This is a genomic window from Bacillus sp. REN16, from assembly GCF_020731355.1.
Taxonomy (GTDB): Bacteria; Bacillota; Bacilli; order Bacillales; family Bacillaceae_L; genus Ferdinandcohnia.
Window position 1 is genome coordinate 95,297 of record NZ_JAJFZK010000009.1, and the last position, 57,671, is coordinate 152,967.

The 57,671-nt window shown below is 39.1% G+C and carries 54 protein-coding genes, 6 tRNA genes, 1 rRNA gene, 1 pseudogene and 2 other annotated features (1 of these 64 cut by a window edge); of the genes and pseudogenes, 10 read left to right on the forward strand and 52 right to left on the reverse strand.

Annotated elements, in window-relative coordinates:
* The 8 genes from LKW28_RS14095 to LKW28_RS14130 all read right to left on the reverse strand — a co-directional run bounded on the left by LKW28_RS14095 (nt 1) and on the right by LKW28_RS14130 (nt 1,320).
* A tRNA-Leu gene (locus tag LKW28_RS14095) sits at nt 1–89 on the reverse strand.
* 16 nt (nt 90–105) lie between these two features.
* A tRNA-Gly gene (locus LKW28_RS14100) sits at nt 106–180 on the reverse strand.
* 4 nt (nt 181–184) lie between these two features.
* Nucleotides 185–265 (reverse strand) — tRNA-Leu (locus LKW28_RS14105).
* Nucleotides 266–279: 14 nt separating this feature from the next.
* Nucleotides 280–355, reverse strand: a tRNA-Lys gene (locus tag LKW28_RS14110).
* Nucleotides 356–360: 5 nt separating this feature from the next.
* Nucleotides 361–436, reverse strand: a tRNA-Thr gene (locus LKW28_RS14115).
* A gap of 19 nt (nt 437–455) precedes the next feature.
* Nucleotides 456–531: transfer RNA gene (locus LKW28_RS14120), tRNA-Val, on the reverse strand.
* Between the two features lie 10 nt (nt 532–541).
* Nucleotides 542–657, reverse strand: a 5S ribosomal RNA gene (rrf, locus tag LKW28_RS14125).
* Nucleotides 658–858: 201 nt separating this feature from the next.
* Nucleotides 859–1,320, reverse strand: a complete 462-nt coding sequence (locus tag LKW28_RS14130; RefSeq protein WP_229140998.1) for a SprT family protein — start codon at nt 1,318–1,320, stop codon at nt 859–861.
* A gap of 149 nt (nt 1,321–1,469) precedes the next feature.
* On the opposite strand from LKW28_RS14130, the gene cmpA reads away from it, so the two are divergent.
* The gene (gene cmpA, locus LKW28_RS14135) at nt 1,470–1,583 is read left to right on the forward strand and encodes a cortex morphogenetic protein CmpA (protein WP_087947091.1); all 114 of its coding nucleotides are present in this window, start codon (nt 1,470–1,472) and stop codon (nt 1,581–1,583) included.
* A gap of 19 nt (nt 1,584–1,602) precedes the next feature.
* Here cmpA and LKW28_RS14140 read toward each other — a convergent pair whose 3' ends face one another.
* From LKW28_RS14140 to acpS, 8 genes are all read right to left on the reverse strand, one after another.
* Nucleotides 1,603–3,753, reverse strand: a complete 2,151-nt coding sequence (locus LKW28_RS14140; protein WP_229141114.1) for a Tex family protein — start codon at nt 3,751–3,753, stop codon at nt 1,603–1,605.
* 81 nt (nt 3,754–3,834) lie between these two features.
* Nucleotides 3,835–4,590 carry an RNA polymerase sigma factor SigB gene (gene sigB, locus LKW28_RS14145; protein ID WP_229140999.1) on the reverse strand — a complete coding sequence of 252 codons (756 nt, stop codon included), beginning with the start codon at nt 4,588–4,590 and terminating at the stop codon, nt 3,835–3,837.
* Nucleotides 4,591–4,808: 218 nt separating this feature from the next.
* The gene (ndoA, locus tag LKW28_RS14150) at nt 4,809–5,159 is read right to left on the reverse strand and encodes a type II toxin-antitoxin system endoribonuclease NdoA (RefSeq protein WP_010284636.1); all 351 of its coding nucleotides are present in this window, start codon (nt 5,157–5,159) and stop codon (nt 4,809–4,811) included.
* A 4-nt stretch (nt 5,160–5,163) separates the two neighbouring features.
* Entirely contained in the window at nt 5,164–5,445 is a 282-nt protein-coding gene (locus tag LKW28_RS14155) for a CopG family ribbon-helix-helix protein (protein WP_010284645.1), read from the reverse strand.
* A gap of 352 nt (nt 5,446–5,797) precedes the next feature.
* Nucleotides 5,798–6,958 carry an alanine racemase gene (alr, locus tag LKW28_RS14160; RefSeq protein ID WP_229141000.1) on the reverse strand — a complete coding sequence of 387 codons (1,161 nt, stop codon included), beginning with the start codon at nt 6,956–6,958 and terminating at the stop codon, nt 5,798–5,800.
* A 322-nt stretch (nt 6,959–7,280) separates the two neighbouring features.
* A complete protein-coding gene (locus LKW28_RS14165; RefSeq protein WP_420708877.1) occupies nt 7,281–9,656 on the reverse strand; it encodes an immune inhibitor A domain-containing protein in 2,376 nt (791 codons plus the stop codon).
* A gap of 327 nt (nt 9,657–9,983) precedes the next feature.
* Nucleotides 9,984–11,000: a LolA family protein gene (locus LKW28_RS14170; protein ID WP_229141002.1), complete on the reverse strand. Its 1,017-nt coding sequence runs from the start codon at nt 10,998–11,000 to the stop codon at nt 9,984–9,986.
* Between the two features lie 114 nt (nt 11,001–11,114).
* The gene (gene acpS / locus LKW28_RS14175) at nt 11,115–11,474 is read right to left on the reverse strand and encodes a holo-ACP synthase (protein ID WP_229141115.1); all 360 of its coding nucleotides are present in this window, start codon (nt 11,472–11,474) and stop codon (nt 11,115–11,117) included.
* A gap of 289 nt (nt 11,475–11,763) precedes the next feature.
* On the opposite strand from acpS, the gene LKW28_RS14180 reads away from it, so the two are divergent.
* Nucleotides 11,764–12,483, forward strand: a complete 720-nt coding sequence (locus tag LKW28_RS14180; protein WP_229141003.1) for a rhomboid family intramembrane serine protease — start codon at nt 11,764–11,766, stop codon at nt 12,481–12,483.
* Nucleotides 12,484–12,522: 39 nt separating this feature from the next.
* Here LKW28_RS14180 and LKW28_RS14185 read toward each other — a convergent pair whose 3' ends face one another.
* The 9 genes and pseudogenes from LKW28_RS14185 to LKW28_RS14220 all read right to left on the reverse strand — a co-directional run bounded on the left by LKW28_RS14185 (nt 12,523) and on the right by LKW28_RS14220 (nt 22,279).
* Nucleotides 12,523–13,980, reverse strand: a complete 1,458-nt coding sequence (locus tag LKW28_RS14185; protein ID WP_229141004.1) for a PH domain-containing protein — start codon at nt 13,978–13,980, stop codon at nt 12,523–12,525.
* Nucleotides 13,973–14,452 (reverse strand): PH domain-containing protein, encoded by a 480-nt coding sequence (locus LKW28_RS14190; RefSeq protein ID WP_229141116.1) that lies wholly within the window; start codon nt 14,450–14,452, stop codon nt 13,973–13,975. Before LKW28_RS14190 ends, LKW28_RS14185 begins: the two co-directional genes overlap by 8 nt.
* Nucleotides 14,453–14,763: 311 nt before the next feature.
* Complete coding sequence (locus tag LKW28_RS14195) at nt 14,764–16,284, reverse strand: DEAD/DEAH box helicase (RefSeq protein WP_420708879.1); 1,521 nt, start codon at nt 16,282–16,284, stop codon at nt 14,764–14,766.
* A 642-nt stretch (nt 16,285–16,926) separates the two neighbouring features.
* Complete coding sequence (locus LKW28_RS14200; protein ID WP_229141006.1) at nt 16,927–18,300, reverse strand: UDP-N-acetylmuramoyl-tripeptide--D-alanyl-D-alanine ligase; 1,374 nt, start codon at nt 18,298–18,300, stop codon at nt 16,927–16,929.
* A gap of 61 nt (nt 18,301–18,361) precedes the next feature.
* Nucleotides 18,362–19,447: a D-alanine--D-alanine ligase gene (locus LKW28_RS14205; protein ID WP_229141007.1), complete on the reverse strand. Its 1,086-nt coding sequence runs from the start codon at nt 19,445–19,447 to the stop codon at nt 18,362–18,364.
* Nucleotides 19,448–19,859: 412 nt separating this feature from the next.
* Nucleotides 19,860–21,203, reverse strand: a complete 1,344-nt coding sequence (locus LKW28_RS14210; protein WP_229141008.1) for a hemolysin family protein — start codon at nt 21,201–21,203, stop codon at nt 19,860–19,862.
* Nucleotides 21,204–21,357: 154 nt separating this feature from the next.
* On the reverse strand, nt 21,358–21,570 hold the full coding sequence (locus LKW28_RS14215; protein WP_229141009.1) for a hypothetical protein: 213 nt from the start codon (nt 21,568–21,570) through the stop codon (nt 21,358–21,360).
* 60 nt (nt 21,571–21,630) lie between these two features.
* Nucleotides 21,631–21,759: pseudogene (locus tag LKW28_RS23265) on the reverse strand (MerR family DNA-binding transcriptional regulator); the annotation flags it as partial.
* Between the two features lie 115 nt (nt 21,760–21,874).
* Entirely contained in the window at nt 21,875–22,279 is a 405-nt protein-coding gene (locus LKW28_RS14220) for a rhodanese-like domain-containing protein (RefSeq protein WP_229141010.1), read from the reverse strand.
* A gap of 140 nt (nt 22,280–22,419) precedes the next feature.
* On the opposite strand from LKW28_RS14220, the gene LKW28_RS14225 reads away from it, so the two are divergent.
* The gene (locus LKW28_RS14225) at nt 22,420–22,863 is read left to right on the forward strand and encodes a VanZ family protein (RefSeq protein WP_229141011.1); all 444 of its coding nucleotides are present in this window, start codon (nt 22,420–22,422) and stop codon (nt 22,861–22,863) included.
* A 38-nt stretch (nt 22,864–22,901) separates the two neighbouring features.
* Here LKW28_RS14225 and LKW28_RS14230 read toward each other — a convergent pair whose 3' ends face one another.
* The 5 genes from LKW28_RS14230 to nagE form a co-directional block, all read right to left on the reverse strand.
* Nucleotides 22,902–23,819 carry a haloacid dehalogenase-like hydrolase gene (locus LKW28_RS14230; RefSeq protein ID WP_229141012.1) on the reverse strand — a complete coding sequence of 306 codons (918 nt, stop codon included), beginning with the start codon at nt 23,817–23,819 and terminating at the stop codon, nt 22,902–22,904.
* A 17-nt stretch (nt 23,820–23,836) separates the two neighbouring features.
* Nucleotides 23,837–24,559 (reverse strand): GntR family transcriptional regulator, encoded by a 723-nt coding sequence (locus LKW28_RS14235; RefSeq protein ID WP_229141013.1) that lies wholly within the window; start codon nt 24,557–24,559, stop codon nt 23,837–23,839.
* Nucleotides 24,516–25,310 carry a glucosamine-6-phosphate deaminase gene (nagB, locus tag LKW28_RS14240; protein WP_229141014.1) on the reverse strand — a complete coding sequence of 265 codons (795 nt, stop codon included), beginning with the start codon at nt 25,308–25,310 and terminating at the stop codon, nt 24,516–24,518. The genes LKW28_RS14235 and nagB overlap by 44 nt, the downstream gene beginning before the upstream one ends.
* Entirely contained in the window at nt 25,311–26,483 is a 1,173-nt protein-coding gene (gene nagA / locus LKW28_RS14245) for an N-acetylglucosamine-6-phosphate deacetylase (protein ID WP_229141015.1), read from the reverse strand.
* A gap of 173 nt (nt 26,484–26,656) precedes the next feature.
* Nucleotides 26,657–28,102, reverse strand: coding sequence for an N-acetylglucosamine-specific PTS transporter subunit IIBC (gene nagE / locus LKW28_RS14250; RefSeq protein WP_229141016.1), 1,446 nt, complete (start codon nt 28,100–28,102; stop codon nt 26,657–26,659).
* A 300-nt stretch (nt 28,103–28,402) separates the two neighbouring features.
* On the opposite strand from nagE, the gene LKW28_RS14255 reads away from it, so the two are divergent.
* Entirely contained in the window at nt 28,403–28,552 is a 150-nt protein-coding gene (locus LKW28_RS14255) for a hypothetical protein (protein WP_229141017.1), read from the forward strand.
* An 80-nt stretch (nt 28,553–28,632) separates the two neighbouring features.
* Here LKW28_RS14255 and kynB read toward each other — a convergent pair whose 3' ends face one another.
* On the reverse strand, nt 28,633–29,253 hold the full coding sequence (kynB, locus tag LKW28_RS14260) for an arylformamidase (protein ID WP_229141018.1): 621 nt from the start codon (nt 29,251–29,253) through the stop codon (nt 28,633–28,635).
* Nucleotides 29,254–29,424: 171 nt separating this feature from the next.
* On the opposite strand from kynB, the gene LKW28_RS14265 reads away from it, so the two are divergent.
* Nucleotides 29,425–30,261, forward strand: a complete 837-nt coding sequence (locus LKW28_RS14265) for a CAP domain-containing protein (RefSeq protein WP_229141019.1) — start codon at nt 29,425–29,427, stop codon at nt 30,259–30,261.
* Nucleotides 30,262–30,303: 42 nt separating this feature from the next.
* Here the strand turns inward: LKW28_RS14265 and tyrS are convergent, their stop codons facing one another.
* Both tyrS and LKW28_RS14275 read right to left on the reverse strand, forming a co-directional pair.
* Nucleotides 30,304–31,548 (reverse strand): tyrosine--tRNA ligase, encoded by a 1,245-nt coding sequence (gene tyrS, locus LKW28_RS14270; protein WP_229141020.1) that lies wholly within the window; start codon nt 31,546–31,548, stop codon nt 30,304–30,306.
* A 97-nt stretch (nt 31,549–31,645) separates the two neighbouring features.
* Nucleotides 31,646–31,866 (reverse strand) — a binding site (T-box leader).
* Nucleotides 31,867–31,985: 119 nt separating this feature from the next.
* Entirely contained in the window at nt 31,986–32,837 is an 852-nt protein-coding gene (locus LKW28_RS14275) for a VOC family protein (RefSeq protein WP_229141021.1), read from the reverse strand.
* Nucleotides 32,838–32,966: 129 nt separating this feature from the next.
* Between LKW28_RS14275 and LKW28_RS14280 the strand changes: the two genes are divergently transcribed.
* From LKW28_RS14280 to LKW28_RS14295, 4 genes are all read left to right on the forward strand, one after another.
* Nucleotides 32,967–33,293 (forward strand): winged helix-turn-helix transcriptional regulator, encoded by a 327-nt coding sequence (locus LKW28_RS14280; protein ID WP_229141022.1) that lies wholly within the window; start codon nt 32,967–32,969, stop codon nt 33,291–33,293.
* Between the two features lie 140 nt (nt 33,294–33,433).
* Nucleotides 33,434–34,285 (forward strand): DUF4097 family beta strand repeat-containing protein, encoded by an 852-nt coding sequence (locus tag LKW28_RS14285; protein ID WP_229141023.1) that lies wholly within the window; start codon nt 33,434–33,436, stop codon nt 34,283–34,285.
* Nucleotides 34,286–34,392: 107 nt separating this feature from the next.
* Nucleotides 34,393–35,142, forward strand: coding sequence for a metallophosphoesterase family protein (locus LKW28_RS14290; protein WP_267498010.1), 750 nt, complete (start codon nt 34,393–34,395; stop codon nt 35,140–35,142).
* Between the two features lie 151 nt (nt 35,143–35,293).
* Nucleotides 35,294–35,464, forward strand: a complete 171-nt coding sequence (locus LKW28_RS14295) for a hypothetical protein (RefSeq protein WP_229141024.1) — start codon at nt 35,294–35,296, stop codon at nt 35,462–35,464.
* A gap of 45 nt (nt 35,465–35,509) precedes the next feature.
* Here LKW28_RS14295 and LKW28_RS14300 read toward each other — a convergent pair whose 3' ends face one another.
* The 17 genes from LKW28_RS14300 to LKW28_RS14380 form a co-directional block, all read right to left on the reverse strand.
* Complete coding sequence (locus LKW28_RS14300) at nt 35,510–36,340, reverse strand: energy-coupling factor transporter transmembrane component T family protein (RefSeq protein WP_229141025.1); 831 nt, start codon at nt 36,338–36,340, stop codon at nt 35,510–35,512.
* Nucleotides 36,331–38,043, reverse strand: a complete 1,713-nt coding sequence (locus LKW28_RS14305; protein WP_229141026.1) for an ABC transporter ATP-binding protein — start codon at nt 38,041–38,043, stop codon at nt 36,331–36,333. Before LKW28_RS14305 ends, LKW28_RS14300 begins: the two co-directional genes overlap by 10 nt.
* A 41-nt stretch (nt 38,044–38,084) precedes the next feature.
* Nucleotides 38,085–38,636, reverse strand: a complete 552-nt coding sequence (locus tag LKW28_RS14310; RefSeq protein ID WP_229141027.1) for an ECF-type riboflavin transporter substrate-binding protein — start codon at nt 38,634–38,636, stop codon at nt 38,085–38,087.
* A gap of 39 nt (nt 38,637–38,675) precedes the next feature.
* Nucleotides 38,676–39,533: an SAM hydrolase/SAM-dependent halogenase family protein gene (locus LKW28_RS14315; protein WP_229141028.1), complete on the reverse strand. Its 858-nt coding sequence runs from the start codon at nt 39,531–39,533 to the stop codon at nt 38,676–38,678.
* A gap of 69 nt (nt 39,534–39,602) precedes the next feature.
* Nucleotides 39,603–39,873: a binding site (T-box leader), on the reverse strand.
* 80 nt (nt 39,874–39,953) lie between these two features.
* A complete protein-coding gene (locus tag LKW28_RS14320) occupies nt 39,954–41,864 on the reverse strand; it encodes an ABC transporter permease (RefSeq protein WP_229141029.1) in 1,911 nt (636 codons plus the stop codon).
* A complete protein-coding gene (locus tag LKW28_RS14325; protein WP_229141030.1) occupies nt 41,839–42,609 on the reverse strand; it encodes an ABC transporter ATP-binding protein in 771 nt (256 codons plus the stop codon). Before LKW28_RS14325 ends, LKW28_RS14320 begins: the two co-directional genes overlap by 26 nt.
* Before the next feature lie 99 nt (nt 42,610–42,708).
* Nucleotides 42,709–43,680, reverse strand: a complete 972-nt coding sequence (locus tag LKW28_RS14330; RefSeq protein ID WP_229141031.1) for a sensor histidine kinase — start codon at nt 43,678–43,680, stop codon at nt 42,709–42,711.
* Complete coding sequence (locus LKW28_RS14335) at nt 43,677–44,378, reverse strand: response regulator transcription factor (protein WP_229141032.1); 702 nt, start codon at nt 44,376–44,378, stop codon at nt 43,677–43,679. The genes LKW28_RS14330 and LKW28_RS14335 overlap by 4 nt, the downstream gene beginning before the upstream one ends.
* Nucleotides 44,379–44,470: 92 nt before the next feature.
* Nucleotides 44,471–45,025: an undecaprenyl-diphosphatase gene (locus LKW28_RS14340; protein WP_267498012.1), complete on the reverse strand. Its 555-nt coding sequence runs from the start codon at nt 45,023–45,025 to the stop codon at nt 44,471–44,473.
* A 115-nt stretch (nt 45,026–45,140) separates the two neighbouring features.
* Nucleotides 45,141–46,595 carry a cardiolipin synthase gene (gene cls / locus LKW28_RS14345; protein WP_420708882.1) on the reverse strand — a complete coding sequence of 485 codons (1,455 nt, stop codon included), beginning with the start codon at nt 46,593–46,595 and terminating at the stop codon, nt 45,141–45,143.
* A 207-nt stretch (nt 46,596–46,802) separates the two neighbouring features.
* Complete coding sequence (locus tag LKW28_RS14350; RefSeq protein WP_229141034.1) at nt 46,803–47,660, reverse strand: MBL fold metallo-hydrolase; 858 nt, start codon at nt 47,658–47,660, stop codon at nt 46,803–46,805.
* 245 nt (nt 47,661–47,905) lie between these two features.
* Nucleotides 47,906–48,385: a DUF1189 family protein gene (locus LKW28_RS14355; RefSeq protein WP_229141119.1), complete on the reverse strand. Its 480-nt coding sequence runs from the start codon at nt 48,383–48,385 to the stop codon at nt 47,906–47,908.
* 84 nt (nt 48,386–48,469) lie between these two features.
* Complete coding sequence (locus tag LKW28_RS14360) at nt 48,470–48,925, reverse strand: flavin reductase family protein (protein WP_229141120.1); 456 nt, start codon at nt 48,923–48,925, stop codon at nt 48,470–48,472.
* 162 nt (nt 48,926–49,087) lie between these two features.
* The gene (locus LKW28_RS14365; protein ID WP_229141035.1) at nt 49,088–49,933 is read right to left on the reverse strand and encodes a 2OG-Fe(II) oxygenase; all 846 of its coding nucleotides are present in this window, start codon (nt 49,931–49,933) and stop codon (nt 49,088–49,090) included.
* Between the two features lie 203 nt (nt 49,934–50,136).
* Nucleotides 50,137–50,373, reverse strand: a complete 237-nt coding sequence (locus LKW28_RS14370; protein WP_229141036.1) for an indolepyruvate ferredoxin oxidoreductase subunit alpha — start codon at nt 50,371–50,373, stop codon at nt 50,137–50,139.
* A 581-nt stretch (nt 50,374–50,954) separates the two neighbouring features.
* Nucleotides 50,955–51,722, reverse strand: coding sequence for a MerR family transcriptional regulator (locus LKW28_RS14375; protein WP_229141037.1), 768 nt, complete (start codon nt 51,720–51,722; stop codon nt 50,955–50,957).
* Between the two features lie 123 nt (nt 51,723–51,845).
* Nucleotides 51,846–54,929 carry an efflux RND transporter permease subunit gene (locus tag LKW28_RS14380; protein ID WP_229141038.1) on the reverse strand — a complete coding sequence of 1,028 codons (3,084 nt, stop codon included), beginning with the start codon at nt 54,927–54,929 and terminating at the stop codon, nt 51,846–51,848.
* A gap of 98 nt (nt 54,930–55,027) precedes the next feature.
* Here LKW28_RS14380 and LKW28_RS14385 point away from each other — a divergent pair, with 98 nt between their 5' ends.
* Entirely contained in the window at nt 55,028–55,885 is an 858-nt protein-coding gene (locus LKW28_RS14385) for a TetR/AcrR family transcriptional regulator (protein ID WP_229141039.1), read from the forward strand.
* 20 nt (nt 55,886–55,905) lie between these two features.
* On the opposite strand, the gene LKW28_RS14390 is transcribed toward LKW28_RS14385, so the two are convergent.
* Together LKW28_RS14390 and proB are read right to left on the reverse strand one after the other, a co-directional pair.
* Nucleotides 55,906–57,168 (reverse strand): glutamate-5-semialdehyde dehydrogenase, encoded by a 1,263-nt coding sequence (locus LKW28_RS14390; RefSeq protein ID WP_229141040.1) that lies wholly within the window; start codon nt 57,166–57,168, stop codon nt 55,906–55,908.
* A 13-nt stretch (nt 57,169–57,181) separates the two neighbouring features.
* Nucleotides 57,182–57,671, reverse strand: partial view of a glutamate 5-kinase gene (gene proB, locus LKW28_RS14395; RefSeq protein WP_229141041.1) — the end only. The gene runs 632 nt beyond the window's last position; the window shows 490 of its 1,122 coding nt (coding positions 633–1,122); its start codon lies beyond the right edge, outside the window; its stop codon occupies nt 57,182–57,184.

Below are 57,671 nucleotides of genomic sequence, written 5' to 3' on the forward strand. Positions count from 1 at the left end.
TGGTGCCGAGAACCGGAATCGAACCGGTACGGTAGTCACCTACCGCAGGATTTTAAGTCCTGTGCGTCTGCCAGTTCCGCCACCCCGGCACTTTAAAATTACTTCTGGAGCGGAAGACGGGATTCGAACCCGCGACCCCCACCTTGGCAAGGTGGTGTTCTACCACTGAACTACTTCCGCATAATGCGGGTGAAGGGACTCGAACCCCCACGTCAAAGACACTAGATCCTAAGTCTAGCGCGTCTGCCAATTCCGCCACACCCGCATATTTAATTTAAATGGTGAGCCATGAAGGACTCGAACCTTCGACCCTCTGATTAAAAGTCAGATGCTCTACCAACTGAGCTAATGGCTCTTAAGTGGTGCCGGCGATAGGAGTCGAACCCACGACCTACTGATTACAAGTCAGTTGCTCTACCAACTGAGCTACACCGGCAAATTAAAGTTAATACTTATGGTGGAGGATGACGGGATCGAACCGCCGACCCCCTGCTTGTAAGGCAGGTGCTCTCCCAGCTGAGCTAATCCTCCGTCTTCTCCAACCTAGCGACGTCCTACTCTCACAGGGACAAAGTCCCAACTACCATCGGCGCTGAGAAGCTTAACTTCCGTGTTCGGTATGGGAACGGGTGTGACCTTCTCGCCATCGTCACTAGATAAGGTAAAGACAAGATATATTATACTATCTTTTGAAGAAATTTCAATAAAAATTTTCATTCCCTCAAAACTAGATANGTAACGACATTATTTATTATAAAAACAGAGTTTCTTGTTGTCAAGAGCATCTGTAATTATATGTTTTGTGTCTGTCCGTTTTTCGCGGCGACTTTTATAATTTATCACACGAATGAACAAGAGTCAATATTTTTTTACTTCTACTAATTTTCCCGCGCATTTACCACATACATACCGATCTGTATCAATCTTTCTTTTTCTAACATAACCTAACCCACAGCTTTTACACGTATACAAATATTGTTTTGATGTTTTTCTTCTTTTAATGGATTCTAATGGTTTACAAAATCGTGGAGCGTCTACTTCTTTCAAGAGATTCCGAAAGTCACGGTCTCGATGCTGGTAGCCCTTCCCTTCAATGTGCAAATGATAATGACAAAGTTCATGTTTGATGATGCCCACTAACTCATCAATTCCACGTTCCTGATAATATTTAGGGTTTAATTCGATATTGTGAGATTTCAGCAAGTACCTTCCACCGGTTGTTTGCAATCGATTATTGAAGGATGCTTGATGGAGAAATGGTTTTCCAAAGAACTTAAGGGAAACTTCCTCGACAATTTTTTGCAGCTCAAATTGTTCCATTTTTTTCTTCCTTTCCATCCTTTTCGAACAGGACGTACTGTGTTTGCATAGACTATATATACTCAAACGTATAGTTTGGTAGCTTTATCATTATAGTATCATTTTTTTGATTTTCCTGAGGATAAAAGTTGATAGAGGAGGTTTAGGTTATGCCTACTTGGCTTCAAAATCAAATGAAACGTGCCTATTATGAAAAAAATCGATACCAAATTAAATTATTGAATCAATGCTGGTATTTTTATAGAAAAAAACACTGCTCATAAAAGCAGTGTTTTTACATTCTTAATTTTGTGGCGGCAGCATTGTTAATGCAACTCTGCCCTTTTTCACATCGACATCATCGATCCAGACGGTCACAACGTCGCCGACTGAAACAACGTCAAGTGGGTGTTTGACAAAGTTTTTACTCAGTTTAGAGATATGGACTAAGCCATCCTGCTTAACTCCGATATCAACAAATGCTCCGAAGTCTACAACGTTTCGGACAGTCCCTTCAAGTTCCATTCCTTTTGCAAGATCTTCAAGTTTAAGGATATCCTTTTTAAGGATTGGTTTTGCTAGTTCATCACGAGGGTCACGTTCTGGGCTGACTAAAGCTTCTGTAATATCGTGAATGGTGATTTCACCAATCCCTAATTCAGCAGCTACCTCTTCTGGGACAATGGAAGACATAGCTTCTTTTAATCTTTCTGTTCCTAGATCACTACTTGTTAGACTAAATTTTGCGAGTAGCTTTTTAACCTCTTTATAGTTTTCTGGGTGAATCCCTGTACGGTCCAATGGCTCGTCTCCATCAATGACACGGAGGAAACCGATACACTGCTCGTATGTTTTTGCGCCTAGACGCGGGATGTCCTTCAATTCACTTCTATCCTGGAATTTCCCTTGCTCCTCACGTTTTTTTACAATATTATTAGCAACTGTCTTTGAAAGGCCAGCTACATATTGCAGCAAGGATGGGGATGCTGTATTCACATTCACACCAACCTTGTTCACGACTGTTTCAACGACAAAGGTAAGCTGTTCATTTAGCTTTTTCTGGGATACGTCATGCTGGTATTGACCAACCCCTACTGACTTCGGATCAATTTTCACAAGTTCAGCAAGAGGATCCTGGAGTCTTCTAGCAATCGAAACAGCACTTCTTTCTTCTACTTGGAAATCAGGGAATTCTTCACGTGCAATATCAGAAGCTGAGTATACACTTGCTCCCGCTTCATTGACAATAATATAGAAGATTTCTTGATTTACTTCTTTCAGAATATCTGCAACAAATTGCTCAGTCTCTCTTGAAGCCGTTCCATTACCGATTGCCACCATTTCAACCTTATATTCTTGTAAAACGGATTTGATCTTCTTAACCGCTTCATCCTTTTTATTCACCGGTGGATGCGGGTAAATTACACCTATATTTAGGACCTTTCCTGTTTCGTCGACTACCGCAAGCTTACAACCAGTTCGGTAAGCCGGGTCCACTCCCAGAACAATTTTCCCTTTAAGTGGCGGCTGTAAAAGTAAATTCCGAAGATTTTCCGAAAAAATATGAATCGCTCTATCTTCCGCTTTCTCTGTCAGCTCTTTACGAATTTCCCTTTCAATTGAAGGCTGAATGAGTCGTTTATAACCATCTTCAATTGTTTCAATGATATAAGGGGTTACCGGCGAATTTTCTTTTTTGACAATTTTTCGATTTAAAAAGGTCAAAATTCGGTCTAGAGGCGGTTCAATTGACACTCGAAGGATCTCCTCTTTTTCCCCGCGGTTCATAGCCAGGACGCGGTGTGGAACGACCTTGTGAATCGGCTCCTTGTATTCATAGTACATTTCGTAGACATTCTTTTCGTCTTTTTCTTCGTCTTTTACGGCTGTTTCAATTGTTCCTAGTTTGAAGGTTTCGTTACGAATCCATTGACGAAAAGCAGCATCATCTGAAATCCATTCGGCGATAATGTCCTTTGCACCAAGAATCGCATCTTCCGCACTCAGAACTTCCTTTTCCTCTGAAATGAATTGTATTGCATATTGGCCAACATCCACATTCATCGGGAATGTATATAACCATTCCGCCAATGGCTCGAGCCCTTTTTCCTTTGCAACGGTCGCTTTTGTACGTCGCTTTTGTTTGTATGGTCTATATAGATCCTCGATTTGCTGAAGCTTGGATGACTTCATGATGTCTGCTTGAAGTTCATCAGTCAGCTTTCCTTGTTCGGAAATGAGACGGATGACCTCTTCTTTACGCGACTCAAGGTTTTGCAAATAAGTCCATTTTTCCTGAACATCCTTTATTTGCACTTCGTCTAAAGACCCTGTCATTTCCTTACGGTAACGCGCAATAAATGGGACCGTATTTCCTTCGTCTAAGAGGTTGATTACACTGTTCACTTGCTTAGTAGTTATTCCGATTTCTTTGGCGATGGTTTTCACCATCATGTCATTTGTTTGCAATGTCTGTGTCAAAACTGTTTCCTCCTACTTTCACTTCTAACCCTTATCTATTTTACCAAAATTACTTCATCCAAGTACGGCTTGTCGAAGCTTTTTAATCGCATTTCGCTGGATGCGGGAAACATGCATCTGTGAAACGCCGACGATTTTTCCAGTTTCTCGTTGGCTTTTCTCTTTTATATAAGTATAGTAAAGAATTCTTCTTTCAGATGTGGTCAGTACATGAAGGGCATTCTTTACATCTAGTTTTTTTAGCGCTTTTTCGTAGCCTTTTTCCTTTTTACCTACGGATTCCATGATCGTTCTTCCTTCTGAATCCGGATCTATCGGCATATCGATTGACTGTGTACGATAAGCTTGTCCAAGTTCCATTGCTTCTAAAACTTCCTTCACATCTACATGAAGATGATTTGCGATTTCATGTACCTCTGGCTTTCTTTGCAAAATGGTTGTAAGCTCTTCTTCAGCCTTCATGATCTTTGTTCCAAGCTCCTTAGCTCTTCTAGGTACATGTACACTCCACGTTTTATCACGTAAAAAATGTTTGATTTCACCAATGATAGTTGGAATTGCGAATGTATGAAAGCTCTTTCCAAGTGTTTCGTCAAATCTTCGAATCGCACCTAAAAGTCCGATTCTTCCAACTTGTACGATATCCTCGTGAAATGCTCTCCCTCTAGAGTACTTCCAGGCAATTGACTGGATTATTTTTTCATACCTCTCAACGATTTCCCTTTCCGTTTGTTTTGAGCCAGTTTTTTGGAAGTTCTGTACCAGCCTTTCTACTTCCTCATGTTTCGGATTTGTAGATTGCTTTCTCATTTTTCCACCGCTCTCTTTTTATTTTGTCACGAAAGGTTGTTCAGGATAATAATCCCTTCTTATGTACTTCGATAGAAAAGCTTTGATCCCCTTCACATTCGGATATTTGTTACACAAGTAAAATGGTTTTGTAATATAACATACGTCTAAATGGTTACAAAATAAAAGAAGCTACCACGGGGTAACTTCTCAAAGACGTATCAAATATAAATAATGAATTAAAAATCGATGAGTCCTAAACTAATTTGTAAGGCATCATCCACTCTGTCCATCATCTCTTCATCGAGATGTGTTATCTTATCGGTTAGACGCTGCTTATCGATTGTACGGATTTGTTCTAACAGGATAACTGAATCGCGCTCAAATCCATAACGCTCCGCATCAATTTCAACATGTGTCGGAAGCTTTGCTTTTTGAATTTGGGCAGTTATAGCTGCGACAATGACCGTGGGACTAAACCGATTCCCGATATCGTTTTGAATGACAAGAACAGGACGAACGCCTCCTTGCTCTGAGCCAACAACTGGGGAGAGGTCTGCAAAATAAACGTCGCCACGTTTTACAATCAAATGATTACCCCCCGCTAACTAAGCGTTCTACGGTGTGGTCAGCCTCTGATTCAGCCAAAAAAGCCTCCGATGCAATAGTAAGGTTAATTTTCGCCATTTCCATGTAACCGCGTCTCATTGATTCTGTAATCTGACGCTTCTTTCTTTCACGCAGATACATTTTTGTCGCCTGATAAATAAGTTCATTTCGGTTACCGTTTTCTTGTTTCACTAGGCCATCCAACTCACTTATTAGGTTTTGTGGTAATCGTACTAGAATTTCTGTTGTTGCGCTGGATTCAGACACAAACATACACCTCCACCAACTTGCCACCATATTCTATTCCAATCTTAATAATACCATTATTGTGATTGGATGCAAAGCTTAATCCAATAATTCTTACTTATTATCGGCATTTAGAAATGGTTTTTATGCACATGTTTTACAATGTTACCAAAATCTACATTCCATTACATGCATAAAAAAAAGAATGTACCAAATTCGTACAACCAATGTACTAATTTACCTACTAATCAAATACGCCTCGGCGTATTTGCGCCCAGATTTTTTCGAGCAAGCTCGAAAAACTTCCTTTGAAAATCTGTGGCATCCGCCGGAGGCTTTAACTTTATTCGGCAGGTGACTCTGCTGAATAAAGTTAATGTCTTAATAACGGATTTCTCACTTCAATTATTCTCTTATTTCTTAAAAAAATACGCGGAACGCGAAAACTTATTGTACAAGTGATCTCGTAATTGATTGTTTCAAGGGTCTTTGCAACGTCATCAACACTAATGAATTTATCGTTTTGCCTTCCAATTAAAGTGACTTTATTTCCAACCGGAATTTTCTTTGGAAGTCGGACCATAAATTGGTCCATACAAATACGGCCAATGATTTGACAGAGTTCACCCTCAACTAAGACATGAGTATTTTGTAATTTTCGTACCCACCCATCCGCATAACCGACCGGAACTGTTCCAACCCACATATCTTCATCAGCTGTAAAAGTTGCCCCATAGCTTACCTTTTCGCCTTTTGCAATTTGTTTCACATGGACGAGTTTGCTATGGAAAGAAAATGCTTGTTGAAGTCCGTATGGGAGCTGGTCTTCAATTTCTAGAGAAGGGGTCATCCCATACATTCCGATGCCAAGTCTTACTACATTAAATACTTTCTCTGGAAAACGGTAACCAGTTGCACTATTTCCGCAATGGATCATTTTCGGTTTGTTCGGTATCCACTCAAGCATTTGCGTGAATTTCTGATACTGCTGGACAAAATAGGAGGTATCCGTTTCATCCGCTGTTGCAAAATGAGTGAAAACTCCTTCAAGTTTAACTTGTGGATGTTGCTCAATTGTCTGAAGGACTGCTTGTATTTCATCTTTTTCTCTTACACCAAGACGTCCCATCCCTGTATCAAGCTTTAAGTGAAGGGATAGAGGGGCACTGCCATGATAGTTTTTAATTACCTCTTCTAGCCATTCTTGACTGTAGATGGTGAGCGATAGATCGTGTTCTGCTGCAATCATGACATCAGTTGGACGTGAGGCCCCAAGAACGAGTATTGGTGCATCAATTCCTCCATGACGCAAGGAAATACCTTCGTCGATAAAAGCAACAGCAAGATAGGTTGCACCCGCTTCAAGTGCTGTTTTTGCTACCTCAGCGTCCCCATGACCATATGCATTTGCCTTCACGACTGCCATAATATCTACTTGTTCTGGTAAAAAGCTTTTCATATTTTTTACGTTTTCAAAAATGCAATCCAAATCAACTTCAACCCACGTATCGCGATAAAAATGGGTAGAATCCATGAGTATACACCTTCTTAGATTAATTGCTACTATCAATTCAAATGCGCCATAGCGTATTTGCGCCCAGATTTTTTCGAGCCAGAGCTCGAAAAATTACCTTTTAAAATCTGTGGCATCCGCCGGAGGCATTAATATAAAATAGTTGGGTTTAAACCCGACTATTTTATATTAATTCGATTATTTATTTTCATTGTGTCCTTGTCAATGGAGTTTTTTTATTATACCCATCTTAACATATGACGGAAAAAAGAAAATATGTTGAAGAAAAATTGAATGTACAACAAAGACCCCTTTGGGTGGTCAAAGGGGTCTTACAAATTGATTATTTAAAAATCAATACCTTACCTACAGTTCCATCAGCACTTTGTCCAACAACCCGGAACTTTAGGCCGTATTTAGGAATATTACGTCCCGCATCCACATGTCCCGCATTTGTGTAATCTGTACTGTCATCAAATAATGGTGTGCGTTGTGTGAAATTATCTTTCATTGTAAATTGACCCGGGTAGTTTAAGAACATTTTCTCTGATTTATCTAAGCTAAATGCTGCATCATGGATTTGATAACGAGACGATGCAACAGCCTTATCGCTCCAGTACAGTGTATGCTGGTCAGCATCGACTACACCGAGGAATCCGTCTCCTGGGTGCATTCCAGTCCAGTTGTTGTCGTAGCTTTCATCGACATACCAGACCACTAAGCCTGGATCAAAGGACATTAAGCTTGCACCACGACGGATGTTCTTTAAGCCTTCATCGACACCATTATGAGATCTCCACTCTAATAAATAGTAGTGGTTTGTTGTATATTTACCATCATGTTTTTCAAAACCGTCTAGTGTAAACAATGGGTCATCTTCAGCTCCATCAGAGAACACTTCATTTCCGTCTGCTGTTACCTTTACATTATCTGCAAAGAAGCCATCTAGGTTTGTCGCCCAGTCTGTCATTGAACGGAATTGAAGTTGAATTTCCTGACCCTTGTATGCACTTAAGTCAATCGTTTCATGAACCCAGCCATCACTCGAACCGGTGTATCCAGGCAGGTTTTCTTTAATTGCTGGATAGCCGTCTGGGTCAAGAGTATCTGATGTTCTGTCGCTTGAAAGTGATGTCCAAGTTTCACCACTATCAGTTGATACTTGAACCATTGCATAATCCCAATCCTGTTCGATATTATACCATGCATCGAAGTCAAGAGATGCATTTGTCTTTCCTGTTAAATCAATTGTAGCAAACATTTTATGGTCTGCTTCATCACCTTTCCCACCATAGTACTCATAAGAGCCTTCAGCAGGAGTATTTAATACATTTAGCTTATCGGGCAAATCAATACGTACCGCATCATTGTTTGTACCTTTTGTGACCGCCTCATCAAGAAGTACTTCAGTACCCTGTTTTGTAATATCATCGGAATGTAGAGTCGTTCCACTTAACCAGTTCCCACCATGCCATGCTTGAAGCTGTTCCTTAGCATATGCACTCATTCCTGGTGGTTCTGTTCCTGGAATATCTCCAGCCCAGCTTCCACTTGCCATTACAGACCAGTAAGCAACAGCCTCACCGGAACCAGTATACTGAGTATCATACTCATCCGGAAGACCTAAGTCATGACCAAATTCATGTGCAAACACACCTGCTGCTCCATCCTCAGGCTCAATTGTGTAATCGTAAGCACCTAATAGTCCGCCAAAACGATCACTGTTAGACTTCCCACCTGGAACTGCGGTTAATTGACCGAGATTCCAACGGTGTGACCAAATCGCATCTCCACCAAGTGATCCACCACCTGCTTCTTCACCTACGCCTGCATGGATAACCATAAGATGGTCAATGATTCCATCCGGCTCATTGTATACACCATCTTCATCATAATCATCTCGATCCCAAACATCGTATTCACTTAAGTCTACATTTGGATCTTGTCCAGCCTTTGTTAGTGCTTCATATACTAACTCGCGCGGACGAGCATCACTGCCATCTGGAGTAGGATAATTTCCTCCATAATAAGCAGCTGGATGGTCCGCCGTATACCAACCCGCTACAGTTCCATCAACTGTATAACTTCCACCTGATTGTTGTTCATAGTATTGTTTCATGGATACTAAATTTTCTCCGTTTGGCCCTTTATATCCGTTTTTACCAAAAATCATGTCTTGGAAATGATCATGGGTATAATCTTCATACCACATATCCGTTTCTTCTTTTGTAATCGAGCTTTTTTCATAGTCAGGGAAGTCAATTGCGAGAACTAGAACCTTATCATGACGCACGTCGCCGTCATAGCCCTCTTCTTTGACTGGATCCACTGTATTTTTCTTAGCTTGTCCAAGCTTGTTCCCTTTTCCATTTTTTAAACCGTTGTCATTTACTTTATTTGCAGATTTTAGATTTGCATCAAGCCCTTTTGGCAGCTTGTCCTTTGTTTTGCCAGAGTTTGCTGCTTTTGCTTGCAGGTATTTTTTCAACACCTTATCAGCTTCTGCGGGGGAAGCATTTTTTGCGATTTTTCCGTTTTTCTTGAGCATTTCAATGAGTTTTTCGTCGTTTGCGATTCCTAAATCGACGGGTGAACCTTGTGAAGCTAGTTTTGAGGATACATCTGATGTGTTAGCGTTTGATGAAATGGCTGGACCTGCTAATAGTCCAACGCTTAATGATAAAGCAAGTGCTGTGGAATAAATCTTTCGTTTCTTCAATTTCATACCCCTCCTAATCATTCTTCTTTTCACCGTGGTTTTTGTCTGATAATTCCCCTGTATTCCATCTCCTTTCAACTTATTTAGACAAGCTGGCTTAAATAATGTACCAAAAAATTTCTCCAAAATTTGTTGAAATTCAATATCTAGAACATTTTTCGTTCGTTAAATTCTACTTTCTCACAACTACATCCGACAACATCCTTCGGTTTATGAAATAAATAGTTAAAGAATCTGTCGAGATTTTGAACAAAAAAAAAGGCGCAAGCGCGCCTTTTTTTGCGGAACATCCTGTAAGTCCGATCATTCTGACCTGTGTTCAAATATTTATTTCACGGATTTCTCTTGTACTGTACGTGCCACAGATATTAATTCCTCTTGTGATAACTCATCAGAAGCAATCATGAACTCCGCACCATTGTACGTCCATGAAATCGCTTTGTCTGTTAGTGTTCCTACTGTGAATCCAAGGTCAACAGGTTCACCGCTTAGTGAAATTGTTGTAGCGACCTCTGCAACACGTGCTCTTTCTTGGATCATTGTAAAGGTCTTCTCCCCTCCAAATGTCATGATCACACGTGTTCCATTTTCAGTTTCGATTTTCTTTTCTTCTTGTAGTTCAACACCAGCAAGTGCATCCTCTGATGGATAAAGAACTTCAAGCGGCTGCTTATCAACCTCTCCCATAACTGGGATTTCATTTAATGTAGCAGAAGACATATTCTTGTCTACATCAAATGCGGATTTATCAAAGCTCGCATCAAATTCTACCTTTGTGAATTCCACAAGCAACAATACTTTACGATCTGGGTCCATTACCTTTACAGATACAGGGGATAAGTCCTTCTTGCTGAAAGTGATTTCTTGCTTGGGTAGCATATTATTATTTTTGTAGTTTGTTTTTGTTTCAAAAATATATTGATTCTTTGTAGCAGTAAATTTCGCTTCTGGGTCTTCCTTCACATCATGCACTAAGGATTCAAATAAATAGGCTTGGCTGCTATTTTCCGGCCAATCGCTTTGGAAACGGAAACTCTTATTAAGTGCAGGTGTTAAAACAAACACGCCCTCTTCGTTACGTAAAATCATTTGGCTTTGATCTTTTTCTGCATTTTTTAGGTTAACACGATAGAAAGTTGGATCCTTATGCCAAATTTCCACTTCGTACACCTGTGGATCATTACCAGTTTGAAGCGTCATCTTTGCATCTGCTTTATAGCCTGTCATTTTTTGCACCTTTGCATCTAGTGCGCTAACCACATCTTCCTGTGACTTTTCCCCACAAGCCGCGAGCACAAGGGCAATGAGCAGCCCTAATAACAACAAAAATACTTTCTTCTTCATTCCTTCTTCAACCCCTTTGCCTCTTATCGCCTATTGGTTGAAACAAAGTGATTGATACACCTTGTCTCACCTACCACAATAAAATATATGAGGCAAGGTTGAGTAATATGCAGACTAGCTTGACAAGCTTTCAAGAATTACTTGTGCAACGGCATACTCTTTACTGTGAGTAATGGATAAATGAGCCTTATGGTTCAGGGGCTTGGTAAGGACTGGCTTCCCATTTTCATCTGATAAAGCCTCAATATCTAAAAAGCTTAAATTCCCGCCAATCCCTGTCCCAACAGCCTTTGAGTATGCTTCCTTTACAGCGAATCGCCCCGCAAGAAACTCAATTTGACGTGACTCTGATAAACGAAGAAATTTTTCTTTTTCTCGATTTGTTAAAATACGATCCACAAATTTTTTCTGTCTCTGTAAAACTTTATTAATTCGTTCAAGCTCTACAATATCTATACCTGTACCAATGATCATTTCAAAAATCCTTTCTTCTATATACAATCTTTCAATCATAAGATGGTACAAACTCTTCTAAGAATATAGTACGATAAAAAGAACCATCAAATATGACTTGGCGTATTTGCGCTCGATTTTTTTCGAGCAAGCTCGAAAAATTTCCTTTGAAAAATCGTGGCATCCGCCGGAGGCTTTAACTTTATTCAGTCGGGGCTGACCACCTCACTGAATTATTACTCTTGTTGCATTTTTTCACTAATAATCAGGGATAAATTATGAATAAAGTTAAAAGGAGAATAAAATTAATATGTTTATACGGACTGAAAGTTTTCGTCAATTTTTACGATTATATCCTATTATATCAATTATTATTGCGATTCATATCTTTCTATGGCTATTGGTCTTTTTGTCGCTTCCATTCGGAACGACACTATTGCAGCAAATGATCGGGTTTAACTTTTTGATTTCCGAGGGGGAATATTGGAGGCTTATAACACCAATATTTGTACATAGTGGGTTTGGGCATATGCTGTTTAATTCATTCTCACTTGTCCTGTTTGGGCCTGCTTTAGAAAGCATGTTGGGTAAAGTCAAGTTTGTCATTGCTTATCTGTTAACCGGGATTGCTGCAAATCTGGCAACCTTCTACATTGAGCCATTGGAATTTGCCCATGTCGGTTCATCTGGTGCAATTTTTGGATTGTTTGGGATTTACTTATATATGGTTGTGTTCCGTAAGGACTTAATCAGCCAAATGAACTCCCAACTAATTATCACTATTCTAGTAATTGGTTTAGTCATGACTTTTATCAATTCAAATGTAAATATTATCGCCCATATCTTTGGTTTTCTAGCTGGGGCAATTGTTGCACCACTTTTTTTACCGAAAACCTCCAGCGGGTCACAAATCATCATGGCAGGTGATTCCTCCTATCGACCACGAATGAGGATTCCAAGACAGTTTCAATTAAAGCATATCTTTTGGCTGATTATTATTATTTTAGTGATTCTCGGAATTTTTCTTTAACAACAATCAAGGAGCTAAAGTGATCTTTAGCTCCTCTTCTTATTCGACCGTAATATCTTCTGTGATTTTCTTGCTGCGATTTGTATACCATTCCCAAATGATCCAGCAATCCGATTCATGTAAATCCTTAACTTCAAACCCCTTGCCTGCTATGGTCGATTTAATAAAGGTTTTAACTGAACCAAGCTCTTTTTTCTTTTGTAAAAACGATTGTTTTTTGTCTAAGGATTGAATTCTTTTTTTATGATGAAGAACGGTTATTTTACTAAAAAAGCGAAACTGAAGGGTTAGCTGATTGTCTTCCATCTTCCAGCCTGCAACTTTATAGCGGCTATGACCAAATAATGCCCCAATTGGCAGTAGGACTAGAGCAAGGTAACCCCATGAACTGAAAACATAGGACAGTGTAACAATGGCTGGAACGAATATTAGAAATGGCAGCATTCCCCTCACCATATATCTCCACTTTGCCTTTGATGGTACGTAGTTTTCAACCTCTTGCATCTGATAATCCGGAACAAAATGCCCTAATAAATCATTAATCGCTGCTTTTTTAACTAAAGGAAAAAGCACTGTTGAAAAGTCTTCCCCCTTATCCAGCGAACCACCTGCACTTTCAATATAAACTGTTGCATACCCTAACGGCTGTCTGATTAAATTTTCGCCAATGCGAATTGCCTGAATCCGTGTTAACGGAATGGTTGTCTGTTTTTTTTCAATTAAGCCCCTTGAAATAAATAGCTCATCATCACGTTTTACAACTGTAAAATTGGCATAGCGTAATGTCATGATTAAAATACCAACAAACCACGCGATCAATAAAAACAAAGCGACTAATACGATAATATAGAATAATATCGATAGACTGACATATTTTTCGATTGTATTATATAATTTTTCAAATGGTAAGTATTCTGCAAATTGACTCAGGAATGCCAGTACACCAGAGATGACAATTCCGATTCCACCAGACGTGGAGGCGAGAACCAGCAGCTCCTTTGATGTAATTTGATAGGTAACCCTTGTATGCAGTGTTTCAGTTTCTTCTACCTGATGGTTTTTTGATCGTGATAATAATTCACGTAATTGATTAGCTTCCTCTTCTTTGATGGCAGTCAGCACAGCCTCCGCCTGCATACCCCCACCAGCTGTTTCTACCTGTAGCTTTACCAATCCAAAAATCCGTTGAATAATGCCCGCCGAAACATCGATCGTTTGAATGCGTTCAATTGGGATAAAGCGTTTTTTACGGATAAACACACCATATTCGATACGCAACTCTCCATTTTCGATTCGGTATGTATAGCGATACCAATGTAAGATTCCGAATACTAACATTAACAGGATTACGGCCGCAGCACCTAAAAAATAATACTTCCCGAAGTCATCCCCAGGTCCTACAAAAAAAATAAAAATGAACGGAAGGAGCAGTTCCTTTAATTGCTTTAAGAAACTTAAAAATCCCGCGACTGGATGCATTCGACGTTGTTCAAACATCATCTTCATCCACCCTTGCTAATCTTGAAATGGAATCACGCAATTGGTCCGCTTCCTCCAAATCAAGAGCCGGTATTGAATGGACGGTTGCTGCTGTTGAAATGGTAACAGTCGCTAAATGATGTTTTCTTAGTAACGGGCCTTGCTGTGTATCAACGTGTTGGACACGGTTCATTGGAATAACCGTTCTTTTAACAATTAAAACACCACGTTGCAGATCAATTTCATGCTCATGTACTTCATATCTCCAACGCTTCCATTTGAGCTTTGGCAAGATGATAATTGTTAAAATCGATTCGAATATAGATAAGACAAGAAGAATTGCAAAAATCCAATATGGCCAATCAAAAATGATCGTAAGTACTAAAGCGGCAATGGTCATGACCCAGCCAATCAACGATGTGATAATTGCTGATGTTTTCCATACTGTTAAGGCACGTTCACTAATTCGATTTTGTGGAATGTCTCTCATATCCAACCAACCTTTCCCCTGTTGGAATATTTTTCATATCAACCTTCTCAGTATAAATGATTTTTTCGAAATATTAAACAATCAAATGCGCCTTGGCGTATTTGCGCCCAGATTTTTTAGGCCCACACGATGTGGGTCACAAAGACGTTGCCACAGGAGGTGGCGTTCTTAGTCTTTGATCTTATTGCTCGAAAAGTTTCCATTGAAAATCTGTGGCATCCGCTGGAGGCTTTTTATTTTATTAGCTGGTATTTAAACCCGGCTAATAAAATAAAAAAGCAGTGCACAAACTCGCGCACTGCTTTTTACTACTATTCTTCGTTTTTACGGAAGTTGCCGCGTCGATTACCGCCACTTGATGAATAACGATTTCCGCCTGAACGTTCGCGTCCGCCTGATCTTTCACGCCCGCTGTTTCCACGTCCGCGATCACGGCTTCCACCTTTATAACGACCACGGTCACGTCCGCCACGGTTATTATTGTCTCGGTTGTCTCTCTTCACGCGAAGAGGTGCTTCTTCAGTTAGCTTAATCGGTGTTGCATCTGGCTCTTTCGTCATTAACTTAATTGCAGCCGCAACAACAGAAACTGAATCATGCTCTTCTAAAAGCTCTTCAGCAATTCGTGTATAGTAAGATAAATTATTAGCTTCGATTGTAGACACGATTTTTTCCATCGTGATTTTTTGTTGCCCTTCTAAAGCCTCATCTAATGTAGGTGGCTTCATTTTATCCATTTTACGTTTAGTAATATTCTCTACATTTTTGAGTTGACCAATTTCACGAGGTGTTACGAAAGTCATCGCCATACCAGTTTTTCCAGCACGACCAGTACGTCCAATACGGTGGACATAGCTTTCAGGATCTTGCGGGATATCAAAGTTATAGACATGTGTAACACCGGAAATATCAAGACCACGTGCTGCAACATCGGTTGCTACTAACACTTCGATAGATCCTTCTTTAAATTTACGTAAGACAGATATACGCTTTGCCTGAGTAAGATCACCATGAATTCCTTCTGCTGCATAGCCTCTTAAAGTCAACGCTTCAGAAAGCTCGTCAACACGACGTTTTGTACGTCCGAAGATAATCGCAAGTTCTGGTGATTGGATATCTAGTAAACGAGTTAATACATCAAACTTATTCTTCTCTTGTACCTCTAAGTAGTATTGTTGGATATTTGGTACTGTCATTTCTTTTGCTTTTACTTTTACTACTTTAGGGTCTTTCATGAAACGCTCAGCAATGCGTTGGATAGGTCCTGGCATTGTTGCAGAGAAAAGCAATGTTTGGCGCTCTTCCGGCACTCCCTTTAGGATCGATTCAATATCCTCAATAAAGCCCATGTTTAACATTTCATCCGCTTCATCAAGTACCACTGTTTTTACATTTTGAAGCTTAAGTGTTTTTCGATTAATGTGGTCGATTACACGACCTGGTGTACCAACAATAATATGTGGGTATTTTTTTAGTGAACGTATTTGGCGAGAAATGTCCTGTCCGCCATAGATCGGTAAAATACGGACGCGGTTAAAGTGACCGATTTTATGAAGTTCTTCCGATACTTGAATCGCAAGCTCACGAGTTGGTGCAATGACAATTCCTTGGATGTTGTCGCTTTTTACATCGACATTTTCAATAAGCGGAATTCCAAATGCGGCTGTTTTACCTGTTCCTGTTTGGGCCTGACCAATTACATCATTCCCTTCGAGTGCTAATGGAATCGTTTGTGATTGAATGGGAGTTGCTTCTTCAAACCCCATTTTACTAATTGATTTCATTAGATCCTGACTAATCCCTAGTTCGTTAAATGCTGCCAATTTTTTCATACTCCTTTTGTTAATCTTATTTGTACAATGACAAAATTGACTTTTAGACGGGAAATCTTGTATAGACACTGGGCTTTCGCCTCGAAAAAATACTTTTTTATGCTGGATACCAATGATTGCATCATGACCGCAAAACCTACACATGATGATTATTTGACATAGGTAGGCATCTGCCTAGTATTTATAGTAGACCAGAATCGAATTCTGCTTAAAAAAAGGACATTTTCCGTGAAATAACGGAAGTAATGCCCTCAGGGTTCACGTCCAAAAGGTTAATAAAAGGGCGACCCAATGGGTTAGACGAGCTATGCCCTTTTTAACATTGTAGATGTAATCTTACCACTACAATGTTAGAAATGCAATAAATCGCATTTTCCAATGATTAGTATATACATTCTGTTGATGTTTCATGTAAAAATATTTTTGAAATAATTGTAATCTTTTTGTAACATTTTCTGTTTTGAAACGTACTAATAAGTAAGAAGTATTTTGAGGAGGTTTTAAAATGGACAAGCTATTCAATGAAAAATCCAACTTTATGAAAGAATTATTCGCTTACTCCTTAGGAATCTTACTTACGATGTTACTTATACTGCCTTTTATTAACTAGAAAAAGCTCGGCAAAATCGGCGCCGAGCTTTCTTATTTTTTAAAAGCAAAAATGACTTCTTCAAGTTTCATTCCTCTTGAACCTTTTACTAAAAGGATGTCCCCATCTGATAAAAGTTTTCGTAATGCTTCAATTAGCTGTTGTTTATCCTGATAGGAATCTACTCGCTCTTGTGGAAAATGTTCCATTGCACCGCTGGCAATATACTCGCCTAAGGCACCATAAGTGAATACATAGTCAACCTTATCTGGCTGAATGAAGCGACCCACTTCCTCATGGTATTCATTTTCCTTGTCTCCAAGCTCCAGCATGTCACCTAACACGACGATCTTTTTGCCCGGGGTTTCTAAATCATGCACTAAGCTAATCGCAGCTTTCATGGATAACGGGCTTGCATTATAGGCATCATTAATTAATTTTATTCCGTTGATGCCCTCAATTAATTCCAGTCTCATATTTGTGATTTTAATTTGTTTTAAGCCACTTTCAATTTGGTCCCAAGAGAGTCCGAAATGGCGCGCCACAGCTATCGCAGCCATCGCATTATTCACATTATGCTTTCCAAGGACTGGCAGGTAAAATTTTTTCTTTTCCTGCTCGTTAATTGAAAAATAGGTACCCTCGTTTTTCTGTATGATGTTTAAAGGATAAAGATCGTTTTGCTTTGAGGCACCAAAGGTTATTGTTTGAATGTTCATTGATTGAACTCGCTTTGTTAGAAGAGGTTCATCCCCATGGTAAATGAGTAATCCTTCGTTTGACAGGCCGTCCACGATTTCAAGCTTGGCCTTTGCGATTCCTTCGCGGGAGCCGAGGTCCATCATATGAGATTCACCAATATTCGTAATCACTGCGACATCAGGCCCTGCTACTTTTGTTAGAAGTTCGATTTCACCGAAAGCACTCATCCCCATTTCAAGCACAGCGACCTTGGTATCTTCTTTTAGTCGTAAAATTGTTAAAGGTAAACCAATATGATTGTTTAAATTACCCTCTGTTTTTTGAACACTTGTTGTTGTTGATAACACCGCTGTTACCATGTCTTTTGTGGTTGTTTTTCCATTGCTCCCTGTAATGCCAACGACTTTTATGGATAGCTCATCACGGTAGCTTTTTGCAAGAGTTTGAAGAGCTTCTAAAGTGTCATTCACATAAATAACAGGAATTTGCTGTGGCGGATTTGGCTGATCACTCTCCCATAGCACTGCTGCTGCACCATTTTCGATCGCTGCATTCACAAATTGATGGCCATTAAAGGTGTCACCGATGATCGGTATGTACAGATTTCCTGGTGAAATGGTTCTTGTATCAATGGATACACCTTCAATCACAACATTTTGGTGTTGTGGGTCGAGCTTTTCACCATTTGCCATCTGTTCGATTTGGGCTAAAGTCTTTTTTATCACAAGGTTCTCCCCTTTTCATGAAGAAACACTATTCAGTTGGGAGAATAGTGTTTCTAGTTTTTTAGATGGTGTATTTGATCGATTGTTTTTCCGTATGGCGTTCGATTGCAAGCTCAACTAATTTTTCAATTAGCTCTGGATAGCTTACACCAGCCTCCTGCCATAGTAACGGGAACATGCTAAAAGGTGTAAATCCAGGCATGGTATTGACCTCATTAATAACGACTTCTCCTTCTTTCGTTAAGAAGAAATCCGCTCTAACTAATCCCGAGCAATCAAGGGCTTTAAATGCTTTAACAGCTTCTGTCTTGACGTTTTCATATTGCTCCTCCGTAATATCGGCAGGGATAATAAGAGCTGTATCGCCATCTTCATATTTTGCTTTATAGTCATAAAAGTCTTTCTTTGGTACGATTTCACCAACAACTGAGCAGCTTGGATTGTCATTACCAAGGACACCGATTTCGATTTCTCGACCAATGATTGCCTCTTCAATGATGACTTTTCGGTCAAAAATGAATGCTTCTTCAAATGCTTTTTCAAGACTTTCGCGATCTGTCGCTTTGCTAATTCCAACGCTAGAGCCAAGGTTTGCAGGTTTGACAAAGCAAGGATAGCCTAGCTCTTCTTCAACCTTATCATACGCTTCTTCCGGATTTTGTTTCCATTCGCTTCGAATATAGGAAACATATTTTGCTTGAAGCAGTCCTGCTTGGGCGAAGATGTTCTTCATGATTACTTTATCCATACCTGCCGATGAAGCCAGGACACCATTACCCACATATGGGATGTTAACTAGTTCAAGCAATCCCTGAACCGTTCCGTCCTCTCCGTTTGGTCCATGTAATAATGGGAACACGACATCAATCGTATCCTGTTTTGCCGATTGCTGCGCAGGGAAAAGCTCCGAATTTAAAGATACAGGTGAAATCGGGGTTCCCGCTTCCTTCAGTACTAGTTTCTTTACGTCATCAACAGGGCCTGTTAATTGATTTCCCCGAATCCATTCGCCTTCTTCCGATATATAAATGGGATGAATATCATATTTTGAGTGGTCTAATGCTTTTATTACAGCTAATGCAGTTTGCAAGGAAACCTTATGCTCCGCTGATTTCCCTCCGTATAGCAAGCCTAGTTTGACTTTCATTAAGCTTCCTCCTAAAAAATCAATATACCCTAAATGTAGTTTTGAACATCTTCTTTATTTTAACATTAACGCTTTTATATTATATAACAATTACATAACATTTCTATAATTTATTACATCCGTCTAAAAAAGTGTCTGTCTAGGCTTGCATCTAAAATTTTTGATTTATGAAATGGCTGTGGAACATGATTTCGGGTTGATGTTTTATAATAAAAATGCGATGAATGAGGGAATTGCGCGATGATGGTCCATAATTGCGTTTTATTTTGGATAATTGCGCCTTCCCGAGGCAGAATTGCGCTTTATTTTCATTAATTGCGCGATAGCCAGCAATAATTGCGCGATACGGACTTTCCGTCACCAAATCCAAATCAAAAAGCCTTGACGAATGACCGTCAAGGCTTTTACATGTTTATTCAAGGGCGCTGGCGCTCTGGCCAATGGCGATAATCTGTTCTTGTTTGATGATTTTTTTAATTTCAAGTGATTTGATATGGTGACCGTCCATTTCGACGACGCGAAATTCATAATTCCCGTATGGAATTTTGTCGCCAGGGTGAATGTCAATTTGCTCTGTTAAAATCCAACCGCTAATTGTATCCACATCTGTATCATCAATTTGTAATCCAAACAGGTCATTGACTTCACCAATTAAGACTTTCCCATCTAAGATGGTTGTGGTCTCATTAATTTTTTGGATTGCTGGTTTTTCATCGGTATCAAACTCATCGCGGATTTCTCCAACGATTTCTTCGATAATATCCTCAACCGTCACTAATCCGGAAGTCCCACCATATTCATCGATTAAAATCGCCATGTGAACGCGTTCTCTTTGCATTTTTGCCAATAATTCTTGAATTGGTATAGATTCGATGACATGGATAATCGGTCTTGTATAATCCTCGATTGTTTTTTCAGCTGAACCGGTACCTGTCACAACATCCGTGAGCAGTTCCTTTAAGTTAATCAATCCAATGATATGGTCTTTATCCCCATCAACAACTGGGTAACGCGTATACTTCTCACTCGTCATAATCGTCAATATCTCTTGAACTGATTTTTCCTTATCAAGCGCGATGATTTCGGTACGAGGGACCATGACTTCCTTTGCTACACGATCATCAAATTCAAAGATTTTATTTACATATTTATATTCAGACTGGTTAATTTCACCACTTTTATAGCTATCAGATAAAATAAGTCGCAACTCTTCTTCTGTATGGGCAATATCATGTTCTGAAATTCTCTTATAGCCGAATAATCCTGTTAATAAACGAGCAGAACCATTTAACAACCAAATGAATGGGTACATCAATTTATAGAAAAGGATTAATGGTCTAGAGAAAAACAGGGTGATTCTTTCAGCCTTTTGAATTGCGATGGTTTTCGGCGCAAGCTCCCCGACGACTACATGTATAAAAGTAATGATCAGGAACGATAACGTAATAGATAAAACAGTTGAAAAAGAATCCGGTATATTTACCATACCGAATAACGGATGGAGTAAAGCTTCAAATGTTGATTCTCCAAGAAAACCAAGTCCTAAAGCTGTTACCGTAATACCTAACTGACACGCGGATAGATATTCATCCAGGTTTGAGATGACAGTCTTAGCAGCAAATGCGTTTTTGTTCCCTTCTTGTACGAGTTGGTCAATACGAGTACTTCTTATTTTAACAATCGCAAATTCCGACGCCACGAAAAAGGCAGTTAACGCAATCAAAATTGCAACCAAGACTAAATTAAATATCTCCAAATAGTTTCCTTACACGCCATAGGCGAGTAAGGATTACACCTCCTAGGTAGGTAAGTTTTTAATGTTATTTATACAAGGTATTTGTGACAATGATTTTTTATTCTTTTTGAATGAATTTTTATTCTACAAGTTTCATAACTTAATAGTCTTTGATTCAGGTAAACAGAACCATAATTAATTTTGCAAGTGCGACACTTTGTGAGGACATTTTGTTCATCACAAAGTTCTGCTGTTCTTTTGAGAGAGACTCAATCATTGGCTTCATTTCCTTCAGCTCAGATTCCAAATATTCCATTCGCCTTGAAAGAGCCTGTGTGTATTTTAAGACTTTGTCTTGCTCTACACGATTTGATTGAAAAAGCTCCACCTTTTCCTTGATTTCAAGTAAAGGAATATTTAATTCCTTATACTGGGCAACGAGATGAAGGGTTTCTACTGCTTCATCATTATAGAATCGATAGTTCGAGTCTGATCGTTCAGGAGTTAAAATACCCAGCTGTGTGTAATAATCAATCGTCCGCTTTGATACATTTGCTTCTTTTGCTAATTCTCCAATACGGTATAACTTCCCAACGACATCACCTCTTCTATCAGACTTCTATTCTTCTATTATATGTAAAATAAACCGTACAGTCAAACGTGACGGTTCACACAAGTACGGTTTGCTCGATTTAACTTTTCTTTTGTCCCGGAGCAGCTTGGGTTTTCAGGCTATAAAGGCCGCCCTTTAAGTGGGATAGTTTCAAAACCTTATGCCTTCTTCGTAAGGCTTTTGCAGCCTGCTTGCTCCGTATTCCTGTTTGACAATATAAAATAATTTCCTTGTCTGTTGGAATTTCAACCTTTCTTCTTTTAATTTTCGATAAAGGTAGATTGATCGCCCCTTTAATATGGTTTGTTTGGTATTCAAAAGGATTACGCACATCAATAAGGGCAATCTCTTTTGGTTTTTTCATTTTTTCTTTAAAATCTGCTTCCGATAATTGTTCAAGGTTTTTTACTGGTCTAAATGAATCGTAAATTATAATCACAAAAATAATCCCTAATCCAATTTGCACCAATGTCATTGTATCCATTTTTCAACATCCTTTTTCCTACGCTTCATTTCCTTATTATAATCGAAAACGGAGGAAACAAAAAATCCCGAGTGACATTACCTCCTTTTTGCGGTAGAGTAGACAAGAAAAATGTTTTAGTGATTGGAGAATCTACAAAATTGGGGAAAGCTAAACGGTTCCTAGCTGGTCTGGTGTTTATCACCTATACATTATTTCTTTTATATTGGATGTTTTTTGCATATTTTCGGACAAAGGGCGGGGAGTTTCGGTATAACCTAACACCTTTCTCAACAATAAAAAATTACTTTACCTATTATGATCATTTTCCTTTTTATATCTGGATCATTAATATTGCAGGTAATATTGGTGTTTTTATACCATTTGGGATTGTGCTTCCAATCCTTTTTCCAAAGCTCTCAAATTTCTTTTTGTTCTTTATTGCTTTTATCTTCGGAATTTTCTCCTTGGAATTCCTTCAGCTTATTAGTAAGCTTGGAAGCTTTGATGTGGATGATATTATTTTGAATACGGTTGGGGCTGTGATTGGTTATATCTTGTTGCAGATCATCAGGTTAAAAAATCGACGTAAAAAAAGGAGATGAGGTTAAATACTTTGGCGTATTTGAAACCTCGTCTCCTTTTAGCGATTAACTGATGCTGCCATCCGTACATATGTATGGCGTTTTCCGCGAATTGCAATTGAATAGGTCATAATATTTTCAGGGATTGCGATGCCATGAAAGCCAGCATCTCCAATATGGTAAATATCCGCACCTGCCATTTTACTTGTTAACGCAATTTGACGAATCGTTGCTTCATCGGCACCCTCTTGGCTTGTACCGATTGTTAGCATCACCATTGCTCCCTTTGAATGAACAAAACGGACATTCTTTTCTGTTGTTTCAAGAGTGATTCCCGGAACTGTGCCAGGTGCAGGCATTAAAATAACATCCGCCCCTGCATCAACAAAGCTTTCTAGTGCAGTATCTGATATGATTCCACTTCCGGATTCATTGGCAACTCCGGCACCATGCATTTTTCCAGCAATAATAAGGCCTTCACTTCCAAAAACTTCACGTGCCTTCTTAATCGCTACAACAATTTCATTATTGGTGACACCTGTTTTTGGATTTCCCGTTAAGCACACAAAATCAAACCCGAGTTTTTTCGCTTCACTTAAGGATTCTTCTGTTGCCAGACGTCCTTTTGGAAGTTGACTTAATTTTTCAAGCTGCTGTGCATTTGGGTCCACAGGCTCTAAATTTAAGCCAATTGGTCTGCCTGTAAGCTCTTTAAGCTTTTCAACAATAGATTCTCCCTCTGCGGCTTGAAAGCCTTCTACAAAAGGAGAAAAAACATCAAAGTAATTGAATATCAAGAGATCGGCACCAAATGCAGATGCCAATTCCGCATTTGTTACAGCAGGATAGACAGGCTGAAAGGAACCAATTACCTCTGATAAAATAATCCTTCCTTCAGAAGCCTTAATGGATTGTTTAAGATCTTGTCCGTTCATTTTTTTAAAATCTGAGGCCGTACAATCTAAAAGCCGTTTCATGATGAGTCCTCCTCATATTATGATCGAACCATTTCTACCCGATATTTATACCGGTCAGCACGGTAATAGGATTTTACATATTCAAGTGGCTGCTGATCCTCAAGCTGTGAAACTTGTTGGATATAAAGGATTGGTGCGCCCGCTTTAATCCCCAAGATAGACGCCTCACGTTTATTGGCGGTTATAGCCTCCAACTCTTGTGTCCCGGATATGATATTGAGTCCTATTTCCTCAACATATTTAAAAATGGACTGTTCTGCTGTTTCCCATGTCAGGTCAGGAACAAGATCTGCTGACATACAAAAAACTTCATAGGCAATCGGTTCCTGATCTGCAAGCCGCAACCGCTCAATTTGATACACTCTGGACTTTTCTTCCACGTTAAGGCGGGAAGCGATTAAAGAGTCTGCTTCTATGACCTTAAAGCTAAGAACCTTTGTCTCGGGTTCCAGCCCTCTTGAACGCATGTCCTCGGAAAAGCCCGTTAATCTCTGAACATTCTTTTCAAATTTCTTCACTGTCACAAAGGTTCCTTTGCCTCGAATCCTTTGTAAATAACCTTCATTCACAAGATTATTGATGGCTTGTCGCACGGTCATCCTGCTGATTTGGAATTTTTCTGCATACTCTCTTTCAGATGGAATCATGTCGCCAGGCTTTAACTCTTTGTTTTCAATTTTTTCCCGAATTTGCAGCTCAATTTGAAAGTAAATAGGTACTGGTGAACTCTTCTTTATCACGAGCAAAGCCCCTCTTTTTTTCATCATCCACTAATGAAAGTGCCTCTTCATCTGCAATAATCGTTACGTTTGGATGATTCTTTAAAACAGTAGCTGGAACCGCTTCAGTGATATTCCCGTTAATCAGTTTTTCAACGGCTTCAGCCTTTGCTTTTCCGGATACAAGTAAAAGGATTTTTACACTTTTCATTATTGTAGAGATTCCCATTGTAACAGCATGTGTTGGTACTTCATCAATGCTATTGAAAAAGCGCATATTTGCTTGTCTTGTTGATTCTTCAAGTTTGACTGCACGTGTCACAGAATCGAAAGACGTACCAGGTTCGTTAAAGCCAATATGACCATTTACTCCGATTCCAAGTAATTGAAGATCGACCCCACCTAAATCAGATATGATTTTTTCATACTTTTTACCTTCTTCTTCAAAATCCTTTGCCAACCCGTTTGGAACATGGGTATTGTCTTGATTAATATTAATATGTGAAAACAGGTTCTCCATCATAAAATGGTAATAACTATTTGGATTTTCCTTTTCAATGCCTAAATATTCATCTAGGTTCACTGTCCGGATATTCTCATAAGATGTATTATTTTGCTTGTAATCTTTGACTAATTCCTCATATGTCCCAACCACAGTGCCGCCAGTCGCAAGACCCAATACCGAGTTTGGCTTTTCCTTTACTTGATGTGAAATCATGGCTGCTGCCAATCGGCTCATTTCTTCAAAATCTTTTACAGCTACTACTTTCATCTATAATTCCTCCCTTTTTGAGTAAGCAAGTTCTCCACGACAAAATGTCATGATTACCTCTAATTGATTGTTCACTATCACAATATCTGCGTCTTTACCCGCTTTAATACTACCTTTTCGATCAAACACATTGATTTGCTTTGCAGGGTTAACAGCTGTCATTTCAGTTATGTCCTGAAGAGAACAACCAGTGAATTCCATCATGTTTCGAACCGCATCATTTAATTTTAAAATACTTCCAGCTAATGTTCCATCTTTTAATACAGCTCTTTCCTCATTCACGATTACCTCTTGACCACCTAAGTCATACATTCCTGCACCAAGGCATTTTGCACGCATTGCATCGGTTATAAGTATGGAACCCTTACTCCCTTTATTTTTATATGCAAACTTCACCATTTTAGGTGCAATATGAATTCCATCAACAATCATTTCACATTTTACCTCATCATGTAAAAGGACAGCTCCCGCAACCCCTGGCTCCCGGTGGTGTAATCCGCGCATACCATTATACAGATGTGTCGCGTGGGTAACTCCTGCTTCTATTGCAGCTTCAACTTGTTCATATACGGCATCTGAATGGCCGATGGAGGCAACAACGCCTGTATCTTTTAAATGAGATGTTAATTCTAATCCTCCTGGTTCCTCTGGTGCTAATGTCACAAGGCAGATATTGTCACCTGATAAGGATTGCCATTTTTTAAATAGCTCCACATCTGGGTTAATAATATTACCTGGATGTTGGGCACCCGCTCTTTTCGGGGATAAAAATGGACCTTCTAAATGGGTACCCAATATTTCCGCATGTCCCGGATGTTGCTCTGGAATGAAATCAGCAATATTACCGATTGCGTTCTCAATGTCCTCTATTGATTTCGTCATCGTTGTTGCGAGAAAGCTAGTGGTACCTTCCTTTGGTAACGTTTTGGTCATTGTCTCTAATGCGTCAGGCGTTGCGTCCATCACATCCGCACCGCTTGCTCCATGAATATGCAGATCAATCATTCCTGGCAGCAGTGAGTAAGATTCATCAAAGGTGATGACTTCGTCCTGTTTACTTGCTTGGAAATCAGCCATTTGGCCAACCCTCTTTATTTTTTCTCCTTCGATTTCAATAAATCCTTTTTCTATGATTCCATCTTCAGAAAAAATGGTTAGGTTTGTTATAAACATGTCAAAGACTCCTTTTATGTAACTTCCTTTAAGTATATAGTTTAAAGGGACTAGTTGTCTATACCACCATATGGTTTATTAGTTTACTTTACTTTACCCTTCTTATTATAAAATTATTGTGTTTTCCTTGTAAAATAAAATAGGACCGCCCGTATGGACAGCCCTATTCATTCTTACTTTTCGTTACGAATTTTATGGACCTCGTCTGCAACAAACTGTACGTTTGTTCCTACAATAACTTGAATGCTATTTTTACCAACAATATTAATTCCCGGAACTCCAGTTGCTTTAATTTTTTGTTGATCGACTTTATCCATGTCTTTTACTTCTAAACGTAGACGAGTCACACAGTTATCAACTGATGTTACGTTCTCATCTCCACCTAAGCCCTCATAAATTTGAGCAGCCATTGACGCGAATCTAGATTTACCATCTGCTTGTGTAGTTTGTTCAACAACTTCCTCATCTTCCCGACCAGGTGTTTTAAGATTAAATTTCACGATTAAGAAACGGAATAAAACATAATAGATAACCCCTATTACAAGACCTTGTACTAATAACATCCAAGGTTGATTTGCGATTGGATTTCGCAGACTTAGGAAAAAGTCAACAAACCCTGCACTAAACGCAAATCCTGCGGTCCAGTGAAATGTTGCAGCAACAAATAAAGAAATACCAGTTAGCGCTGCGTGAACAACATATAATGCTGGTGCTAAGAACATAAATGCAAATTCAAGTGGTTCTGTAACTCCAGTGAAAAATGCTGCAAATGCCGCTGCCATTAATAATGAAGCTGCTTGTTTCTTTCTTGTTGTTTTGGCTGTGTGATACATAGCAAGTGCTGCAGCTGGTAAACCAAACATCATAACTGGGAAGAAACCAGCTTGATATCTACCAGTAACACCCTTTTCACCTGCTCCGCTTAAGAAATTATTGATATCGTTAATACCTGCTACATCAAACCAGAATACGGAGTTTAAGGCATGGTGTAAGCCTGTTGGAATCAATAGCCTGTTAAAGAATCCATATAAACCAGCACCGACTGCTCCTAAGTCAAGGATACCTTTACCAAAGGCAACCAATGCAGAGTAGATCACCGGCCAAATAAATAATAGCAGTAGAGATCCAAATAACATGGCAATAGATGTCATAATTGGAACAAGTCTTTTACCACTAAAGAAAGCTAATGCATCCGGTAATTGTACTTCACTGAAACGATTGTACATAATCGAAGCGATAATACCAGAGATAATCCCGATAAATTGGTTTTCAATTTTTCCAAATGCAGCATTTACCTCAGTTGGGTCAATCCCTTGAAGCATTGCCACTGTGTTTGTTGCAAGTAATGTTGTAACTGTTAGATACCCAACTAAACCTGCTAATGCAGCTGAGCCATCCTTGTCTTTTGACATTCCTAAAGCGACACCGACCGCGAAGAGAATGGCCATATTATCAATAATAGATCCACCCGCTTTAATTAGGAAAGCAGCGATTGGGCTTCCTCCACCCCATCCTTGTGGGTCAATCCAGTACCCAATACCCATCAGAATTGCTGCTGCGGGTAATACTGCAACCGGTAACATTAATGAACGACCAAGTTTTTGAAGATACTTCATCATGATGATAATTCCTCCTTCTGCTTTTGTATTTTCCTTCTATTCTTTGGTCCCCTAACTTTCAGAAATAAAACATTTATGATAACAATATAGGCAACGCTTACAGGTTAGTGTAACCAAAAGAAAGGAAGAATAATTACCGTACTCATTTTAACACCAAGGGGTTTAGTTGTCTATACCACTCTAAAGGAACCTTTTACAAAAAATCATCATTTTTATCTACTACAATATTACTAAAGGCGTATAGATGAAGGGTTTCCAATATATTACACTTAGAATAAACCATTGATTAGGAGGTATTCCATGAAACAAGGTGATATGGTTGTCTATAAGAACGATTTGTATGAAGTTTTGTACGTGTATGAAAACGGAATGTATGAGATCAAACAAATGGAATTCCTATTCAAGGTCGAGCTTGTAAACGAGTGTGATCTCATTCGGGCTGCTTGTTAAAAACCGTGATTCCTCCTTCCCTAAATAGATGTTTTTTAAAAAATCCATTGTTTTTTAACAATGGATTTTTCTTTGTTCTTCTATATTTTTTTTAAAACTGCACGAACAGGACTACCATCTGCTCCTTCAATCGGAAGTGGGAGTGCAATTAATTCATAATCACCTGGTTCCACATCATCTAAGACAATCCCTTCAAGAATATATATGCCATTCTTATGTAATTGATGATGGGCTTGTAAATCTTTACTATCCAACTGATCGACAGATGGTGTGTCAACACCAATTAATTGAATTCCATTTTCGGCTAAAAATGAGGCAGCCTCTGGATTTAAGCTTGTAATGGCGCTTGGAAACTGTTTTCGATTAAGCCATGAATTTGTGCGGATTAACAATCGTTTCACACCAGATAATTCAAATCCTGCTAAGTCCTCAATTCCAATTTCCTTTTTACCGGATATTTCTATCACTTTTGCCTTTCCCACATAAAGGTCAAGCTCTAGTTCCTGCACCTTTTTTCCTTCATTGTCAAAGTGGTAAGGCGCATCAATATGCGTGCCAATATGGGTACTTGTCGTAATTTTTCCTACATTTACTGTTGAATCATTATCAATTGACCAAGATAATTCGAAATGAAATGGTGTGTCGTTCGGCCATTCTTGTGTTTTTTCGCTTAAAGGCTGTGAAATATCAATGATTTTCATTTCCTTCACCTCAAATGTTTAGGGATTTTTTTCCTTCTTTTATTTTACTTGATATCGATGCTGCCGTTAAGCCCCTCAAGCAAGAGACTCTCTTTTATTACCACCAATACTTTATTTATCGGGGTAGCAAAATATAAGAGTAAATCGAATTATGCAAAGGAGGAATTTAGATTGCAAAGATTTACAAAAACAGGGATAGCGATTATTGGGTCTGCGATGCTTTTACTTTCTGCATGCAATTCAAACAATGCAGCAGACGATAATAACCATTCAGCAAACGTAGAAAGTGTAAATTACGGCTATATAATGAAACAAGACCGCCCTTATCGCACGACAATGTCCAGCGATAAATATCCACATACAACGAGTGTTCAGCATGCACAAGGTGAACAGAAGTATTATCGTTTCATCAACAAAAAAATTGTTGTGGGTACTCCAAATGGCAATGGTACAAATGTAGTTCCAAATGGAAACTTTCATTGGGCAGGCGGACCAAATAATGCGGCACCAGCGCCAAACAACAATATTGCTCCGGAACCAAATTATCCAACAGGCCAAACACAACCTGTTGAACAAAATCGTCAGCCTGCAACACAACAGCCAGCTCCAACTCCAGCACCTACCGCTGGAATTAGTAATTTCGAAAAACAGGTAATCGACTTAACAAATGCACAGCGTTCGAAAAATGGCTTACCTGCACTTAAAGCTGATACTGGGCTAGGTAAAGTGGCAAAGACAAAAGCAAATGATATGCAGCAAAAAAATTATTTCTCCCATACGAGCCCTACTTACGGATCTCCTTTTGATATGATGAGGGATTTTGGGGTATCGTTCAAGACAGCCGGTGAGAATATTGCCAAAGGACAAGCTTCACCAGAAGCTGTGGTAAACGCTTGGATGAACAGTGAAGGACATCGCAAAAACATCCTGAATCCAAACTTCACCCATATCGGAGTTGGCCACCAAGCAAGTGGTAACTACTGGTCACAAATGTTTATTGGCAAATAAAAAAATGGGGCAGACATTCTACGTGTCGCCCCTTTTTTCTGATTACTTTTTAATTTTAACAAATTTACGTTTTCCAACCTGAACGATCATATCATCTGTAATTTCCACTTCCAAATGAATATCCTCAATTTTTTCGCCATTCAATTTGACCCCGCCATTTTGGATCATTTTTCGTGCTTCCCCTTTGGATTTTTGGAGCTCCAATTGAACAAGTAAATCAATGATGGAAATGGAGTTTTCTCCTGACCATGTCACTTCTGGGAGATCTTCCGGAATGACACCTTTTTGGAAGACGGTTTTAAAATGTTCTTCAGCCTGGCCGGCCGCTTCTTTACCATGGTACATTCTCACAATTGTTCTTCCAAGAAGCATTTTGGCGTCACGCGGGTGAAGTGTCCCATTTTCGATATTTGCTTTAATCTCATTCTTTTCTTCAAGAGATAAGTCTGTGACAAGATCAAAGTATTTTGCCATCATTTCATCTTGGATAGACATTGTTTTTCCGTACATATCATTTGGCGCTTCATCAACACCAATGTAGTTCCCCTTTGACTTAGACATCTTTTCGATGCCATCAAGTCCTTCTAAAAGTGGAAGAAGAATGACAACCTGCTTTTCTTTGCCAAAATGCTCCTGTAAATGTCTTCCCATTAATACGTTGAAATGCTGGTCATTACCGCCTAATTCGATATCACTTTCCAGCGCTACAGAGTCATAGCCCTGCATAAGCGGGTAGAAAAACTCATGAAGTGAAATCGGCTTCCCTGTAGCTAAACGCTCTGAGAAATCATTTCGTTCAAGTAAACGAGCAACAGTGATACTTGCCGCTAAGTTGATAATGTCTTCGAAGTTTAAGGCAGATAGCCATTTAGAGTTGTAGTGTAGCTCTACTTTCTCCATATCTAACACTTTTCCAAACTGTTCGAAGTATGTTGTCGCATTATGCTTTACTTCTTCATCTGTCAGTTGCTTTCGAGCAACGGATTTACCGGTTGGGTCTCCTATTTTACCTGTAAAATCACCGATAAGAAGCTGGATGACATGTCCATTTTCTTGGAATTGTTTTAACTTGTTTAAAACCACAGTGTGGCCTAAGTGAACATCTGGCGCGGACGGATCAAGTCCTAGTTTTACTTTTAATGGTTGGTTTGTAACAATGGATTTGGCAATCTTTTGTTTTAGTTCATGTGCAGGAACAATTTCCTGAACACCATTTGCATAGATGTCAAACTGTCTTTCTAGTTCTCGTTTTTGTTCATCTGTTAACTGTTCGATAAAGTTCTCCATTTGGTTTTCCTCCTGGTCATTATATATTTAAAGTGTCATTTCTTTTACGGAGCTTCCTTATTCCCCCCCAAAAAAACATAAAAAACCACGCCCCTAAAAAAGGGACGTGGTTGCACGCGGTACCACCCTTGATTGAAGATATGTATCTTCCGCTTCATTCGAATAACGGCTCGTCCGTTCTTTGTTAATTGCCAATTGGGCGTTCACAAAGAAAGCTCAAGGAGGTAATTCACATTTATCTTTGTTCCGGTTTTCACCAACCACCGGCTCTCTGCTTCAGGGAGATAAACTGCTACTTATTCCTATCATCACTTAACTATTTAATATATACAGGTTATTCTAACGGATAGTTCGATAATTAACAAGCAAAAATCCACTTCCTATTTCTTCACAGAAAACAGAAGTGGACTTTATGCACTTATAAGTGTTCTTAGAATTTAAGCGATGACAAGTCTTATTTTATTGTCAGACGGATCCTTTGTAACTACGACCCCATCCTCTTCTTCTACATATGCGCCGATTTGCTTTAAGTTTTCGACGGTTGATTGTAACGCATTTTCGTTTGGCAGTACTAGTGTAAATTGCTTTATTCCTGCACTTTTTTCAGATGGTGCAGGTGCCCCTACGCCATTCCATGTGTTAAGTCCAATATGGTGATGGTATCCGCCAGTTGATATGAACAATGCCATTCCGCCATAGCGGGTTACAACATCAAAACCAAGTCCTTTTGTATAATACTCCTCAGTCTTAGCTAGCTCAGATACATGCATGTGAATATGTCCCATTACTGTTCCTTCTGGCAGTCCGGTCCATTTTTCACCATTCGCTGCCGCAAGTACACCTTGGCCATCAAGTGGTTCTGTCACCATTTTCACTTCACCGTTTGCCCATTCCCACTCTGTGTCGGGGCGGTCTGCGTAAATTTCAATTCCATTTCCATCTGGATCATCTAAATACAGAGCTTCACTCACGGCGTGGTCAGATGCGCCAATCGGTACATTATTCTGAACCAAATGATAAAGTACTTTACCCAGATCTGCTCGTGTTGGTAAAAGCAAAGCAAAATGATAAAGGCCGGTTTTGCGTGGCTCTTTAGGTGTAATGTATTCTGGCTGTTCAATTGATAATAATGGTGTTTTTCCATCCGAAGTTAGAAGCGCCTTTTTTTCAGACTGCTCTAATACTTTAAATCCAATGGTGTTTTGATAAAATGTTAAAGAACGCTGTAAATCAGTTACCTTCAATTCTACAAGACCTACAAATGTATATGGCGGGCGTTGAAATTTCATATTCGTGTGCCTCCTAATGTTCATTCACTTACTTTATGTAAGTAATTATATTTTTGTAATTATATTATGTCAAGTATGTTTATTATTTCTTACAATTTGCTATAATATATTAAGAGGGGTGAAAGAGTTATGAATACGCATATAATTTGTCCTAAATTCGAAAAAGCTATGAATTTGATAGGTCAACGATGGACAGGACTTGTCATTTACCAACTTCTTTCCGGCCCGCAACGGTTTTGCACGCTTGAATCTTCAATTGGAATCAGCGGAAGAGTTCTTTCGGAAAGGCTTAAGGACTTAGAGAATCAAGGGATTATAATACGAAATGTATACCCGGAAACCCCAGTACGTATTGAATATTCTTTAACCGAAAAAGGGGTGGCCCTAAAACCTTTAATGGATGAAATCCAAAAATGGTCGCAGGACTGGGTTGAAATTAATAAAACAGCTGAGTAAAGCAGATTGTGTACATTGCAATCTGCTTCTTTATTTGTACGCCTCAGGTCTTATTTGGAAATATATCGGTGGTGCGTTACATCATTCCCTTTCTTCTTTTATGATAAGGATAGAATAAATGATAAAGGCAGGTAAAAAAAGTGAAGAAAATATTCATTATATTTTTCATTCTAATTGGGGTTTATCTTGTGATGACAAATCTGTACCGTATTCCTGGGCTTCCATTTGGGAATTCTGGAGACTCGGTCAAGGTTACGGACAAAATTGATGAGATTGAAATCGATATATCATCGATTAGCACAACTGTCATCCCTGAAAACCGGGAGAACGTGAAGGCCGAATTAAAAGGAAAAGGCGAAGTGCTCGTTTCCAAAAGCGGGGATACTATAGAGGTCACCTATGAACGTGGATTTTTCAATTTTGGTTGGATCCCTTTCTTAGATCAGTCAAAGCTAACTGTGTATATCCCTGAAGATTACGACCAAGATCTATCACTTAGAGTCGGTTCCGGCCACTTGGAATTTGATGGTGCTCCAATGGAGCTAAACAATCTTTCGGCGGATGTTCATTCTGGTAATATGAGATTGCAAAACCTTTCCTCTGAAACATTTACACATCATGTCGCTTCAGGGAACTCTAGAATTGAGGGGCTTACCACAAATAGTGGAGAAATCGATGTTCAATCCGGTAATGTGACAGTGGATGATTATACAGGGAAACTTGAGGCAGAAATCCACTCTGGACGATTAAAAGCAGCGATTTCAGATCTGACAGATTCCATTGATGCTAGTGTTAGTTCCGGACTGCTGGATATTGATCTCCCAAATGATGCAGACTTTACCTTAACAGGTGAATCAAATAGCGGCTACATTTCCAATGATTTCACATTGGATGACTCAAAAAAAGATAAAGGGTCTATTGTAGGAAAACACGGTGCCGGAACACATAAGATAAATATTGAAGTAAATAGCGGAAAAGCAAGTATCCGATAAGGTAAAAGCGCCCATTGCTACGGGCGCCTTTTTTAAAATAATTACTGACAAAATTTTCAATCTATTTTATTATTAAAATAATAAATGAATACCTAGGAGGTCTAATCATGAGTATTGCGCTTATTTCCGATATACACGGAAATATGACAGCACTTGAAGCTGTACTTGAACATATCAAAGATCGTGGAATCAAGACGATTTTTTGTCTTGGAGACCTTGTAGGAAAAGGGCCAAACTCATCTTCGGCAGTTGACCGGATTCAAGAGGTGTGTGAGGTTGTGCTTTTGGGGAATTGGGATGATTTTATTCAAAATGAGCATCCTGATGAAGGGATTAAATGGCATCAAAAACAACTTGGTGAAGAACGGCTTTCATACTTAGGGACACTTCCCTTTCATTATGATTTTTATATGAGCGGGAAATACATTCGGCTATACCATGCCTCTGCAAAAAGCGTCCACCACCGTGTTGTCCCAATGATTCATTCCGATGATGAAAAAAGGGCCATGTTTGATCTATCCGAATGGATTACTCCGTTAGAGGAGAGAACACCAGATATTATCGGGTTTGGCGATATTCACGCTGCCTTGATTGAACCCATGGATACGGAACAAACCCTTTTAAATGTTGGAAGTGTTGGAAACCCTCTTGATACAACACAAGCCACATTTGCGATTTTACATGGGAAGTATCAATCAAAAGAAATCGGACCACTTTCAATCGAAATTGTTCGTCTTCCATATGATGTTGAAAAGGAATTAAAAATTGCAGCGGAAACAGGATTGCCATCATTTGATATGTATGCAGCGGAGCTTCGCGAAGCCGTTTACCGTGGATCACCGAAAAGGGAAAAATAACTAGTTCGTGAAACTTGCATCAGTGAAAAGAATCAAGGTAAAATAATAAAACAAACGAAATTTACACGTATAACTATCATAAATATAGGATATAATGTTTTTAATTTTTTCAACCTCTATATAAATATAAAACCCTGAGAGGAGAATTACCATGACTGCCAATAACGAATCCAAAAAAGAGATCACGGTTAATTCAACTGTCCAGTTAAAAGGGATAGTGAAAGCAATATTTAATGATTCCATTCATGTGCAAATCGGAGGAAAAATCATTACACTTCCCGCTTCAAATCTTTTAAAGCAAAACAAAACTCCATTGACCTAATAACAGGAAAAGGAATACCACGTTAATTGGTATTCCTTTTTTGTATCATAGAAAAGGGTTATAAAATCGATTACCATCATGGAATGTCACAATCATGGAGATTATTAATATGGCAATAAATAAAACTACTGTTACATAATCGGCCATTTGGAAAGCGCGTAAACTATACCATGTACGCTTCTTGTATTTTCCGAATCCACGCAGTTCCATCGCATTACTGATTGTTTCTATTTTGTCCAGACTCGATAGGATTAAAGGGATGATAATGGAAGCCACATTTTTTATTCGCTTATGGAACCTCTCATTTTTAGACATATCAATCCCTCTTGCTTGCTGAGATTGTGCGATGTTCCAAAAATCCCTTTGGATCTCCGGAATATAGCGTAATGCTAATGCAACCGCATATGATATTCGATAACTAATACCAATGCGATTTAAGGATGCAGCAAACTCACTTGGATGGGTCGTGACGATAAATAATAATGCTGCCGGAATAACCGTAAAATACTTAAGTGTAATATTAAACTGGTAAAACAGCTGCTCAAGTGTAATATTATATCTTCCAACAAACTCAACTAACACATGGCTCGTCCCATATATTTTCACACCCTCTTGAGGTGAAAAAGCATAGATCGCAAGGTTATTAATCAACAAGAAGAATAAGATGAACAGAAGTACAAACGATATCTCTTTGAGCTGAATTTTAGAAACCAGGAAAATAATGATGCTGAACCCAAATAAAAAAAGGAGAATACGTGTATCATATGTCAACATCGCAGCAGACGACCACAGAATAAAGCAAATAAGCTTTGTTGCACCAGTCAGTTGATGAACCGGTGACTTTCGTTCAATATAGGATAGCATCTCTACTGCCATGTCCTGCGTACCTCCTTATCGTACACAATAAATCGTTCAACAAATTCAAGTGGTTCCTCTATACCCGCTCGTTTTGCCAAATCGAATAAGGACGTTTTCTTTAAGTTTGCTTGTTTAATAATTTCGGAGTCTGTTAGTACACTTGCAGCAGATTGGTCAGCAATCTTCTCTCCATTCGCTATCACAATTGCACGTGGCGTATACTCTAGCATAAGGTGCATATCATGTGTAATCATAATAACAGTGATCCCCTGCATGTTTAACTCGATGAGAAATTCCATAATTTCTGTGTAATGACGAAGGTCTTGCCCGGCAGTTGGCTCATCCAGAATAATAATTTCCGGCTCTAATACTAGAATAGATGCTATGGTCACACGTTTCTTTTGTCCAAAACTTAAAGCAGAAATCGGCCATTTTCTAAATGGATAGAGACCACAAACCTTAAGTGTGTTTTCCACCCGCTTTTTAATCTCATCCTCAGGTACACCACGGATCATAAGACCAAGTGCAACTTCGTCATAAATTAAATGCTTTGAGATCATATGGTTTGGATTTTGCATAACCATCCCAATCCGTAAAGATCGGTCCTTGATTGTATCATTTGTTATATCCTGACCAGCAAAAAGGATATTCCCAGAGCTCGGCTTTTCAAATCCGCAAATGAGCTTTGAAAGGGTGGATTTCCCAGCACCATTTTTTCCAACGATACTTACCATCTCACCCTTTTCAATCGTAAAAGATACATTTCGAATCGTTTCTCTTCCTTGATGATAGCTAAATGAAAGATGGTCTAGTTCTAAAATAGGTGAAGTCGTCTCTCTCTTTTCCGGTTTTTCTGCTTTTTCAAACCACTCTTTTAATCGAGCTTTACATGCGTCCACATTAAAAGAAGAAAGATGTGCCGGCTTCATGTCCTCTGTTATCTCAAAGCCAGCATACTTTACTGCTTTGACATACAACGGTTCACGAATATGTCTTTCCTCTAAAATTGGTCTAGACAACAGCTCATCCGGCTTCATATCACCAACAATTCTTCCTTCGTCCACAACAATAATTCGATCTACATGCCGATATAGAACATCCTCTAATCGATGTTCTATAATAACTACTGTTGTGTTCGTTTCTTTTTGAATCCGATCGATTAGGTCAATGGCATGCTGTCCTGTCGCGGGGTCAAGATTTGCTAATAGTTCGTCAAAAAGGAGTATATCTACTTTATCAACCATAACCCCTGCTAAAGAGACCCTTTGCTTTTGTCCACCAGATAACTGGTGGAGGGAGGAATGTAAATAATCCTCCAAATCCACCATTTTCGATACTTCCCCAACTGTCTCAAACATACTCTTCTGTGGCAAGCAATCATTTTCTAAAGCAAAGGCAATATCTTCCCCAACAGACAGACCAATGAACTGTCCATCCGGGTCCTGTAAAACAGTGCCGACCATTTTAGATATTGTGAAAATATCCAAATCCTTTGCTTCTTTCCCCATAATCCTAAGGCTTCCTTGAATATTTCCCTTATAAGAAAAGGGAACAAGCCCGTTCATACAATTGCCGATTGTACTTTTCCCTGACCCTGACGGCCCTACAATTAATACCTTTTCGCCTTCAAATATTTTAAGATTAATCTCCCGAAGAGTAGGCTCTGCTTGGCTACGATATGTAAAGCTATAATTTATAAATTCGATAACAGGTTTTTTCATCATGCTACTCTCCTAAACAAACCATAAACTACTTTTCTATTTTACAAATCCTTCGTTAAACTTCCGCTTTGACTTCTTGTTTTTGCATAAGCCACGATTAAAATTGTACCAATGATTCCGACCGTGACCATGTTTGCAATCCCTGCCCCAATTCCTTGGACATACACTTTATTTGCCGGTTCAGCATAAATCCATACATCCAATGTTGGCGCAACAACAAACCAGCCAATGGCTTGAGCAATTACTTGAACAATATTAAATGTTACAATTTTCTTTGCATTAATAATGCCTGATTCAATATCAATCTTGTTTTTAGCAAGCCCAAATAAAAATCCAACAAGCATCGAAACAATAACCCAGCTCCACCAAATAGAACCATACGAAATAGCATCATTTAAGGCATGGCCAATCAATCCAATCAATGCCCCTGCGATGGGACCAAACACTAAGGCCATTAAAGCCAAAAATGCGTATGATGTTTGAACGGTCGTATTTGGTATTGGTGTTGGAATTGCTGCAAACTTTGCTAAAATCACAAAAACAGCAGCCCCAATTCCGATTGCAACAATGGTTTTAATCGATAAACTTTTCATAAATCTCATACCCCCTAATTTTTTGGTTTGAAACAAATGTTAATTATAAATGATTTTTGGAACTTTGCGAATATTAATTTTCCAATTAGATCCTGTTTCAATGTGATAAGCTTTAGCGAAAGATCCTTGGTTGATGGCTACCCCCATTTTATCAAGGGAATTAATAAACAATAATGGTTCTCCTAAATGACTGTCTGCAAAAGAACGTCCGTATGTCATAATATTTTTATACACCTGACGTGTATCGTTTTCAATCGTTACTTCGAAATGATCCCCATGCTCTACTTCAAGTTGTTTAAAAGTCTCACGTTCAATATTCGTCCAGAGGTTACCAAAACGAATATCAAGTATATCGATTGTACCTAAAACACTATCCTTTCCAACCGTTGCCTCTGACAGCTGTAACGCGACAAGTGAATCAACCGGAACACTCGGACCAACCTCGTCATATGAAATGACACCAGCTGCAAGTCTTGCTGCCGTGTAGACATATACATCTCGACCATGGAATGTATAAGATTCCCCTGAAAAAGGTAAGCGATTTGTGCTTTCATCAATGATTCGTACCTCTTTAATCCCAATTTTGTTCTGAATATGTGTAAGTGTGCCATTATCTGGTGTCACAATATATTGGTTATTTTCTGTCTTCACTACAATACTGCGACGATCTGAACCGACACCTGGGTCAACAACAGATACAAAAACAGTGCCTTCTGGCCAATAGGAAATTGTTTGATACAGTCGATATGAGCCTTCCCAAATATTATATTGCGGAATGTCATGAGTTAGGTCAAAAATTCGAAGTGTTGGATCCACTGAAACTGCGACACCATACATTGCGCTCACTGCCCCGTCACTTAAGCCAAAATCTGTTTGCAAAACTAGATGATTTGTCACAATAAATTCCTCCATTTTTTGGGATAAACCCTTTTTTGAAAATAAAAAAACCACGTCATTATCTATTACGATAAGGACGTGGTTTATCTCACGTGGTACCACCTTAATTCACTGTTTGCTCACACAAACAGTCTTTGCAAGTACGCAGGTCTATTTAAGCCCGTATACTGTGGTATTGATAACGAGTACCAAATCTCGCCGGAACCTACTCATAACCAATGTTACTTTCAGCACGAAACTCAGAGGCCATTGTTCAGATTTGTATTTTCGCTTCTTTTCAGCTACCGAAGCTCTCTGTGTAAAATAGCTAAATCCTACTTTTTCTCTTCATCGTCTTTAGTTAAGGTTGTATTCTAATGTTGAAAGTAATTATATCTGAACTTTTTTTTAAAAGCAAGGAAAAGTTTTTAGAATATTTCCTTATATCATTGACTTCTTTAAATTCCGTAAATAACGTTGGCGAATTAACACAAAGTAAATCACTTGTGCAATTAAAAACACGATTAAGACTTGAATCACTTCTGTGGCAATGGACACCTGGAAGAAGCTTTGCAGGGCCATAAAGGCAAAACCACTATGGACGAAAGCAACAATAATTGGCACAAAGAACAGCAACGCGAGCTGTCGTGTCACGATTTGACTAAGCTCCCCGTCGGTTAATCCCACCTTTTGAATCGTTAAATATTGTCTTGCATCATATTCTAAATCCGCATATAACCTAAAGTATAAGAAACTTCCTGCTGCTAAAAAGAATACTGCACCGATAAGTAAGGCAACGAAGAACATCATTTGATACATACTTACCGTCTTCTCATGGATTGTTCCTCTTACAACGATTGCAAATGGGTCTTCTTCTGTCGCAAATGCAAAACCTTCTTCTGCAAGATTTCCTATTAATCCGTTTGTCTTTCCAATTTCATCCGTATAAAAACCTGTATAAATTTCCACTCTTTCCGGCTTTAGCTTTTCATATAATTCATCACTGACAATAATCCCCGTGTCCTGAACCAGTTGAAATGGGAAAACCACATGCTCTGATAACTCCATTGGCTTAACCTCAATTCCATCCTGCTCGAGCACGTACCTATCCTCACTTAAATTTTCAATAGTCGATTGTCTTAAGCTCAGAGTTTCATTCCCCACAAGTGATTTTTCTTTAAAATCATAACCTGCTGACTCCGAAATTGCTTGATAATTAGAAAAAGAAATCACCTCAAGCTGCTCTGCAGGATAGGGATATTTAGATATAGCTTTAGCTACCTTTACTACCTTAATTGGCACCTCATTTGAAGTATAGGTCAAACCTCTTTCTTTAAGCTCATTCTTGATTTGACCAAGGTTTTGCTTGTGAACGGGATCTTCATTTTTCGCAAGATAACTAACCTCTGCGGGATATTCCATTTGTGTTTGTTCAGTAAATACTTTTGTCGAAGCAAGGGTCCCCACCGCACAGAACGCAACTGTCGAAACAATGGTAACCATGAAGAACATTCTAGCATTGTCCTTAATCCGATAAGCAAGATTTGATACAGTTAGCAAATTGGTTTTCTTCCAGAAAAAGATACGATTCTTTATTAAAAGCTTTACAAAAAATACGGAAAGCTGAGTATAAAAGAAATACGTACCAACGATTGTCATTGCGATAACTGGGAGCATTAGGAAAATTAATGTATATGGTGTAGCAGTTGCCGCTAAACAATAGCTTACAATCAGTAGGATCGCAGACAATATGGACAAAAGAATAGATACCTTCGGTTCTTTTTTCGGCTTTTGCCCTGCTTGAAATAAATCAATTAATTTATTTGATCTTACCAGGAAGGTTGTAAATAGTGAGATTATGAAAAACAATACCAAAAATGCACAGATTGTTAACGCTAATGCCTTTCCGGAAAAATAGAATGGAAGCTGCTCAATCCCGATCATGTTGGCACCAACCATTAAAAAGAGCTTTCCAGTAATGAGGCCAAGCCCAATTCCAACGATGATCGCACCAATGCCAATTAACATATTTTCTAAAAAGACCATTACGTTTAATTGATGTCTGGTCATTCCGTGCATCATTAAGATTCCAAACTCTTTTTTACGCGTTTTTAAGAAGGTGCTCACAGAATATAACACAAATAAAAACGAAAACACATACATGATAAATTCGGCAGCAATCATCATTTGAACTGCAAGCCCAGCAGTTACACCCTCTTTAATATCAGGGTGGAAAATAAATAGTGCATAGACAAAGAAAATCAAAACGGAAAAAGCACTACTAAAAAAATACGCTGCATAGGTTCGTTTATTCCGAACAACATTTTTAAAGACGAACTGTGGAAAGGTCAAGGCTGTCCCCTCCTAACAATGCAAGCATATCAATAATTCGCTGGAAAAACGCCTGACGGTTATCACCACGGTAAATTTCGTTATATAGTCTGCCATCCTTGATAAAAATCACGCGATGACAATAGCTAGCGGCGACAGCATCATGTGTCACCATTAGAACCGTAGCCTTATCCTCCTGATTAATTCTCGAAAAAGTTTCCATGACATCCTTTGATGATTTTGAATCCAGATTTCCAGTCGGCTCATCGGCAAGTACAAGTGATGGACCATGAATGATGGCTCTTGCGATTGCTGCACGCTGCATTTGACCACCTGAGATCTCGTAGGTTCTCTTTTTTAAAATTTGGTCAATCCCAAGCTTTTTTGCAACCTCCAATAGCTTCCGATCCATATCTTTTACACTTGCACCATCAAGCGTAAGGGGCAATACAATATTTTCCTCGACCGTTAACGTATCAAGCAAATTAAAGTTTTGGAACACAAACCCTAGTTCATGACGTCGAAACAATGATGTTTGTTTTCGATTTAAGGTATGGGGATTTTTTTGATTGATAAAAATTTCTCCAGAAGTAGGCTTATCAATCGTTGCAACTAAGTTTAATAGGGTTGTTTTCCCGCTCCCCGATGGACCCATGATCCCAACAAATTCCCCTTTTTCAACAGAGAAGTTAATCGTCTCTAACGCTTTATGTGAAACCTTTCCACCGTATACTTTTTCTATCATCTTTACATCTAATACTGGCATTCTCTTCACTCCCTGAATGGAACTTATAGCTTTATTCTAACCATGTCCATCACCTCAAACCATTTGATAGACTTACAATTCGCTTACAGTTTTGTAAGGTTAGAAGAGAATACGTACAGTAGTGCCTTCGTTATGTACGGAATCCATTTCAATCTGGTGGCCAAGCTTTTCACATATTTGCTTCGAAAGATAGAGCCCCATTCCAGTTGATTCTTGAAAGCTGCGACCATTTTCTCCAGTAAAATACGGATCAAATACGCGTGGTAAATCACTAGATGGAATGCCAACACCTTCGTCCCGAATTTCTAGTACTTTATGAACCCCATGTGTATAGCTTTTAAAATATAGCTTCGCATTTTCCTTTGTTGTATAACGAATGGCATTTGTAATGATTTGCGTAATGACAAATGACAGCCATTTTTCATCAGATGAAATCATCATTTCCTTGTCTACTTCAATCACCGGAAATACCCGATTACGAATGAATAAGCGTTTTTGGCTTGAAGTAACGGAACGAACTACATTTTCTAAAGGTAAGGTTTCGACGAAAAAGTCCCGCTCAAAGGTGTCTAATCGAGATGTATAAAGGACCATCTCTAATCCTTTCCGAAGCCGGTCCACCTCATCACCAATCGCTGCAAAACGAGGGTCATCCCCTTCCTGAACCAGCAAATGAATCACAGAGACTGGCGTCTTCATTTGGTGCACCCATTGATTGATAAATTGAATATGATTGTCTAGTCTTTTTTTATAGGTATGTAAGTCTGTACGATAAAGACGAAATTGACTATCCAATAGCTGATTTAGTTCTTCTGACAACAGTGACGCTTGAGGAAGGGGAGCAAACTCATCAAGTGACGTGAATGGTTCTTCTAAGCGTTTGTAGAAACTTCGATTGGAATAAAATCGATATACTAAATACCCAATCAACAATACGGTGCTTAGCATTGCTGCATAAAGGCTTACCATTAGATTTCGATAGCCATCCAACCAATAAACGATAAAAATGAGTACTAATTGTGCGAAATATAAAAAAAGGAGAGGAATGTGATCTCGTAAAAAAAGCTTCATTCTCCTTTCCCCCAGGTTTGTAATAATCGGTACCCCTGCCCTCTAACCGTTTGGATTGCACGATCAATATGTAAGGCAGCAAGCTTTTTCCGGACCCTTGTGATATATACATTTAGAGTATTGTCATCGACAAATGCTTGGTCATCCCAAATCTTTTCTAACAAACTATCTCTGCTAACGACTCGTTCCAGCTTTTTCATTAGTTCATCTAAAATAATTGCCTCCGTATGGCTTAGTTCGACCTGATTTTCAGCTAAAGAAAGAGTCAATCGTTCGACATCAAGGGTTAATTCACCGATTGTGACTGTACGGTCGCTCCCGGGACTCGCATATGAACCATATGCCCTTCGCAGCTGGCTGTTGATTTTTGCAGTCACGATTTCATAATCAAAAGGCTTTGTAATATAATCATCGGCTCCATTTTCAAGCGCCATTACTTGATCCATTTTCCCATCGCGTGCCGAAATAAATAAAACCGGACAGGTTGATTTGCTGCGAATCTGGCGACACCAATAATACCCATCAAAACTTGGTAAATTCACGTCTAATAAAACGAGATGTGGTGCGAATTCATTAAACTCCGCCAAGACTGAGTCGAATTTTTCAACCGACCTCGTTTCAAACCCAAAGCGTCGCAAATGATCTTCAAGTAACCGCACCAGCTGCCGATCATCCTCAACAATGAAAATTTTAAACATCCGATTTCTCCTCCAAGCCTTTTTTAAAATTGTATCGAATTAGGAAATTAAAGGAAAGCGAAAAAAATTGGCCCCTATGGAACCAATTCTCTTTAGACGTCTCTTTCTGTGGTTGTCGGTAATTCAATTTGCTTTTTGCGATTTAGGAATTTTATTTTTGACACAATCACATACATAAGAAACGCGGACAGCATGGCAAGTATTGCACCTACCAAAACATCTCCAGGATAATGCACACCCACCCAAATACGGGAAAGGCCAACTAAACATGCAAGTGCCATCCAAAGATATCGGCCTGGCTTCTTAAATAAGAAAAGGGAAAAACAAATGGCAAAGAAGATCATCGTGTGATCACTGGGAAAAGAATTATCGACTGCCTTTTCAATCAATTGATTTACATTTGGCAGTTCCGCAAATGGCTGGTTATTGGAATGGAACATTCCTGCTACTCTTCCAAGCAGTATGGCTATACCTACTGAAAGCAAGGAGCTGATCACCATGACTCGGTCTTTAAAGAAATAGATAAGCACCACAAGGATAAGGACATACAAAGTGTAATTTGCGATTAAAATCATTGGAACATCCAAGAAGGGTAATTCCTTACCTAACCCATTAATTCGATAAAAAATATCCGTATTTACATCCAAAATAACTCCCCCTTTAAAAAAACATACCTAGACTATACATTTATTTTAAACATAAAAAAATCGATGCAGCTTACTGAACATTACAATTTTGTAAGCCACACCGACTATTTATCAACTATAAAATGGGGGACAAAAGCCTTGAGATGGATTCTTTGAATTTAATATAAGCTCCTCTTTTTCCATATTCCGCATATGTTAGCAGTTTCGACAGCTTAATATCGTCTTTGAAAATGGCTGTTAGCTCCTTTGAAATGTTCTCATCATATAAAAAGGCATTTACCTCAAAATTGAGTCGGAAGCTCCTTACGTCGATATTTGCTGTACCGACGGAAGATATCTCCTCATCGACCACAAGTGTCTTTGAATGGATAAAACCATTACTGTAAATATAGACATTTGCCCCAACAGGAAGCAATTCCCCAATATGCGAAAGGGTTGCCCAATAAACAAAAGGATGATCCGGCTTATCCGGGATCATAATATTCACTTCCACCCCTGAAAGGCATGCCACGCGTAACGCATCCAATAGGCTTTTATCAGGAATAAAATACGGTGTCTGCATATAAATTGATTTTTTAGCTGAATAGATCATTTTAATATAAGCATTTTTAATCTGCTCAAAATCTGTATCTGGACCACTTGTCACAATTTGAACCCCAACATTGCCAAGTCTGACATTTTCAATTGGAAAAAGTTCAGGATCATACATAATATCAAAATCACGAGATGCTTGATTCCAGTCTAAAATAAAACGGACCTGCATCGTGTCAACAGCCGTTCCCCTTATGCGCAAATGGGTATCCCGCCAATATCCAAACCTGGAATTTAGGCCTAGATACTCATCCCCTACATTGAAGCCGCCGACATAGCCAACTTTTCCATCAATAATGACCAATTTCCGATGGTTTCTAAAATTCATCCGCAGATTAATAAACCTTAATCTTGAAGGAAAAAATACCTCGACAAGGCCACCTGCTTCACGAAATTCTTTGAAAAACCGTTTCGTTAACGTTCTAGAACCTAACTCGTCATACAGAACGCGGACAGTAATGCCTTCTTTTACCTTCTTTGTTAAATGAGCTATTAATTTTCGGCCAAGGTTATCATTTTTAATAATATAATATTGCAAATGAATGGATTCTTTTGCAGCCTCAATATCTTCGAATAAACGTCGATATTTCTCTTGCCCATCTGTAAAAACCTCTACTGCATTATTTTTCGTAAACAACGCATTCGCATTGACAAGGTTCATATAAATGAGGTCTTGATTATCCTGTGTAATTCGATTGTTAAATAGGAACTTTTGTGTGCGCAACAGCTCTTTTTGCCTCTCAAGCACCTCTTCAATTCCGCTCTTTTTTAAGTCATCCCACTGAAACAGATGGTCACGTGTTAAATTACGGCCAAGGAGCAAATACAAAATAAAGCCAGCTACTGGAATGAAAAAAAGGACTAATAACCATGCCCAAGTTGAACTCGCATCTCTTCTTTCACGAAAGATGACGACAACGGCAAATACAATGTTCAAGACCAAAACCAACCCTAATAATAATGATGATATATTTACCATATTTCCCTCTCTCACCCGATTCATTCTACATTACAATATACTATATTTCAGAATGTTTATAAAACAAATCGCTATTTTCACGCCTTGGCTTACTAATAGGGGTTCTATTTCTATTCTATACATGTTATTTTGATACTATGGTTTTTAGAAAGCAAAAATGAATAAGACCAAGAAACCTGGCCGTTTTTTAATGGCCAGGTTCCTTACCTAATGAATATTTTTATCTACGTACCGTCCGTAGTCCGGAATCGCAATTTGATCAAACTCTCTCACTAATCTATCTAAGGATTCTTCCAATAACTCACCTGTCATTGGCAAACCATGTCCTGTAATCGCTACGCTTGGCTTAAGCGTCGCCAATGTTTCAACGGACTTTTTTGCGGATTGCCAATCTGTTGTTAAGTATCTTGGCGGACCACTAATTTCCTGTTCTTGCGTAATCACCTTATACAGATACTCTTGCTTAACAGTCACAAATGCATCCCCAGCAATAAGGGAACGATCGTTTTCACGGAAAAAGGAAACATGTCCTGGCGCATGTCCTGGGGTATGTAACCACCGGAATTCCGGCAAGTGTGGAACGGTTCCGTCTGCAGGCAGCTTTTCCACATGGCTTCCTAACTGAATGGGCTCATTTGGAAAAAGCGGGGACATCTTCGCAACCATTCCCCCTTCTACGGTTGAATCTGGTTCAGGATAGCTTTGTTGACCTGTTAAATATGGCATTTCCAGTTCATGTGCATATACAGGAACATCCCAATGCTCAACCAATTCAAGGATTGCACCCACGTGGTCAAAATGACCGTGTGTTAACAGAATTGCCTTCGGGCGGCTTTCCGTACCAAAGCGTTCCTCACAAACTGCTATTATTTCTTTAGCAGATCCCGGCATACCCGCGTCTACCATGACAAAATCGGATGTACCTGGCTCACCAATTAAGACAAAATTCACAATCTGGATGGTATGACAATATAGATCTGGCAGCACCTGCATCCCCATCCCACTAGCAATAGAAGTCGCAGGAATAAATTTATAATCACTTCCATACTGCATGTCTTTCTCCATAAAAATCCTCCTAACATAAAACACTTAGGATTAGTGTTTCACAGGATCTGTATTTTATTTATTGAGAAGGACCATATGTTATTCACCGAGGTTTGACACCCACTGTTATAATTTATTTTTTGGATTACTCCCATTTCTCCATTCGCTTGTTGTAATTTATTTTGACGATCTCTTTCATGTATGTACGATTATTTATTTAAAAAGTTTCAATTCAAATAAAACGAACCGGCGTACCGGTTCGTTCATTACTGTTTTTTAATTCGTTTTGGATAATGAAAAATCATCCGTAAAATCGTGTAAAATAACAAACTAAATACGATTGTATTCACGATCCAATGGGTGCCAATTAATAAGTTAGCAACCGCAAAAATTAGAATCGGTTTTGTTAACGCAAAAGCACACATTTTCCACAAAAATTGAAATTTCAACTGGCGGCGTGTAAGCTTGCTGACCCCTACTCCTAATCCTGCTAACACAGAAATCCCAGCAATCCCTAAAAACAGCATCAAAAACGGATAAAACAAGAGAACTTGAATGACATAAATATTTTGAGGGATCTCACTTTCCTTATAAGAGTCATCCAATAGTAAATCGATTTCAATCGGAAGTGCGATGATAAACAATAATAAAAGGAGGAAAAGAATCGTATTTCTCATTTCCAGCTTATTGAGCCGTTTCATCGCTGCCTTATTTGGTAATCGCAAACTATCCATAAATGTTGACATGAGTTTCACGTAAAGCCACTCGTTTCGTTTAAAAAATTCGTAATTTAAAGATACCTTCCATAATAGGAAAGGTATCCGTCAATCTTACTTATAAAATTCGTCAGGAATATTGCCGAATTTACGGTTGTGATAAAGGAGTGGCGGCTTGCTGTCATTTGTAATTTCAACCACTTCACCAATTAAAATTGTATGGTCACCCGCTTCAACCGTCTTAAATGTTTTACAGTGTAAAACCCCTGAAGCTCCCTTGAGGATTGGAAGATTATTATCAGACATCTCCCATTCGCAGTTCGCAAATCGATCTATCCCCTTGCTTGCAAACAGGGCACAAATATCCCCTTGATCACCAGCTAGTACATGAACTGCAAATTTATCTGTTTTTGTAAAATTATCGTAAGTGGATACTCTTTTGTCAATGGACCATAAAATCAATAACGGATCCAACGATACAGAGGCAAATGAATTTACTGTCAGTCCAAGCGGAACCCCGTTTTCATCAGTTGTTGTAACAACCGTTACACCCGTTGGATAATTCCCCATGACGTCTTTAAAAGTCTGTACTTTATCCAATGTTCACACACCTTTCTACACGATGACACACTTAATTACTATTTAAAAATAATCTTATTTTTTTGACTTACCAAAATCGTTAGTATAACTATATCATGATTACATCGACAATTCTATTTCAAAGCATTGAGATTAGCACCTATATATATTGTTCTGGCGGATCCATTTCGTTGCGACCCATTTTTCACCCTCAGATACAGGTATACTTGAATGAAGGGACATTCGATCTACCCCACCTTCGCTGTTTCCATACTGAAAATACACTGCAGAACCTTTCTTCGGAACAATCGAAACGCCCGCCTTCGGAAAAAAAGTTTCTCCCCCGGCATGTACATCATTTAAGTAAATGAGGAACGTACCTACACGCTGACCACCTTTTTCCGGGTTTACCTTACTTGGCGGAAAATAATCAAAATGGCTTTTATATTCCTCGCCAATCCCATAATTCAATACCTGAAGCCCTTCTCCATTTTCAACAGGAAATTCGGTTAATTCTGCAATTCTTTCTTCTACTTTTTTAATAAACTCATTTTCTCGTAAATAAAAAGACATTCCTTTACTCGTTCTTCCGGTAGCTGCCTTTTCTTCACCCGTCTTTGGATCAATAACAGTAGAAGGCTTGAGACGGCTTCTTGACAACTCAATCAACCGGTCACATTCCTCAACGCTTAAGAAATTATCTAAATGTATAATAAATGGTTTCTCTACCTTTGACAGGACCCTTATTTCTCGGTCACTAGTACGTAAAACACTTCCCTTTTTCGCGATTTCTGGCTGTTCATATTCATATGGAGCTTGTACACTTTGTGTGTCTATCGGTTTATTTCCTACTATTCGAAACAGAGTTGTATAAGAAAGTCTAGGGTCATAACCTTTACGAATCATTGCATCTACAATCGTTTCAGGGTTCACGCCGCTGTTAAGGGTTTTAATAATCCAATCCATCAGTGCACCTGGAATTTGCTTCACTTTCTCCATTTCTTTCTCCCCTTTAAAAGCCCTTGAATTTATATTTAGAAATCCCTTACATTTTATTTTAATATATTCAGTTAAAATCTGGTAGTAATTCCTTTTCCTCCAAAGTTAGTACTTTCGGGATTGCCACCTTTTGGACAAAAAAATAAAAGTAACCACAGGTGCAGTTACTTAATTAGATTAGTATTTTTTATGTATGTTTTGGTTTATACTCCGAAAAATTCTCGCGCTAAGTCAGCAAATCCAATTTCATCATCAGGTACTTCATCCTCATGATAAATCGCGTCAACCGGGCAAACAGATACACATGCCCCACAGTCAATACAAATGTCGGGATTGATATAATACTGATCATCACCAGGTTCGATACAGTCGACAGGACACACCTCTACACACTCTGCTGCTTTCTCCGCTCCACAAGGAGACGTGATTACATATGCCACCTAATCCCTCCTTTTTGAAGATCTCCTAGTAGACTAGAAGTCTTCCGCATTTATTACACCCTATGTTGCTTGGCAGAGAAGTATTCCGGAATATAAGGAATTCGTTTGAGGGGGATGGAGCTGGAATTGGTGTTTTACTTTATGGGGGAAGTGATGAAGAACTGAACTGGGCCGGAGCTCTCACGGAATGTCTTTCATCGACCTTATGAAGGACCGAATGGGGCCGGAGCACTCGCGGAATGTCCTTCATCTGCCTGATGAAGGACCGAATGGGGCCGGGGCACTTCCGGAATGTCCTTCATCGACCTTATGAAGGACCGAACGCGGCCGGGGCACTTCCGGAATGTCCTTCATCGACCTTATGAAGGACCGAACGCGGCCGGAGCACTCGCGGAATGTCCTTCATCGACCTTATGAAGGACCGAACGCGGCCGGGGCACTCGCGGAATGTCCTTCATCGACCTTATGAAGGACCGAATGGGGCCGGAGCACTTCCGGAATGTCCTTCATCCAACCTTCTTCTTTTTCCTCCTCCATAAAAAAAGAGCAAGACCCATTAGATAAGATCTCGCCCCATAATTCTATTCACTCTTTTGCCCCGTATAAACATGAATCGCGTCTCTTAAGAATTCTGCGGTTCCAGGCTGCTCTTTGTCGTAGTACGCCGTGAACCTCTCGTCATCAACATACATTTGAGCTAAACCTGCGTGTGCTTCTTTTGAGTAGCTTGGCCAGAAAAACATGAGCCACTTCTTATGCGTCTCAGCTGCTTTTTGCCCCAATTCGCCAGCTGGGTCTCCAGTCAGCATCGCATCCCTTAAGGTTTCCATCAATTCTTCACTAAGACGTGTCACCGCTTCATGGTCTTCTTTAGACAAGTTCATAAATTTCTGATTTGATTGCTTAACCGTTTCCTCACCATATTTTTCACGGATTTCTTTTCCGTACTTCTTCTCGTTTTCATCGAGGGCTTTCTTTTTAAAGCCTTCAAATTTTTCTTGATCGGACATGGTTATTCTCCCTTCTTTTTGCGCAATGGTTTTTTCGACATTGGCAATTAATTGATCGATTTGCTTTCGTTTATCAAGGAGCTGCTCCCGATGTTCTTCCAATGCTTTAGATTCATCAAAGGCAGGATTCGTCATGATTTGTTTAATATCAGTTAGATTGACTCCGAGCTCACGGTAAAAGAGGATTTGCTGAAGGCGGTTGACCTCGTCCTGGCCATAGATTCGGTACCCTGATGAATTAATTCTTGCCGGCTTAAGAATCTCAATTTCATCGTAATACCGCAATGTTCTGGTGCTTACGCCCGCTAGTTTCGCTAATTTTTGTACCGTGTATTCCACCCTATCACCCCCTGATATGTTCACTTTACACCTTGACGTAACGTCAAGGTCAACACATCTTTTAAAAAATATTTTTATTAAAAAAACCCTACAAGATATGTAAACCTTGTAGGGCGTAATTGATTAGTTTTCTTGAATGTTTTTACGGTCTTTCTTAAACATTTTAGATAAAATTTCATAGACAATTGGAACGACTAGAAGTGTTAATAGTGTCGAACTTGCCAGACCACCGATAACGGTAATACCTAGTCCTTTGGAAATTAATCCGCCACCGCCTGCACCTAAAACTAATGGAACTAACGCACCCATTGTAGCAATTGCCGTCATTAGGATTGGACGTAAACGGGTAGATCCTGCTTCAAGAACAGCTTCACGCATTGTCATACCATCACGTTCCATATGAATGATCCGGTCAACCAGGACAATTGCATTCGTTACTACGATACCAATTAACATCAAGAGACCCATCATAACCGAAACGGAAATGGTTTCGCCTGCAATCAATAATCCGACAAACGAACCAATTATCGCAAATGGAAGGGAGAACAGAATTGCAAATGGCGCAACCCCTTCACCGAAGGTTACAACAAGGATGAAGTACACAATTGCAATCGCTGCAAGCATCGCAAGACCAAGCTGAGTAAATGTTTCAACCATGTCTGCTTGAACACCTGCAACATCAAGTGTTACTCCTTTTGGTAAGTCAAGCTTTTCAACTTCTTTCCCAACTTTAGATGTGACCTTTGAAATATCATCGCCAAGAATGTTTCCTGAAACGGAAGCATAGTACTCGCCCTTACTGCGGGAAAGTGTATTTAAGGTAGTACCTTCTGTCACTGTTACTAAATCAGATAGTGGCATTGTTGTACCCATTGCTGTTGGTATCTGAGTTGCAAGAAGCTCATCAATTGATTTAGGTTCAGCTACCTCTTCCTGCTGAACAATAACCTCTAGATTATTTCCGTCTTTTTCAACTGTTGTTAAGACGTCTTTTGAACGATTAGGATTTAACATCATTACAATCTGACCAGTTGTTAGTCCGTATTGTAATAAATCATCCTGTTCCACATTGAAGGTGTACTCAACGTACGCATCTTCTGTACTAGAAGAAACATCCTCCAAGCCGTCTGCATCCTTCATGACATCTTCAACCATATTTACTGCATCATTAAGCTTATCTAAATCTTCTCCATACAATGTATAGCTTACTTCACTTGTACTCATCGACATTGATGAGAAGTTCTGGCTCTTCCACTCACCGGATTGACCAATATTGAACACATACTCCTCAACTTCTTCGCGAGCTTCAGGGAAATCCTTCATGTCTGGGTCAAAGATGAGGTACATCAATGCACCGTCACCGCCGCCACCCATCATCGCAGCCATCGGATCTCCACTCTCTGTTACGGATACTTGAAGGATATCAATATCTTCACGCTTTAATAGCTCTTCTTCAACTGCCGCTACATTTTCAAGTGTTTCATCCTTTAACTCACCAGTACCTGGTGTGTAGGTTAAGTACATAACCTTTTCTTCTTCACTCCCCATAAAACTAAAACCGATAAGTGGTGTTAATGCTAAACTGCCAACTAATAGTAAAATTGAAAGCACAGACACGATAATTTTATGGTTCAGAGACCAATTTAAAATACCTTTGTACCAGTTTGCAAGCTTACCTGCTTCTTTATGTTTTGCTTCTGTTTTTTCAACATAAAGCTGCTTTTTAAATAGCGTATGTGATAACGCTGGTACAATTGTGATTGCAACCAGTAATGAAGCTCCTAACGCAAACGTCATTGTTAACGCGAATGGCATGAACAATTCTCCAACCATTCCGCCTACAAAAATAAGTGGTGCAAAAACAGCGACCGTAACTAATGTAGATGAAAGAATTGGTTTAAACATTTCAATCGTTGCTTCACGAATTAACGCACGACCATTTAATTTTTCTTCTTTTAAATGCAGTCTTCGATATATATTTTCTACAACAACGATAGAGTCATCAATTACCCGTCCAATTGCTACGGTAACGGCTCCTAGTGTCATTAAGTTTAATGTGATATCCATCCATTTCAGCAACAACAATGCCATAAAAATGGAGACTGGAATTGAGACAATCGAAATAATCGTTGATTTAAAGTTACGCAGGAAAAGCAAAATAATTAATACCGCAATCAAGCCACCAAAAAGGGCCTTTTCCACCATTGTTGACACTGATTCTTCAATCGGCTTACCTTGGTCTAGCGATACATCAATGACAAGACCCTCAACTCGATCCTGTTCATCTTTAATTAAGTCTTTTACTTCGTTTACAACATCTACTGTGTTTGCTTGCTGCTCTTTTACAATTTGTATAGCAATGGCGTCTTTACCGTTCGTACGTGAAACAGATTGAACGCGACCAACTTCTTTAATTGTTGCAATATCACCAAGCTCCACGAACGGTACTGGATTATTTTCAGAAGGTGTAACCGGAATTACCATTTCCTTTAATTCAGCAGCTGTCATGAATTTCCCATCAACCGAAACAGCTTGTTCGCCTTCTTCAAACTCAAATAGTCCCAATGATACAGCCATATCACTGGCTTGAATCATTTGCTTAACCGTATCTTCTGTAAGATCAAGTTCAGCCATTTTGTCTTTATTATAGGTAAGTTCAACTTCCTCAATATGCTGACCTGTGATTGATGCAGAACCAACCCCATCAAGTTTTTCAATTTTCGGAAGTAAAACATCTTCAACTGTTGATGTTAAATCTACAATATCTTCAGTTGTGCTACTAACACTAAGTGCTACGACCGGCATCATATTCATGCTAATCGCCGTAATCATAGGCTCTTGTGCATTTTCTGGTAAAGAAACTGCATCTAACGCGGACTGCAAGGCCCGCTTAGCTTCGTCCATATCCTCACCATAGTTATATTCAACTTGAATATTGGCCATGTTCGAATAAGAATTCGAATAGACCGATTTAACCCCTTCAAGTCCTTCAACTGCTTTTTCAATCGGCATCGAGACATCTTCCATTACCTGTTCAGGAGTTGCTCCAGGATACACATCCATGACCATAAGGAAAGGAATGGATATATCCGGAATTGTTTCTGTCTTCATTTGTGTACCTGAATAAATTCCAGATACCGTTATAATAATTGTTAATAACCAAACCGCGAGTTTGTTTTTTAGTACAAAATTGGCTATACCTCTCACACTTACACCTACCCTAGATTGACTTATTTAACCCATTTATTTATAATAATGACCATTCAGTCATTTGTCAATGAAAGACTATGGGAGAGAAACACGAAATGGTGAAAAAACAACTAATCATGGAAAAGGCGCTAGAGCTTTTCGCAAAGCAAGGATTCGAAGCAACTTCCGTTCAGCAAATAACCGATCAATGTGGGATTTCAAAGGGAGCTTTCTACCTTTCTTTTAAATCAAAGGATGAATTAATCATCGCCTTAATTGACCAATTTATTGAACAAATTTTCACTGATATTGACCAAGTAGTCAGAAGTAAAAATAGTAAGAAAAATCTTCTATATGAATATTACTATGTAAGTTTTCAATCATTTAAACAACATACAGACTTTGCTAATATCCTGATGAAAGAGTACACCCAGTCCCTTAACGAAAAGCTTATCCTTAAAATGCACTATTTCGACAAACTTATTAATTCCGATATTCTCTTGTTGATTGACCGCATTTATGGAGAAAAAGTAAAACATACAAAATACGACTTACTCTATTGCATAAAAGGTTTCACAAGGATGTATTCGGAGCTCTTTTTATTTCAGGGTATACCGTTTGATTTGGATATGAACCTCCTCTGCAGATCCCTTGTGGAAAAGACCAACCTATTGGCTCAGGGGATGACCCTTTCTTTTCTAAATCAAGAGCATATGGATTTTTCCGGGTTTCAATTGCAAAGTGAAGTAACAAAGGAACAAATCGTATCGTTGATTGAGGAAAAAGTAAAAGAAATGGATGACTCCATTGTGAAAGAGTCATTACTTCTTTTACAAGAACAGACTCTTGACCAAACGTACAGCCTTGCTATTATCAAAGGACTCCTCGAAAATATACGAAACCATCCCCACTGTAAGTGGATTGCTTATCTGCTGGGGAGATATTTTGATCAAAAAAACACGGCAGAACATTAAGTTTCCGCCGTGTTTCGTTGTTATCGTATTTGCCCATTTCCGGTCATTAAGAATTTTACTGTTGTTAAGGCTGGTAACCCCATTGGTCCGCGGGCATGAAGTTTTTGGGTTGAAATGCCGATTTCTGCGCCAAACCCAAGGGCCCCACCATCTGTAAATCTTGTAGAAGCATTATGGTATAGAGATGATGCATCAACAAGTTTCATAAACACATCCGCCGTTTCTTGGTTCTCAGTAATGATAGCTTCCGAGTGTTTTGTCCCGTAGTGGTCAATATGGTCGATTGCCTCGTGCACATCATCCACAATCTTCATTGCAATGTGTAAGCTTAAGTATTCATTCGCCCAATCCTCTTCACCTGACGGGATTGCATTCGGGATAGCCGAAAGTGCCACTTCATCCCCATGCACCGTGATAGAATGTTTCTGCAATGTCTCCACAAGTTCATCCTTATGCTTTTGCAGCCAATCCTTATGGATAAGGACTGTTTCTGCAGCATTACAAACAGCTGGACGATCAGTTTTTGCATTCACAAGGATTGGTAATGCCTTTTCGACATCTGCTTCAGAATCAATATACACATGGCAATTTCCAACCCCTGTTTCAAGTACAGGAACTGTTGCATGTTGAACAACCGTTTGAATCAAAGAAGCCCCGCCGCGAGGAATAAGTACATCAATGTATTCTTTCATCGTAAACAATTGCTGGGTTGCTTTTCTATCTGTGCTTGCGATAAACTGAACTGCTTCTTTTGGTATTTTCGTATGTTCAAGCGCATGTTGAATGACGTCAACAATCGCTTTATTAGTGTGTATGGCAGATGACCCGCCTTTTAAAATAATTGCATTCCCTGATTTCAATGCAAGCCCCGTTGCATCAACGGTCACATTCGGGCGCGCTTCATAAATCATCCCGATGACACCCAATGGAACAGTTACCTTTTTCACCTGTAAGTCATTTTCCAGTGTCCAATCTGAAATCACTTGATCTGTAGGATCCTCTAGACCAGCAACCTGGCGAAGACCCTCTGCAAACTCAATGATACGTTCTTTCGTTAATGTTAATCGGTCCATAAATGCAGGCGTGTATCCAGCTTCTATCCCATTTTGCAAGTCTACTTTATTTGCCTCTATAATGGACTCATAGCCTGCTTCTAAATGTTCAGCCAATATATATAAAGCCCTGTTTTTATCCTCTGTTGGTAAAATACTAATCTTTTTTGAAGCCTTTTTTGCTGCACGTGCTTGTGATTTAATGTCGAGATTTTCTTGTACTAAAGTCACGAAATTCCTCCCTCTATACCCCAACTGATATCGGAGCATCAATATGACAAACAAAATCGCCCATTTCCATGATCACTGTGGAATCAATTGATTGATCCTTATCAGCCTTTAATAATCGCTGCAAATCTACCGAAGAAACCTTCACAACACCGCGCGCTATTTCCTCCTCATCTGTATCCATTACACGGACAACAGAACCTTTTTCAAATCTGCCATCGATTTGATAAATTTCCTTTAGCCGTAAGCTTTCTCTTTTTTTCACCATTCGATCTACCGCATCGGGATTTAAGATAATTTCACCTTTTGAACCTGAGTGAAATGCAATCCATTTTTTCTTTTGGTTAAGTGCGGTTACGGACTTTTTGCAATTAAAGTAAGTACCGACCGCTTTTTCTCCCACGGCATCCACAATGATATTTTCAGCATTTGCATTCCCTAAAAAAGTGGAGATGCCTGATGCCATCGCAATTTTCACGGCCTCAATTTTTGACTTCATACCACCC

What these genes read in the sequence shown, in the direction of transcription:
- LKW28_RS14130 (WP_229140998.1), bottom strand. Translation starts at nt 1,320, where the DNA reads ATGGAACAATTTGAGCTGCAAAAAATTGTCGAGGAAGTTTCCCTTAAG.
- cmpA (WP_087947091.1), top strand. Translation starts at nt 1,470, where the DNA reads ATGCCTACTTGGCTTCAAAATCAAATGAAACGTGCCTATTATGAAAAA.
- LKW28_RS14140 (WP_229141114.1), bottom strand. Translation starts at nt 3,753, where the DNA reads ATGATGGTGAAAACCATCGCCAAAGAAATCGGAATAACTACTAAGCAA.
- sigB (WP_229140999.1), bottom strand. Translation starts at nt 4,590, where the DNA reads ATGAGAAAGCAATCTACAAATCCGAAACATGAGGAAGTAGAAAGGCTG.
- alr (WP_229141000.1), bottom strand. Translation starts at nt 6,958, where the DNA reads ATGGATTCTACCCATTTTTATCGCGATACGTGGGTTGAAGTTGATTTG.
- LKW28_RS14170 (WP_229141002.1), bottom strand. Translation starts at nt 11,000, where the DNA reads ATGAAGAAGAAAGTATTTTTGTTGTTATTAGGGCTGCTCATTGCCCTT.
- acpS (WP_229141115.1), bottom strand. Translation starts at nt 11,474, where the DNA reads ATGATCATTGGTACAGGTATAGATATTGTAGAGCTTGAACGAATTAAT.
- LKW28_RS14180 (WP_229141003.1), top strand. Translation starts at nt 11,764, where the DNA reads ATGTTTATACGGACTGAAAGTTTTCGTCAATTTTTACGATTATATCCT.
- LKW28_RS14185 (WP_229141004.1), bottom strand. Translation starts at nt 13,980, where the DNA reads ATGTTTGAACAACGTCGAATGCATCCAGTCGCGGGATTTTTAAGTTTC.
- LKW28_RS14190 (WP_229141116.1), bottom strand. Translation starts at nt 14,452, where the DNA reads ATGAGAGACATTCCACAAAATCGAATTAGTGAACGTGCCTTAACAGTA.
- LKW28_RS14195 (WP_420708879.1), bottom strand. Translation starts at nt 16,284, where the DNA reads ATGAAAAAATTGGCAGCATTTAACGAACTAGGGATTAGTCAGGATCTA.
- LKW28_RS14205 (WP_229141007.1), bottom strand. Translation starts at nt 19,447, where the DNA reads ATGAAAGTCAAACTAGGCTTGCTATACGGAGGGAAATCAGCGGAGCAT.
- LKW28_RS14220 (WP_229141010.1), bottom strand. Translation starts at nt 22,279, where the DNA reads ATGGATACAATGACATTGGTGCAAATTGGATTAGGGATTATTTTTGTG.
- LKW28_RS14230 (WP_229141012.1), bottom strand. Translation starts at nt 23,819, where the DNA reads ATGAAACGGCTTTTAGATTGTACGGCCTCAGATTTTAAAAAAATGAAC.
- nagB (WP_229141014.1), bottom strand. Translation starts at nt 25,310, where the DNA reads ATGAAAGTAGTAGCTGTAAAAGATTTTGAAGAAATGAGCCGATTGGCA.
- nagA (WP_229141015.1), bottom strand. Translation starts at nt 26,483, where the DNA reads ATGTTTATAACAAACCTAACCATTTTTTCTGAAGATGGAATCATAGAA.
- nagE (WP_229141016.1), bottom strand. Translation starts at nt 28,102, where the DNA reads ATGATGAAGTATCTTCAAAAACTTGGTCGTTCATTAATGTTACCGGTT.
- LKW28_RS14255 (WP_229141017.1), top strand. Translation starts at nt 28,403, where the DNA reads ATGAAACAAGGTGATATGGTTGTCTATAAGAACGATTTGTATGAAGTT.
- kynB (WP_229141018.1), bottom strand. Translation starts at nt 29,253, where the DNA reads ATGAAAATCATTGATATTTCACAGCCTTTAAGCGAAAAAACACAAGAA.
- tyrS (WP_229141020.1), bottom strand. Translation starts at nt 31,548, where the DNA reads ATGGAGAACTTTATCGAACAGTTAACAGATGAACAAAAACGAGAACTA.
- LKW28_RS14275 (WP_229141021.1), bottom strand. Translation starts at nt 32,837, where the DNA reads ATGAAATTTCAACGCCCGCCATATACATTTGTAGGTCTTGTAGAATTG.
- LKW28_RS14280 (WP_229141022.1), top strand. Translation starts at nt 32,967, where the DNA reads ATGAATACGCATATAATTTGTCCTAAATTCGAAAAAGCTATGAATTTG.
- LKW28_RS14290 (WP_267498010.1), top strand. Translation starts at nt 34,393, where the DNA reads ATGAGTATTGCGCTTATTTCCGATATACACGGAAATATGACAGCACTT.
- LKW28_RS14295 (WP_229141024.1), top strand. Translation starts at nt 35,294, where the DNA reads ATGACTGCCAATAACGAATCCAAAAAAGAGATCACGGTTAATTCAACT.
- LKW28_RS14300 (WP_229141025.1), bottom strand. Translation starts at nt 36,340, where the DNA reads ATGGCAGTAGAGATGCTATCCTATATTGAACGAAAGTCACCGGTTCAT.
- LKW28_RS14305 (WP_229141026.1), bottom strand. Translation starts at nt 38,043, where the DNA reads ATGAAAAAACCTGTTATCGAATTTATAAATTATAGCTTTACATATCGT.
- LKW28_RS14310 (WP_229141027.1), bottom strand. Translation starts at nt 38,636, where the DNA reads ATGAAAAGTTTATCGATTAAAACCATTGTTGCAATCGGAATTGGGGCT.
- LKW28_RS14325 (WP_229141030.1), bottom strand. Translation starts at nt 42,609, where the DNA reads ATGCCAGTATTAGATGTAAAGATGATAGAAAAAGTATACGGTGGAAAG.
- LKW28_RS14330 (WP_229141031.1), bottom strand. Translation starts at nt 43,680, where the DNA reads ATGAAGCTTTTTTTACGAGATCACATTCCTCTCCTTTTTTTATATTTC.
- LKW28_RS14335 (WP_229141032.1), bottom strand. Translation starts at nt 44,378, where the DNA reads ATGTTTAAAATTTTCATTGTTGAGGATGATCGGCAGCTGGTGCGGTTA.
- cls (WP_420708882.1), bottom strand. Translation starts at nt 46,595, where the DNA reads ATGGTAAATATATCATCATTATTATTAGGGTTGGTTTTGGTCTTGAAC.
- LKW28_RS14350 (WP_229141034.1), bottom strand. Translation starts at nt 47,660, where the DNA reads ATGGAGAAAGACATGCAGTATGGAAGTGATTATAAATTTATTCCTGCG.
- LKW28_RS14355 (WP_229141119.1), bottom strand. Translation starts at nt 48,385, where the DNA reads ATGTCAACATTTATGGATAGTTTGCGATTACCAAATAAGGCAGCGATG.
- LKW28_RS14360 (WP_229141120.1), bottom strand. Translation starts at nt 48,925, where the DNA reads ATGGGGAATTATCCAACGGGTGTAACGGTTGTTACAACAACTGATGAA.
- LKW28_RS14365 (WP_229141035.1), bottom strand. Translation starts at nt 49,933, where the DNA reads ATGGAGAAAGTGAAGCAAATTCCAGGTGCACTGATGGATTGGATTATT.
- LKW28_RS14385 (WP_229141039.1), top strand. Translation starts at nt 55,028, where the DNA reads ATGGTGAAAAAACAACTAATCATGGAAAAGGCGCTAGAGCTTTTCGCA.